This window comes from Tardiphaga sp. (genome assembly GCF_044340795.1).
In the GTDB taxonomy this organism is placed as follows: Bacteria; Pseudomonadota; Alphaproteobacteria; order Rhizobiales; family Xanthobacteraceae; genus Tardiphaga.
Map to the genome: position 1 here is coordinate 1 of NZ_JBIISY010000007.1, position 57,279 is coordinate 57,279.

51 protein-coding genes, 1 tRNA gene and 1 other RNA gene (1 of these 53 only partly in view) are annotated in these 57,279 nt (G+C 62.2%); 31 read left to right on the forward strand and 22 right to left on the reverse strand.

Features of this window, described 5'->3' with window-relative positions:
* Window positions 1-247 precede the first annotated feature (247 nt).
* The 3 genes from truA to def all read right to left on the reverse strand — a co-directional run bounded on the left by truA (window position 248) and on the right by def (window position 2,661).
* Window positions 248-988, reverse strand: coding sequence for a tRNA pseudouridine(38-40) synthase TruA (gene truA, locus ACIQ17_RS02060; protein ID WP_398464856.1), 741 nt, complete (start codon window positions 986-988; stop codon window positions 248-250).
* Window positions 989-1,092: 104 nt separating this feature from the next.
* Window positions 1,093-2,025 carry a methionyl-tRNA formyltransferase gene (fmt, locus tag ACIQ17_RS02065; protein WP_398464858.1) on the reverse strand — a complete coding sequence of 311 codons (933 nt, stop codon included), beginning with the start codon at window positions 2,023-2,025 and terminating at the stop codon, window positions 1,093-1,095.
* 114 nt (window positions 2,026-2,139) lie between these two features.
* A complete protein-coding gene (gene def / locus ACIQ17_RS02070) occupies window positions 2,140-2,661 on the reverse strand; it encodes a peptide deformylase (protein ID WP_398464860.1) in 522 nt (173 codons plus the stop codon).
* Window positions 2,662-2,957: 296 nt separating this feature from the next.
* Between def and ACIQ17_RS02075 the strand changes: the two genes are divergently transcribed.
* Entirely contained in the window at window positions 2,958-4,319 is a 1,362-nt protein-coding gene (locus tag ACIQ17_RS02075; RefSeq protein ID WP_398464862.1) for an AmpG family muropeptide MFS transporter, read from the forward strand.
* A 100-nt stretch (window positions 4,320-4,419) separates the two neighbouring features.
* On the opposite strand, the gene ACIQ17_RS02080 is transcribed toward ACIQ17_RS02075, so the two are convergent.
* The 5 genes from ACIQ17_RS02080 to ffs all read right to left on the reverse strand — a co-directional run bounded on the left by ACIQ17_RS02080 (window position 4,420) and on the right by ffs (window position 8,159).
* The gene (locus ACIQ17_RS02080; protein WP_398464864.1) at window positions 4,420-4,863 is read right to left on the reverse strand and encodes a hypothetical protein; all 444 of its coding nucleotides are present in this window, start codon (window positions 4,861-4,863) and stop codon (window positions 4,420-4,422) included.
* Between the two features lie 16 nt (window positions 4,864-4,879).
* On the reverse strand, window positions 4,880-5,482 hold the full coding sequence (recR, locus tag ACIQ17_RS02085; protein ID WP_398464866.1) for a recombination mediator RecR: 603 nt from the start codon (window positions 5,480-5,482) through the stop codon (window positions 4,880-4,882).
* Window positions 5,483-5,656: 174 nt separating this feature from the next.
* Window positions 5,657-5,977: a YbaB/EbfC family nucleoid-associated protein gene (locus ACIQ17_RS02090; protein ID WP_398464868.1), complete on the reverse strand. Its 321-nt coding sequence runs from the start codon at window positions 5,975-5,977 to the stop codon at window positions 5,657-5,659.
* A gap of 71 nt (window positions 5,978-6,048) precedes the next feature.
* Complete coding sequence (locus ACIQ17_RS02095) at window positions 6,049-7,917, reverse strand: DNA polymerase III subunit gamma/tau (protein WP_398464870.1); 1,869 nt, start codon at window positions 7,915-7,917, stop codon at window positions 6,049-6,051.
* A gap of 145 nt (window positions 7,918-8,062) precedes the next feature.
* Window positions 8,063-8,159, reverse strand: an RNA gene (ffs, locus tag ACIQ17_RS02100) — signal recognition particle sRNA small type.
* Between the two features lie 180 nt (window positions 8,160-8,339).
* Between ffs and ACIQ17_RS02105 the strand changes: the two genes are divergently transcribed.
* The 4 genes from ACIQ17_RS02105 (at window position 8,340) to ACIQ17_RS02120 (ending at window position 11,369) form a co-directional block, all read left to right on the forward strand.
* The gene (locus ACIQ17_RS02105) at window positions 8,340-8,762 is read left to right on the forward strand and encodes an HIT domain-containing protein (protein ID WP_398464872.1); all 423 of its coding nucleotides are present in this window, start codon (window positions 8,340-8,342) and stop codon (window positions 8,760-8,762) included.
* An 18-nt stretch (window positions 8,763-8,780) separates the two neighbouring features.
* Window positions 8,781-9,716, forward strand: coding sequence for an NAD(+) diphosphatase (nudC, locus tag ACIQ17_RS02110; RefSeq protein WP_398464874.1), 936 nt, complete (start codon window positions 8,781-8,783; stop codon window positions 9,714-9,716).
* A gap of 27 nt (window positions 9,717-9,743) precedes the next feature.
* The gene (locus ACIQ17_RS02115; RefSeq protein ID WP_398464876.1) at window positions 9,744-10,676 is read left to right on the forward strand and encodes a sugar kinase; all 933 of its coding nucleotides are present in this window, start codon (window positions 9,744-9,746) and stop codon (window positions 10,674-10,676) included.
* 183 nt (window positions 10,677-10,859) lie between these two features.
* On the forward strand, window positions 10,860-11,369 hold the full coding sequence (locus tag ACIQ17_RS02120) for an Lrp/AsnC family transcriptional regulator (RefSeq protein WP_398464878.1): 510 nt from the start codon (window positions 10,860-10,862) through the stop codon (window positions 11,367-11,369).
* Window positions 11,370-11,410: 41 nt separating this feature from the next.
* Here ACIQ17_RS02120 and ACIQ17_RS02125 read toward each other — a convergent pair whose 3' ends face one another.
* The 11 genes from ACIQ17_RS02125 to rpmH all read right to left on the reverse strand — a co-directional run bounded on the left by ACIQ17_RS02125 (window position 11,411) and on the right by rpmH (window position 20,565).
* Window positions 11,411-11,971, reverse strand: a complete 561-nt coding sequence (locus tag ACIQ17_RS02125) for a 5'-methylthioadenosine nucleosidase (protein ID WP_398464880.1) — start codon at window positions 11,969-11,971, stop codon at window positions 11,411-11,413.
* Window positions 11,968-13,134: a succinyl-diaminopimelate desuccinylase gene (gene dapE / locus ACIQ17_RS02130; protein ID WP_398464882.1), complete on the reverse strand. Its 1,167-nt coding sequence runs from the start codon at window positions 13,132-13,134 to the stop codon at window positions 11,968-11,970. The genes ACIQ17_RS02125 and dapE overlap by 4 nt, the downstream gene beginning before the upstream one ends.
* Window positions 13,135-13,138: 4 nt before the next feature.
* Window positions 13,139-13,984, reverse strand: coding sequence for a 2,3,4,5-tetrahydropyridine-2,6-dicarboxylate N-succinyltransferase (gene dapD, locus ACIQ17_RS02135; protein WP_398464884.1), 846 nt, complete (start codon window positions 13,982-13,984; stop codon window positions 13,139-13,141).
* A gap of 214 nt (window positions 13,985-14,198) precedes the next feature.
* Window positions 14,199-14,897, reverse strand: a complete 699-nt coding sequence (locus ACIQ17_RS02140; protein ID WP_398464886.1) for a pyrimidine 5'-nucleotidase — start codon at window positions 14,895-14,897, stop codon at window positions 14,199-14,201.
* 14 nt (window positions 14,898-14,911) lie between these two features.
* A complete protein-coding gene (locus ACIQ17_RS02145; protein ID WP_398464959.1) occupies window positions 14,912-15,943 on the reverse strand; it encodes a DUF1036 domain-containing protein in 1,032 nt (343 codons plus the stop codon).
* A gap of 83 nt (window positions 15,944-16,026) precedes the next feature.
* Window positions 16,027-16,923 (reverse strand): acetylglutamate kinase, encoded by an 897-nt coding sequence (gene argB, locus ACIQ17_RS02150; RefSeq protein ID WP_398464888.1) that lies wholly within the window; start codon window positions 16,921-16,923, stop codon window positions 16,027-16,029.
* 68 nt (window positions 16,924-16,991) lie between these two features.
* Window positions 16,992-17,369 (reverse strand): DUF423 domain-containing protein, encoded by a 378-nt coding sequence (locus tag ACIQ17_RS02155; RefSeq protein ID WP_398464890.1) that lies wholly within the window; start codon window positions 17,367-17,369, stop codon window positions 16,992-16,994.
* A complete protein-coding gene (gene yihA, locus ACIQ17_RS02160) occupies window positions 17,369-18,019 on the reverse strand; it encodes a ribosome biogenesis GTP-binding protein YihA/YsxC (protein ID WP_398464892.1) in 651 nt (216 codons plus the stop codon). The genes ACIQ17_RS02155 and yihA overlap by 1 nt, the downstream gene beginning before the upstream one ends.
* A gap of 83 nt (window positions 18,020-18,102) precedes the next feature.
* Complete coding sequence (gene yidC / locus ACIQ17_RS02165; protein ID WP_398464894.1) at window positions 18,103-19,965, reverse strand: membrane protein insertase YidC; 1,863 nt, start codon at window positions 19,963-19,965, stop codon at window positions 18,103-18,105.
* An 83-nt stretch (window positions 19,966-20,048) separates the two neighbouring features.
* Window positions 20,049-20,405: a ribonuclease P protein component gene (gene rnpA / locus ACIQ17_RS02170; RefSeq protein WP_398464961.1), complete on the reverse strand. Its 357-nt coding sequence runs from the start codon at window positions 20,403-20,405 to the stop codon at window positions 20,049-20,051.
* A 25-nt stretch (window positions 20,406-20,430) separates the two neighbouring features.
* Complete coding sequence (gene rpmH / locus ACIQ17_RS02175) at window positions 20,431-20,565, reverse strand: 50S ribosomal protein L34 (RefSeq protein WP_011471298.1); 135 nt, start codon at window positions 20,563-20,565, stop codon at window positions 20,431-20,433.
* A gap of 449 nt (window positions 20,566-21,014) precedes the next feature.
* Between rpmH and ACIQ17_RS02180 the strand changes: the two genes are divergently transcribed.
* The 10 genes from ACIQ17_RS02180 (at window position 21,015) to ACIQ17_RS02225 (ending at window position 34,755) form a co-directional block, all read left to right on the forward strand.
* The gene (locus ACIQ17_RS02180; RefSeq protein WP_398464898.1) at window positions 21,015-22,493 is read left to right on the forward strand and encodes an ATP-binding protein; all 1,479 of its coding nucleotides are present in this window, start codon (window positions 21,015-21,017) and stop codon (window positions 22,491-22,493) included.
* A 163-nt stretch (window positions 22,494-22,656) separates the two neighbouring features.
* Window positions 22,657-22,733: transfer RNA gene (locus ACIQ17_RS02185), tRNA-Arg, on the forward strand.
* A gap of 174 nt (window positions 22,734-22,907) precedes the next feature.
* Complete coding sequence (locus ACIQ17_RS02190; protein ID WP_398464900.1) at window positions 22,908-24,401, forward strand: PLP-dependent aminotransferase family protein; 1,494 nt, start codon at window positions 22,908-22,910, stop codon at window positions 24,399-24,401.
* 335 nt (window positions 24,402-24,736) lie between these two features.
* The gene (locus ACIQ17_RS02195) at window positions 24,737-26,344 is read left to right on the forward strand and encodes an ABC transporter substrate-binding protein (protein WP_398464963.1); all 1,608 of its coding nucleotides are present in this window, start codon (window positions 24,737-24,739) and stop codon (window positions 26,342-26,344) included.
* 55 nt (window positions 26,345-26,399) lie between these two features.
* Window positions 26,400-28,400, forward strand: a complete 2,001-nt coding sequence (locus ACIQ17_RS02200; protein WP_398464902.1) for a hydantoinase/oxoprolinase family protein — start codon at window positions 26,400-26,402, stop codon at window positions 28,398-28,400.
* Complete coding sequence (locus tag ACIQ17_RS02205) at window positions 28,397-29,971, forward strand: hydantoinase B/oxoprolinase family protein (protein ID WP_398464904.1); 1,575 nt, start codon at window positions 28,397-28,399, stop codon at window positions 29,969-29,971. Before ACIQ17_RS02200 ends, ACIQ17_RS02205 begins: the two co-directional genes overlap by 4 nt.
* A gap of 10 nt (window positions 29,972-29,981) precedes the next feature.
* Complete coding sequence (locus ACIQ17_RS02210) at window positions 29,982-31,286, forward strand: aminotransferase class III-fold pyridoxal phosphate-dependent enzyme (RefSeq protein ID WP_398464906.1); 1,305 nt, start codon at window positions 29,982-29,984, stop codon at window positions 31,284-31,286.
* A 21-nt stretch (window positions 31,287-31,307) separates the two neighbouring features.
* On the forward strand, window positions 31,308-32,960 hold the full coding sequence (locus ACIQ17_RS02215; RefSeq protein WP_398464908.1) for a long-chain-fatty-acid--CoA ligase: 1,653 nt from the start codon (window positions 31,308-31,310) through the stop codon (window positions 32,958-32,960).
* Between the two features lie 113 nt (window positions 32,961-33,073).
* Complete coding sequence (locus ACIQ17_RS02220) at window positions 33,074-33,763, forward strand: flavin reductase family protein (protein ID WP_398464910.1); 690 nt, start codon at window positions 33,074-33,076, stop codon at window positions 33,761-33,763.
* A gap of 59 nt (window positions 33,764-33,822) precedes the next feature.
* Window positions 33,823-34,755, forward strand: a complete 933-nt coding sequence (locus ACIQ17_RS02225) for an N-carbamoyl-D-amino-acid hydrolase (protein ID WP_398464912.1) — start codon at window positions 33,823-33,825, stop codon at window positions 34,753-34,755.
* 57 nt (window positions 34,756-34,812) lie between these two features.
* Here ACIQ17_RS02225 and ACIQ17_RS02230 read toward each other — a convergent pair whose 3' ends face one another.
* Window positions 34,813-35,475, reverse strand: a complete 663-nt coding sequence (locus ACIQ17_RS02230) for an aspartate/glutamate racemase family protein (protein WP_398464914.1) — start codon at window positions 35,473-35,475, stop codon at window positions 34,813-34,815.
* 143 nt (window positions 35,476-35,618) lie between these two features.
* On the opposite strand from ACIQ17_RS02230, the gene hydA reads away from it, so the two are divergent.
* The 3 genes from hydA (at window position 35,619) to ACIQ17_RS02245 (ending at window position 38,895) form a co-directional block, all read left to right on the forward strand.
* The gene (hydA, locus tag ACIQ17_RS02235) at window positions 35,619-37,088 is read left to right on the forward strand and encodes a dihydropyrimidinase (protein ID WP_398464916.1); all 1,470 of its coding nucleotides are present in this window, start codon (window positions 35,619-35,621) and stop codon (window positions 37,086-37,088) included.
* 69 nt (window positions 37,089-37,157) lie between these two features.
* Entirely contained in the window at window positions 37,158-38,132 is a 975-nt protein-coding gene (locus tag ACIQ17_RS02240) for an NAD-dependent epimerase/dehydratase family protein (protein ID WP_398464918.1), read from the forward strand.
* A gap of 1 nt (window position 38,133) precedes the next feature.
* A complete protein-coding gene (locus tag ACIQ17_RS02245; RefSeq protein WP_398464920.1) occupies window positions 38,134-38,895 on the forward strand; it encodes an SDR family oxidoreductase in 762 nt (253 codons plus the stop codon).
* On the opposite strand, the gene ACIQ17_RS02250 is transcribed toward ACIQ17_RS02245, so the two are convergent.
* On the reverse strand, window positions 38,896-39,810 hold the full coding sequence (locus ACIQ17_RS02250; protein WP_398464922.1) for a LysR family transcriptional regulator: 915 nt from the start codon (window positions 39,808-39,810) through the stop codon (window positions 38,896-38,898). It abuts the gene before it with no gap.
* A gap of 258 nt (window positions 39,811-40,068) precedes the next feature.
* Here ACIQ17_RS02250 and ACIQ17_RS02255 point away from each other — a divergent pair, with 258 nt between their 5' ends.
* The 8 genes from ACIQ17_RS02255 to ACIQ17_RS02290 all read left to right on the forward strand — a co-directional run bounded on the left by ACIQ17_RS02255 (window position 40,069) and on the right by ACIQ17_RS02290 (window position 50,201).
* Window positions 40,069-41,505: an NAD(P)-binding domain-containing protein gene (locus ACIQ17_RS02255; protein WP_398464924.1), complete on the forward strand. Its 1,437-nt coding sequence runs from the start codon at window positions 40,069-40,071 to the stop codon at window positions 41,503-41,505.
* A gap of 127 nt (window positions 41,506-41,632) precedes the next feature.
* Window positions 41,633-43,255, forward strand: coding sequence for an ABC transporter substrate-binding protein (locus ACIQ17_RS02260; protein WP_398464927.1), 1,623 nt, complete (start codon window positions 41,633-41,635; stop codon window positions 43,253-43,255).
* A 114-nt stretch (window positions 43,256-43,369) separates the two neighbouring features.
* Window positions 43,370-44,401 carry an ABC transporter permease gene (locus ACIQ17_RS02265; protein ID WP_398464929.1) on the forward strand — a complete coding sequence of 344 codons (1,032 nt, stop codon included), beginning with the start codon at window positions 43,370-43,372 and terminating at the stop codon, window positions 44,399-44,401.
* On the forward strand, window positions 44,398-45,246 hold the full coding sequence (locus ACIQ17_RS02270; protein WP_398464931.1) for an ABC transporter permease: 849 nt from the start codon (window positions 44,398-44,400) through the stop codon (window positions 45,244-45,246). The genes ACIQ17_RS02265 and ACIQ17_RS02270 overlap by 4 nt, the downstream gene beginning before the upstream one ends.
* Window positions 45,246-46,919 carry a nickel ABC transporter ATP-binding protein NikE gene (nikE, locus tag ACIQ17_RS02275; protein ID WP_398464965.1) on the forward strand — a complete coding sequence of 558 codons (1,674 nt, stop codon included), beginning with the start codon at window positions 45,246-45,248 and terminating at the stop codon, window positions 46,917-46,919. The genes ACIQ17_RS02270 and nikE overlap by 1 nt, the downstream gene beginning before the upstream one ends.
* Before the next feature lie 103 nt (window positions 46,920-47,022).
* Window positions 47,023-48,465: an FAD-binding oxidoreductase gene (locus tag ACIQ17_RS02280; protein WP_398464933.1), complete on the forward strand. Its 1,443-nt coding sequence runs from the start codon at window positions 47,023-47,025 to the stop codon at window positions 48,463-48,465.
* Between the two features lie 18 nt (window positions 48,466-48,483).
* Window positions 48,484-49,416: a dihydrodipicolinate synthase family protein gene (locus ACIQ17_RS02285; RefSeq protein WP_398464935.1), complete on the forward strand. Its 933-nt coding sequence runs from the start codon at window positions 48,484-48,486 to the stop codon at window positions 49,414-49,416.
* Complete coding sequence (locus tag ACIQ17_RS02290; protein ID WP_398464937.1) at window positions 49,416-50,201, forward strand: SDR family oxidoreductase; 786 nt, start codon at window positions 49,416-49,418, stop codon at window positions 50,199-50,201. The genes ACIQ17_RS02285 and ACIQ17_RS02290 overlap by 1 nt, the downstream gene beginning before the upstream one ends.
* A 142-nt stretch (window positions 50,202-50,343) precedes the next feature.
* On the opposite strand, the gene ACIQ17_RS02295 is transcribed toward ACIQ17_RS02290, so the two are convergent.
* Window positions 50,344-50,757 carry a GNAT family N-acetyltransferase gene (locus ACIQ17_RS02295; protein WP_398464939.1) on the reverse strand — a complete coding sequence of 138 codons (414 nt, stop codon included), beginning with the start codon at window positions 50,755-50,757 and terminating at the stop codon, window positions 50,344-50,346.
* Between the two features lie 312 nt (window positions 50,758-51,069).
* Between ACIQ17_RS02295 and ACIQ17_RS02300 the strand changes: the two genes are divergently transcribed.
* From ACIQ17_RS02300 to fabI, 5 genes are all read left to right on the forward strand, one after another.
* On the forward strand, window positions 51,070-52,161 hold the full coding sequence (locus ACIQ17_RS02300) for an AI-2E family transporter (protein ID WP_398464941.1): 1,092 nt from the start codon (window positions 51,070-51,072) through the stop codon (window positions 52,159-52,161).
* 99 nt (window positions 52,162-52,260) lie between these two features.
* On the forward strand, window positions 52,261-54,489 hold the full coding sequence (locus ACIQ17_RS02305; RefSeq protein WP_398464943.1) for a TerB family tellurite resistance protein: 2,229 nt from the start codon (window positions 52,261-52,263) through the stop codon (window positions 54,487-54,489).
* A complete protein-coding gene (locus ACIQ17_RS02310; protein ID WP_398464967.1) occupies window positions 54,479-55,441 on the forward strand; it encodes a phosphate acetyltransferase in 963 nt (320 codons plus the stop codon). The genes ACIQ17_RS02305 and ACIQ17_RS02310 overlap by 11 nt, the downstream gene beginning before the upstream one ends.
* A 5-nt stretch (window positions 55,442-55,446) precedes the next feature.
* Window positions 55,447-56,661, forward strand: coding sequence for an acetate/propionate family kinase (locus tag ACIQ17_RS02315; protein ID WP_398464945.1), 1,215 nt, complete (start codon window positions 55,447-55,449; stop codon window positions 56,659-56,661).
* Window positions 56,658-57,279: the 5' portion of an enoyl-ACP reductase FabI gene (gene fabI, locus ACIQ17_RS02320; RefSeq protein ID WP_398464947.1), read on the forward strand. 170 nt of this gene lie beyond the right edge of the window; the window shows 622 of its 792 coding nt (coding positions 1-622); its start codon is at window positions 56,658-56,660; its stop codon lies beyond the right edge, outside the window. The genes ACIQ17_RS02315 and fabI overlap by 4 nt, the downstream gene beginning before the upstream one ends.

The window sequence follows — 57,279 nt, forward strand, 5'->3', positions numbered from 1 at the left end:
CCGCGCCTCGTCGAACAAGCCGGAGCTGGTCGTGGTGGTCGAAAGCCCGGTGTCGAAGCAGCGCATGCACGACATGTTCGATGCCATCAATGCCGTGCTAAAGATGCATCCGGAAGTCGGCGCGTATAACCAGACGATCTAACCCGTCATTGCGAGGAGCAAAGCGACGAAGCAATCCAGATGGCTTTAAGCAAGAACTGGATTGCTTCGCTTCGCTCGCAATGACGGCCGAGAGACCGTTCAGTCTTCAGTAATCCACCTTCGCCAGATACAGCCCATCCGGCGGCGCGACGATGCCGCAGGCGGCGCGGTTCTTCGCTTCCAGCGCCGCGCTCATGTCGTCCGGCGTCCAGCGGCCATGGCCGACCCACACCAGCGAGCCCACCATCGAGCGCACCTGGCTGTGCAGGAACGAGCGCGCCGAGGTGCGGATCGTCACGGCTTCGCCGTCCTGATCCACATCGAGCTGATCCAGCGTGCGGATCGGCGATTTTGCCTGGCATTCGGTATCGCGAAACGTCGTAAAATCATGCCGGCCGAGCAGTCGCTTTGCGCCCTCGCGCATGGCGGCGACATCGAGCGGCTTTGGCACGCGCCACACATGCCCCATATCGACGGCGAGATTCGCCCGGCGATTGGTGATGCGGTAGATGTAGTGCCGCTTCACGGCCGAGAACCGCGCCTCGAAATCATCCGCCACCACATCGGCGGAGAGCACCGCCACCGGATGCGGCCGCAGATGCGCATTCATTCCGTCGCGAAACCTGCCGGGCACGAGAGTCTTCGGCACGTCGCAATGCGCCACCTGTCCCAGCGCATGCACGCCGGCATCGGTGCGGCCGGCGCCATGGACACGGATCGGCACGCCACAGATCGCCTCGGCAGCGCGCTCCAGCGCGCCCTGCACGGTCAGCGTAGCATCGGTCTGCACCTGCCAACCCGAGAACGGCATGCCGTCATATTCGATGATCATCTTGTAGCGCGGCATTGGGTGTGTCTCTGTCGTTGCCGGGCTTGACCCGGCAACCCATCTTGCGACGGAGTTTGGCTTCAAGCTGGATGCGCGGGTCAAGCCCCGCGCACGACGTGTGGTTAGGTCAGGCGCGCACCGGCGACCAGCGGCGTGCCGCGCAAAAATTCGTCGGGCTTCATGGCCTGCTTGCCGGCGCGCTGCAGTTCGAGGATGCGGATGGCGCCGTCGCCGCAGGCGATGGTGAGCCGGTCGTCGAGCAGCTCGCCGGGCGCGCCCGATCCCTTCGCCAGTTCGCAGCGCAGGATCTTCAGCCGCACCGTCTCGCCCTCGACCTCCACCTCGCACCATGCGCCGGGAAACGGCGACAGGCCGTGGATGTGCCGCAGCACGGCGCGGGCCGGCTTCGACCAGTCGATCTTCGCCTCGGCCTTGTCGATCTTGGCCGCGTATTCGACGCCATCCTCGCTCTGCTTCGCGAGTTGCAGGCCGCCCCGATCGAGCGCGCCCATGGCGCGCACCATCAGGTCCGCGCCGAGCGGCGCCAGCGCGTCGTGCAAATCCTGTCCCGTCATCGAATCGGTGATGGGCAAACGTTCCGCCATGGCGACATCGCCTGTATCGAGGCCGACATCCATTTTCATCACCATCACGCCGCTCTCCGCATCGCCGGCCATGATGGCGCGCTGGATCGGCGCGGCGCCGCGCCAGCGCGGCAGCAGCGAGCCATGCAGGTTGAAGCAGCCGAGCGGCACCGCATCGAGAATGTTCTGCGGCAGGATCATGCCATAGGCGACCACCACGGCGGCATCGGCATCGAAGGCGCGGAACTGCGTCTCCGCTTCTTCCGTGCGCAGCGTCTTCGGCGTCAGCACGGGAATGCCGAGCCGCTCCGCCTCGCGCGCCACCGGCGTCGGCTGCAGCTTCATGCCGCGCCCGGCGGGCTTTGCCTCGCGCGTATAGACGGCGACGATCTCATGGCCATGGGCCACGAGTTCGAGCAGCGTCGGCACGGCGAAATCCGGCGTGCCCATGAAGATCAGACGAAGCGACATGTGGTGGCTTCCTACAACGCTGTCATGGCCGGGCCTGACCCGGCCATCCATCTGGGCCGCAAAGCTGGATGGCCGGGTCAAGCCCGGCCATGACACATAAACTTGTGAGCCCGATCAGCCCACGCGCTTGGCGATCTTCGTGAACTTCTTCATCACGCGATCACGCTTGAGCTTGGAGAGGTAATCGACGAACAGCACGCCGTTGAGATGGTCGATCTCGTGCTGGATGCAGGTGGCGAACAGGCCGGAAGCTTCTTCCTCCACCGTCTTGCCGTCGAGATCGAGATAGCGGATGCGGACCGTCGCCGGGCGTTCCACTTCCTCGTAATATTCCGGGATCGACAGGCAGCCTTCCTCATAGACCGAGAGCTCTTCCGAGGCGCCGATGATCTCCGGATTGATGAAGACGCGCGGCTGCTTGCCGCCTTCCTCGTCATCCTTCTTGGCGAGATCCATGGTGATCAAGCGGAGCGGAACCCCGATCTGGATCGCCGCCAGGCCGATGCCGGGGGCGTCATACATGGTCTCGAACATGTCGTCGGCGAGCTTGCGCACCTCCGAGTTGACGGTCTCGACAGGTTTGGAGATCAGCCGCAACTGTTTGTCCGGCAGGATGATGATTTCACGAATGGCCATGGCGGGCGATTTAATCTGCGCGTGTTGCGCGGTCAATGCGCAGGGCGGGCATTAACCTTGCGGTAACCATGTCCGTTAGGAAAGAGTTAACCATGCCTGCTGACGATTGGTTAACCAAAGAGATCAACGCTTCGTTAACCATGGACGTTTACTTTTTGTTCACTCTCGTCATTGCGAGGAGCGTAGCGACGAAGCAATCCAGCCCGTTCCTTCGTGTGGCACTGGATTGCTTCGTCGCCCTTTGGGCTCCTCGCAATGACGGCGGCGAGAACTGCGTTTTGTAACCCAAGGCATTCATGACCACAGCGCCCGACACGCCCGACGCCACCTTGCAGCCCCGTGCCTCCTGGCGCGAGAGCCTGGCGGTCTATCTGCAGCCGCGCGTGCTGATCGTGCTGATGCTTGGCCTGTCCTCCGGCCTGCCGCTCGCGCTGTCCGGCTCGACGCTGCTGGTCTGGATGCGCGAGAGCGGCGTCGATCTCGGTACCATCGGCCTGTTTGCGCTGGTCGGCACGCCCTACACGCTGAAATTTCTCTGGGCGCCGCTTGTTGATGCGCTGCATGTGCCATTCTTCACACGCGCCTTTGGTCGCCGCCGCGGCTGGCTGGTGTTTTCGCAATTGCTGCTGATCGCCGCGATCCTGCTGCTGGCGCTCACCGATCCCGCGCGCTCGCCGCTGTTCGTGGCGCTCGGCGCGCTGCTGGTTGCGGCCATGTCGTCCACCCAGGACATCGTGGTCGATGCGTTTCGCGTGGAAAGCCTGCCGGAAAGCGAGCAGGCGGCCGGCATGGCCTCCTATGTCGCGGCCTATCGCATCGGCATGCTGATCTCCACCGCCGGCATCCTGTTTCTGGTCAGCGCCTTTGAGTCCACCGGCATCGCGCGCTCATCCGCCTGGATGTGGGGCTATGTGGCGATGGCCGCCATGGTGCTGATCGGCACGGTAACGGCGCTGATCGCCACCGAGCCCGAGCAATCCGTACAGGCCGAAGCGGCCACGCGCGGCGAGAGCGCGTTCCAGCGCGTGCTGCGCGCCGCCATCGGTGCCTTCTCGGAATTCCTGTCGCGCAAGGATGCATGGGCCGCACTGGCCTTCGTGGTGCTGTTCAAATTCACCGACGCCTTTTCCGGCACCATGACCGCGCCCTTCGTCATCGATCTCGGCTTCACGCGGAATGACTATGCAGCGATCGTGAAAGGCGTCGGCCTTGCCGCGACGCTAATCGGCGGCTTTGCCGGCGGTTTTGTCGCGCGGCGCTATTCGCTGGCGGCTAGCCTGTGGATCGGCGCGGTGCTGCAGGCGGTGTCGAATCTCGCTTTCGCCTGGCTGGCTCTGGTCGGCGTCAATCAATGGGCCCTGGCGCTGGCGATCTCGGTGGAGAATTTCACCGGTGCGATCGGCACGGTGATCTTCGTCGCTTACCTCTCCGCCCTCTGCAAGAATCCGCTGCACACGGCCACGCAATATGCGCTGCTGACGGCACTGGCTGCGGTGGGGCGGACCTATATGTCGGCGGGCGCGGGCTATGTCGCGCAGGCGACGGGATGGCCGCTATTCTTCGTGATCAGCATGCTGGTCGCGGTGCCCAGCTTGGTGCTGCTGCTCTGGCTGCAGCGGCGCGGGCACTTTGCGGCGTTGGGTCCGGTGCGGATATAATCCCCGTCATTGCGAGGAGCCTCTTGGCGACGAAGCAATCCAGAGCCGCAAGCAAGAAAGGACTGGATTGCTTCGTCGCTACGCTCCTCGCAATGACGACCTAATTCTTCCCCACCAGACTCCACTTCGTCACCAGCGCCTCACTCATTTGTCCGGCTTGTTCGGCGCAGGCGACTTCGCTCACCTTGAACGCCACTTCCTTGCCGACCAGCCGCTTCAACTGCGTCGCCTGCGCTTCGCCGGCCACCACAATCTCGAACGTTTCCGGCCCAGTCTCGAGATTGCACAGCCCGGCCGGCGCGGGCAGGCGGCGTGGTTCGCTGACGATCTGATAGACATCGACGCGCTTGCCCTTGGCATCGCGGCTGCGCATGGCATTGAGCTGGCCGGTGAGCACATCGCCAATATGCATCGCCTTCGGTGCCACCGGCTTGGCCGGCGCTTCATCGGCATCGGAGGCCGCATGGGCCATCGTCGTCATTGCGCCTGCAATCACGAGCACCGCGGCGCGGCTGAGTTGCGCCTTGAATCCGGATCGTGTCATCAGAAGTCGTCCCGTCTTAGAACAGTGTGCGCTGTCGCATCGCCGCCGACAGCGTGCCTTCGTCGAGATAGTCCAACTCGCCGCCCACCGGCACGCCATGCGCCAGGCGGGTGACTTTCACATTGGCCTCCTGAAGAAGGTCGGTGATGTAATGTGCTGTCGTCTGCCCATCCACGGTCGCATTCAGCGCCAGGATGATTTCGGTGATCTCGGGCTCATGTGCCCTCGCCACCAGCGCATCAATGGTCAGGTCGCCCGGCCCGACGCCGTCGAGCGGCGACAGCGTGCCGCCGAGCACATGATATTTGCCCGGCGCTGCATTGGCGCGCTCCAGCGCCCACAGATCGGCGACATCGGCGACCACCACGATGGTGGAGGGATCGCGCCGTGCATCCGTGCAGATGGTGCAGGGATTTGCCGTGTCAATATTGCTGCACACCTTGCAGACCTGAACGCGATCGATCGCCAGTTGCAGTGCGCCAGCCAGCGGCGTCATCAGCGCATCGCGCTTCTTGATCAGATGCAGCGCCGCCCGCCGCGCCGAGCGCGGCCCAAGTCCGGGCAGCCGCGCCAACAACTGGATCAGGCGTTCGATTTCAGGTCCGGCAACGGAGGCCATGTCAGTTCAGAGCCATGTGCGTGTTCGATGATTCACTTGTCCCGGACGCGGTGCAGCGCCTTTTGCGCTGCTCCGCAGAGCCGGGACCGTCACGATCTCCGGCGCGTCGTGCGGTCCCGGCTCTGCGAAGCGGCACTTCGCGCCGCATCGCGTCCGGGACGCAGGATGGGCGAGCTAGCCCAGCCCCATCCCCGGCGGCAGGCCGAGGCCGCCGGTGAGCGACTGCATCTTCTCCTGCATGGCGGCTTCCGCCTTGCGGCGGGCATCGCCCAATGCGGTGACCAGCAGGTCCTCGAGAATCTCGACGTCTTCCGGCTTCACCAGCGACGGATCGATCTTCACGGCCTTCACTTCGGTCTTCGCCGTCATCCGCACCGAGACGAGACCGCCGCCGGACACACCCTCGACCTCCACATGGTCGAGCTCTTCCTGCATCGCCTTCATCTTCGACTGCAGTTGCGCCGCCTGCTTCATCATGCCGAGAAAGTCAGCCATCGGAGTTCCTTCGTTTGTGTTTGCGTATGATCTGATCCGAAGGCCGGTATCCACCCTTCGGGATCATGCTCTTAGTCGTCGTCGCCAAGATCGGCGCCGTCATCGGTGATCAGGGCGTCGTCATCGCCTTCCGGAATCTCGGGTGCGAGCAAGCGCACTTCCATCTTGGCGCCGGGGAATTTCGCAAACACCGCCTGTACGCGCGGATCGGCTTCGGCGGCGCGCTGGCGTTCGTTCTTCTGCTCGATCTGTTGCTCGCGGATCGTCGCCTGACCCTGCTCGTTGGAGACGATCACGGCCCAGCGGCGGCCGGTCCACATCTCCAGTTTCCGCGCCAGATCATTGATCAGCGAGCGGGCAGCCGTGCGCTCCATGGCGAGTTCTATCCGGCCATCCTCGATGCGGATCAGCCGCACGTCGGATTCGAGCGCGCCACGCACCATCAGGTCGCGCTTTTCGCCTGCCAATGCGATCAATTGAGGGAAGGTCGAGATCTTTCGTACCTGCTGCACGGGCGCGGTCTCGGCCAGGCCGACTTGCGGCCGCGGCATCGGCTCGGCATTGCCGCGCTGCATGGTCGGGCCACGCGGCGCGCTCATGGTCGGCGCGGAAGGCGATGCCGTCGATGGCATCTGCACGGAAGACTGCGCGGAGGGCGCGTTCAGCATCGGCGAGGGACGGCCGCCGCCATTGCCCACCACGGGCGACGATCCGCCGCCCTGTTCGATCATGCGGATCGCTTCATCCGGCGTCGGCAGGTCCGCGACATAGGCGATGCGCACCAACACCATTTCGGCCGCCGCGGCCGGACGCGTCGCGCCCTGCACTTCGGTGATGCCCTTGAGCAGCATCTGCCACATCCGCGACAGCACGCGCATCGACAGTTTTGACGCAAAGTCGCGCGCGCGTAGGCGCTCGGTCTCGCCGAAAGCGACATTGTCGGCGGTCGCCGGCACGATCTTCACACGGGTGACGAAATTGACGAATTCGGCGAGATCGCTCAGCACCACGACCGGATCGGCGCCGACATCGTATTGCTCGCGGAATTCCTTGAAGGCCGCCGCGATATCGCCGCGCGCGAGCGAATCGAACAGGTCGATGACACGCGTGCGGTCGGCGAGGCCGAGCATCTGCCGGACCGCATCGGCCTTCACGAGGCCGGCAGCATGGGCAATCGCCTGATCGAACAGCGACAGCGAATCGCGCACCGAGCCCTCGGCGGCGCGCGCAATAATGCCGAGCGCTTCGGGTTCGACCTCGACGCCTTCCTTGCCGGCGATATTCGACAGGTGCTGCATCAGTACGTCGGCATCGACGCGGCGCAGGTCAAAACGCTGGCAGCGCGACAGCACCGTGATCGGGACCTTGCGGATTTCGGTGGTGGCGAACACGAATTTCGCGTGCTCCGGCGGCTCCTCCAGCGTCTTCAGGAACGCGTTGAAGGCTGCCGTCGACAGCATGTGGACTTCGTCGATGATGTAGACCTTGTAGCGCGCCGACGTCGGCGCATAGCGCACGCTGTCATTGATCGCGCGGACGTCGTCGACACCGGTATGCGAGGCGGCGTCCATTTCCAGCACGTCGATATGCCGGCTTTCCATGATCGCCTTGCAGTGGACGCCATGGGTCGGCATCTGGATGGTCGGCCCCTTCACCGAGCCGTCGGCCATCTCGTAATTCAGCGCCCGCGCCAGAATGCGCGCCGTGGTGGTCTTGCCGACCCCGCGCACGCCGGTGAGAATCCAGGCCTGCGGAATCCGCCCGGTCTCGAACGCATTCGAGACGGTGCGCACCAGCGCTTCCTGGCCGATCAGATCGTCAAAATTTCCCGGACGGTATTTTCGCGCAAGCACGCGATAGGGCGTTGTCGCTGCGGGAGCATTCATCGCCAAGCCGGCCTGGGCGTCATCATCGGAAGGGGGCATGCCGGCATCGGTCATCGAGAAATCCGCAATCTGTTGTCTCAAGAGGCCGGTTTGCGGAACATCGGGCAGATCGACCGGCGAAACACGGGTTCCTGCCGGGATGCCGCCTGTCCACCGGGCGAAATCCAGCGCGAAACGCCGAATTTGCTCGATAAAACAAGTAGGAGACTGACGAGCGACCCGATCCGGATCTCGTTAGGGCTGCTACCTTCCGGTCCTGACCCGATTGGCGAGTGGCTCGTCCACCGCCAATCTCCCGGTGCCTATTTGGGGCCAAACCGGCCGGAAAGCAAGCGCAGCGCGTGCCGCAAGTTTGCCTCAGGATTTGCCTCCGTGCTGCCGCAAGAAATCGTGGCGGATACGCGCAAAAGCATGCACCACGGAGTTGTCCGCGCGGCCACTTCCTGCGACGCTGCGCGCCAAAATCGAGAGACCGAATGGCCACCACTCCCGCCTTTGAGCTGCACAGGCAGCTCCAGCAAGACACCATCGACATTGGCGATCTGCCCCTCAGCCGCGTGCTGGTGGTGAAGGACGCGCATTATCCCTGGCTGATGCTGGTGCCACGCCGGCCCGACATCATCGACATCATCGATCTCGACGAGGTCGCCCAGGCGCAGCTCACGACCGAGATCAATCGCGTCGGCCGCGCGCTCAAGGACATCACCAAATGCGACAAGCTGAATGTCGCAGCGCTCGGCAATGTGGTGCCGCAGCTCCACGTGCACATCATCGCGCGCCGCAAGACCGACGCCGCATGGCCGCGCCCGGTCTGGGGCGTGATGCCGCCGCTCGCCCATGATGCCGAGGAAGTGCAGCGTTTTATCTCGGAACTCCGTCGCAAGATCTGGCTCGGTTGAACCCCAAAGAAAAGCACGATGACAAGCAAGCTGTTTCCCCTCGGCCAGCCGGCCTTCATCTCCAACACCCTCGATCGCGCCGCGCATCTGCGTTTCAATGACGAGAAGCTGTTCGCGCTTGAAAACAAGAGCGACAGCCGTGCCTACGTGATCTATCGCGACTCGCTGGTGATGAAGAAGGACGGCGACAATGTCCGCGCGCTGCTTTCCATCGACGAAGCAGTGAAATTCGGCGCCAATCCCGGCACCATCTTTCTCGGCCTGCGCGATGGCGCGGCCTTGTTCGGCATGGGCATCTCGGCGCCGGCGGCGGAAAAGCTGGTCGGTCGCGAGGATGTGGCGGTGTCCGAACTGCGCGGTATGGCGATGCAGGGCGTGGTGCCGCCGGACCAGCTCTCGGCCATCGCACAGGCCAAGTCGATGGTGTCCTGGCATCAGCGTCACGGCTTCTGCGCCAACTGCGGCGCCAAGTCGTCGATGGCCGAAGGGGGCTGGAAGCGCGTCTGCCCGACCTGCAAGACCGAGCATTTCCCGCGCACCGATCCCGTCGTCATCATGCTGGTGGAGAAGGGCGACAAGTGCCTGCTCGGCCGCCAGAAGCAATTCGCGCCAGGCATGTATTCGTGCCTCGCCGGGTTCGTGGAAGCCGCCGAGACCATCGAGGATGCGGTGAAGCGCGAAATCTTCGAGGAATCCGGCATCCGCTGCACCGATGTCACCTATTACATGACGCAGCCCTGGCCTTATCCGTCATCACTGATGATCGGCTGCTCGGCGCGGGCGCTCACCGACGAAATCGTTATCGACCGGATGGAGCTCGAGGACGCCCGGTGGTTTGACCGCGACGAGGCAATGTTGATGTGGAAGCGCGAGCACCCGGACGGGCTCGCGGGTCCGCATCCGTTCGCCATCGCGCATCACCTGCTTGGACGGTGGCTGCACCCCCAAGCCTGAGTCAAAGACTGACGAACGGGGACTTCCATGACGAACCAGCCCAAGCGCGTGTTGTGCATCGGCCTGCCTGTGCGCGACCTGACCTTCGCCGTCGAATCCGTGCCCGGGCGCGGCCAGAAATTTCCTTCCCAGCGCTTCGCGCAGATTATCGGCGGTAATGCGCTCAATGCGGCGATCGGCGTCAACCGGCTGGGCGGCAAGGCCGCGATGACCGGACCTATGGGCGACAAGAGCGAGACCGCGGATCAGTTCCTGTTCGACGATCTCGCCAAGGAAGGCATCGACTCCTCGCATCTCGTGCATATGCCGGGCCTGGTGACGCCGATCTCGGCGGTCATGATCGATCCGACCGGCGAACGCACCATCGTCACCTTCCGCGATCCAAAATTGTGGGACGTGAAGCTGCCCGATCATGACCTGCTGCTGAACAATTGCGACGCAATCCTGGTCGAAAGCCGCTGCGCCGGCTTCGCCACTGACCTCTGCATCGAGGCGCGCCACCGCGGCATTCCTGTCGTCGTCGATATCGACAGCACCATCTCCCAGCGAGAGGGCCTGCTGACTGCCTCGTCGCACCTGATCTTTTCTGACGAAGCGCTGCAGACGACGGCGGGCATCCACGACAATTTCAAGGCCTTGCAGAAGCTGGCTACGCTGACCTCGTCGTTCCTCGCGGTTACGCGCGGGCCGAAGGGGACTCTGTGGCTGGACGAGCAGGGCAACCCGAAGGAGACGCCGGCCTTTCCCGTCCATGTGGTCGATACGCTCGGGGCAGGTGATATTTTCCACGGCGCCTTCGCGCTGGAATTTGCGGCCGGGAAAACGGTGCCAGAGGCGCTGCGCTTCGCTTCCGCAGCTGCGGCACTCAAATGCACACGCCATGGCGGCGCCTTTGCTTGCCCGCAACGTTCTGAAGTTGAACAGCTTTTGCGGGAATCGAAGGTCGGGGCGCTGAGCTGAGCCGTCGGATGGGTTAAACGAAGGCGCAAAGGGCCGGGGTAAAAACCCGTCGTCTGGACGTGTGGGGTGATGGGTTTTCGCTACGCTCAACCCATCCTGCGACATATATCTCCTCACCTTGATTTAGAAGATTGTTCCATATATTAGGTTGATCGACCCTATAATTAGAACAAAGTTCTTCTCATGTCCGATGTTGCCGACCAAGTCACCGAATCCACCCGCCGCCTCGATGCGATCGATCGCAAGATCCTGACGGTGCTGCAGGAAGACGCTTCGCTGTCCGTCGCCGAGATCGGTGATCGGGTCGGCCTCTCCTCGACACCATGCTGGAAGCGCATCCAGCGCCTTGAGGCTGACGGCGTCATCCTGCGCCGGGTGGCGCTGGTCGATCAGAACAAGATCGGCCTGGGCATCTCGGTGTTCGTCTCGGTGGAGAGCAGCGATCATTCCGACGCCTGGCTGAAGAAATTCGCCGAGGCCGTCAGTGCCATGCCGGAAGTGATGGAATTCTACCGGATGGCCGGCGACGTCGATTACATGCTCCGCGTCGTGGTGGCGGATATGCAGAGCTATGACGTGTTCTACAAGAAGCTCATCAGCGCAGTTGCCCTGAAGAACGTGACGTCGCGTTTCGCGATGGAGAAAATCAAGTCGGTGACGGCACTGCCGGTGCCGCCGATGCCGGCGGCCTGAACTCTTTCACCTCGCTCTGCTGGAGCGAGGTGAGGCTTCCCCTAGACCTTTACGCCCTTCATCGCGTCCCAGAACAGGTCCTGGCCATTGGCGACATTTGCCGTCCAATGCTCATGCGCGAAATCATTGGCATCGTCGGTGATGAACTTGAAGGCGCGCCACGGAATGTCATGGCGCAGCGCCACCTGGGCGATGGCGAACAGCTCCATGTCGACGACATCGACCTTGTTGGCGACCAGCCAGGGATCGCTGGAGGTGACGAAGCTGTCGCCAGTACCGCAGATGAAGCCGGTGCGGCCCGATGACAGGCGATCGAGATTGGGCGAATAGGGCGTGGTGCCACGCGGCGCCAAAGGCTCGGCGTTCATGTCGCGCTGGATCACATCGCTGATTTCCACGAGCCCATTGAGCGCGGTATTCAGCTTCCCGGCGGTGCCGTAATTCACGATCAGCTTTGGTTTGTCGGCGGCTATGGCAGCCAGCGTCGCGATCGTGGTGTTGATCTTGCCGACACCGGTGAAGACGACGCGAAACCCTTTGGGAGCGCGGGCGACATCGAGTTCGCTGTCGAGTGCGGTGAGAACCAGAATGCCGTCGCTCATGCGAAATACCGATCCAGGACGCCACGATAGATCTGTGTGAGCTGTTCGAGATCGGCGACAGGCGTGTGTTCGTCGACCTGATGCATGGTCTGGCCGACGAGACCGAATTCGATCACCGGGCAGTAATTCTTGATGAAACGCGCATCTGACGTGCCGCCACCGGTGTTGAGATCGGGCATGCGGCCCGTGATCTCCCTGATGGCCGCGGTCACCGTATCTGTGAAGGCGCCGGGCCTGGTCACGAACGAGTCCGAATTGCTCGGCTCCCAGATCACATGCGCCTTGATACGGTTGCCAGCCGCAGCGGCGACGCGGGCATCGATCAGCGCGCGCAGTGTTTCCTGCGTGTGATGATCGTTGAAGCGGATGTTGAATTTCGCCTTCGCCTGCGCCGGGATGACGTTGCTGGCGGTGTTGCCGACATCCACCGAGGTGAATTCGAGATTGGAAGGCTGAAACTGCGCGTTGCCCTGATCCAGCGGATCACCGCTCAGTGCCACGATCAGCGCGGCAATATCCGGCACCGGATTCGACGCGCGATGCGGATAGGCGACATGGCCCTGTACGCCATCGACCACCAGTGTGCCCGACTGCGAGCCGCGGCGGCCGATCTTGATGGTGTCACCCATCGCCTCGACATTGGACGGCTCGCCGACGATGCAGTGATCGAATTTCTCGCCGCGTTCGGCGGCCCAGGCCAGCAGCTTGATGGTGCCGTTGACGGCCACGCCTTCTTCATCGCCGGTGATGAGGAAGGAGATCGAGCCGCCATCGTTTTTTTGCAGCTTATCGTTGTTCGCGGCGAGGTAGTCGAGCGTTGCAGCGACGGCGGCGGCGATGCCGCCCTTCATGTCCACCGCGCCGCGGCCGAACAGCTTGCCGTCCTTCACATCGCCTGCGAATGCGCCATGCGACCATGCCGCCTCGTCGCCGGGCGGCACCACATCGGTGTGTCCGGCGAAACAGAGATGCGGCGCTTCGGTGCCGATGCGCGCATAGAGATTTTCGACGTCGGCGCTGCCTGCCTCACTGAAGGTAACGCGATGCACGGTGAAGCCGGCATCGCCGAGCATGCGTTCGAGCACGCCGAGCGCGCCGCCTTCCGCCGGGGTGACCGACGGACAGCGGATCAGGTCCTGCGCGATAGCGACGACGTCGGCCACGGTCTTAGTCCCGCAGCAGCTCGTTGATGCTGGTCTTGGAGCGGGTGCGCTCGTCGACGCGCTTCACGATCACGGCGCAGGCGGTGGAGGGGCCGATTTCGCCATTCTGCATCGGCTTGCCCGGCAGGTTGCCGGGGACCAGCACGGCATATTCCGGCACTTCGCCGACAAACACTTCGCCGGTGGCGCGGTCGACGATCTTGGTCGATGCGCCCAGGAACACGCCCATGGCCAGCACCGCGCCCTTGCGGACGATGACGCCTTCGGCGACTTCCGAACGGGCGCCGATGAAGCAGTCGTCCTCGATGATGACCGGACCGGCCTGCAGGGGCTCCAGCACGCCGCCGATGCCGACGCCGCCGGAAATGTGCACGCGCTTGCCGATCTGGGCGCAGGAGCCGACGGTGGCCCAGGTATCGACCATCGAGCTCTCATCGACATAGGCGCCGAGATTGACGAAGGACGGCATCAGCACGACGTTCTTGGCGATGAAGGCCGACTTGCGGACGATGGAGCCCGGCACGGCGCGGAACGCAGCGCTGCGGAACTGGTCGTCGTTCCAGCCTTCGAACTTCGAGGGCACCTTGTCCCACCACGGCGCGCCGCCGGGGCCACCGGAGATGGTGGTCATGTCGTTGAGGCGGAACGAGAGCAGCACGGCCTTCTTCAGCCACTGATTGACGGTCCAGGTGCCGTCATCGCCACGGGTGGCGACGCGGACCTTGCCCTGGTCGAGCAGGTCGAGCGCGGTCTCGACGGATTCGCGGACTTCGCCCTTGGTCGATGCATTGACGGTGTCGCGCGCTTCGAAGGCGGCATTGATGATGGATTCGAGGGCGGAATGCGACATCGGGAAGTCCTTGGGTCGGCGGGTGGAAGTTGGTGATTTCGGGGGGCTTTTGTCGGGATTTGAGGGGGAGGAGTCAAGAACAGAGCCTCCAACTCCACCTGTCATCACCCGCGAAAGCGGGTGATCCAGTATCTGGCGGCGGCCCGGTTCTGGCACCGCTGCTGGCGTTTACTGGGGCACCCGGTCAAGCCGGGTGATGACAAGGAGAAGAGGGTCACCGCCCGCCATTCATCTTCACCAGAAACCCCGTCAGGTCATCCGTGACGTGGTCCACATGGCTGTCCTCGCGGCCTTCCAGCTCCCAGTCCTCGCGGACCACTTCCTTGGCGCCGTCGGGCACCACCAGCACGGTAGTCATGCCGAGGCTGTGCGGGACGACGAGATTGCGCGACAGATCCTCGAACATGGCCGCCCTGGCCGGGTTCACGCCGTGATCGCGCAAGAACTTGTCATAGGTGCGCTGGGCCGGCTTCGGCTCGAGCTCTGCCGCGACGATGTCGAAAATCGCCTCGAACTGGTCGGCAAAACCGAGCCTGGCCAGCACCGCGCCGGCATGGGCGACAGAGCCATTGGTAAGGATCAGCTTGCGGCCGGGCAGCTGGGCGATGGCCGCGCCCATGATCGGGTTCGGCTCCAGCGGCGAGTGATCGATCTCGTGCACATAGGCCAGGAAGTCGTCTGCGCTGATCCTGTGCTCGGTCATCATGCCGCGCATCGTGGTGCCGTAGCGCTTGTAATAGTCCTTCTGGATGCGGAAGGCTTCGTCCGGCGTGATGTTGAGATAGTTCGCCACGAAATCGCGGATGCGGACATCGACCTGCTGCCACAGATTGACGTGATGCGGATACAGCGTGTTGTCGAGGTCGAAGACCCAGGTCTCGACATGATCGAAGGCGCGCGGCGATCTGGTCATTTCAATTCTCTCGCTCAGGGCAGTGCGAAGCGCAGCGTCTTGCCGCCGCCGGTCATGTCGACGGTGCCATAGCCCGACGCGGTCAAACCACGCGCCGCGCAGTCGCTGTGTTCGCGGATCTCGAATTTGCTCTCCCGCGTGCACAGCGTGCGCGGGCCACCCCAGTTCAGCGGCTTGTCGGCGATCCGGATGGCGCGGCCGGTGTCATCGACGGCTTCGGCGAAGGACAGGATCTGTTTCGGCTGGCCGGTGACATCGGGGCGCAGGCACTTGCCGGGCTCGATGCGATACCAGCCGCGTGCGATCACGCTTTTGCCGTCGTCGGTCGCGACCGAGGCCATCACCTTGTAGGACGTGTCGTTGCACCAGGTGAGCCCGTTCGCGGACGGCGCCTGCACACCGGTGACCATGACCTCGAAGAAGTTCGGTGCATTCACGATGTCGTCGGTCAGGCCGCGGCTCTTCAGGAAGGCGGCGAGGCCATTCCGCGTCTTCGGGCCGTCGACGCCATCGATCGGCGTGGTGTCGTAGCCGGCGATGGACAGCAGGCGCTGGATCGCGGCGAGCTTGGCCTGTTCGTCGTCATATTCGCTATCCTCGGCGAGATAGGCGACCATGTTGCCGTCTTCGGTCTGCGACGGCTGGATGGTGGTGAAGGGGGCCAGCGTCTGTCCGGCGCGGCATTGGCGCGCTGCGGCGATGACGAAATTGTCGGATGCGATGCAGAGGTTGTCGCTGCCGCTCTGCGCGGGGGCGGCGCCGTAAAGCGGCAGCACCCGAGCGTGCAGCAACAGGCGATCGGCGCTGATGGTGCCCTGGGCGACGACCTTGCATTGCGCCGGATCGATGCGAAACCAGCCGCGGGTGGCGGTGGCGCTCTTGTCGTCGATGCCGATGGCGACGTCGACGACATAGCTCATGCGGTTGCAGAGCTTGAGGTCGGCGGAGGCGGCGGCGGTGAAGGCGGTGAGGAAGAGGGCGGCGAGAACAAGTGCCTGCTTCAGGCCTCTGCCCACGTCATGGCCGGGCTTGACCCGGCCATCCAGCTTGCTTGTCGCGCGTAGCCGGAAAAGATGGGTGCCCGGGTCAAGCCCGGGCACGACGGAGTTTCTGATCTGCTCTCCGTCCATCACTTGTGGATCAGCGTGCCCGTGCCCTGATTGGTGAAGAGTTCGAGCAGCACCGCATGCGGCGTCTTGCCGTCGATGATGACGACGCCTTCGACGCCCTGTTCAAGCGAGTAGATGCAGGTCTCGACCTTCGGGATCATGCCGCCGGAAATGGTGCCGTCGGCGATCAGCTTGCGGGCATCCTTGATCGACAGTTCGGGGATCAGCTTCTTCGACTTGTCGAGCACACCCGGCACGTCGGTGAGCAGCAAGAGGCGCTTGGCCTTCAGCGCGCCGGCCACGGCACCGGCAAAGGTGTCGGCATTGACGTTGTAGGTCTTGCCTTCCTTCGACGCCGCGAGCGGCGCCAGCACCGGGATCAGCTCATAGCCGATCAGTTGATTGAGCAGCGTCAGATCGACCTTCTCGGGCTCGCCGACAAAGCCGAGATCGACCACCTTCTCGATGTTCGAGCCGGGATCGATCATGGTGCGCGTCGCCTTCGACGCGGTGACCATGTTGCCGTCCTTGCCGCAGAGGCCCACGGCCTTGCCGCCGGCTTCGTTGATATAGCTGACGATCTGCTTGTTGATGGAGCCGGCCAGCACCATCTCGACAATCTCGATGGTGGCGGCATCGGTGATGCGCAATCCCGCGGCGAATTCCGACTTGATGCCGAGACGCTGCAGCATCTGCGCGATCTGCGGGCCGCCGCCATGCACGACCACCGGATTGATGGCGGTCTGCTCGAGCAGCACGATGTCGCGGGCGAAAGCGCGGGCGGTATCTTCGGCGCCCATGGCGTGGCCGCCATATTTGATGACGATGGTTTCCTCGTCATATTGCTGCATATGCGGCAGCGCCTCGGAGAGGATGTGGGCCTTCTCGAGAGCACTGATGATGGGCGCGTCGGTCATGAAGCGGATCTCACATTGGGCAGGCTGCGCCGCGTTCTAGCTGATTGGTGCGGGCCGCGCAAAGAGCGTTAAGCGCGCCTCGGCCATGCCGCAGATACCGCCAGCGCAATCCAGCTGACGATCAGTAGCGTGCCGCCGGTCGGCGCGGCCATGGGAAACAGACCGTGGCCGACATATTGGCGCAGGGTCAAATCGCCGGCAAACAATGACGCGCCGATGACAAGACCCCATGCCGAGGCGAGGCCGATTTGCAGATGTGCAAGACCGCGCTCGATCAGCGCGACGGCCCCGAGAACCGCTGCAGCGTGAAACAGCAGCATCGAGGAAGCGGAGGCGAGGCGCGACGCATCGGGCTGGTGCGCGGAGGCGGCGGCCAGGATCACGCCATCAGCGCCCATGACGCCGGTGCAGATGATCAGGATGCGAAACAGGCTGGTGCGGTTCATCAGCTGCGCTCGTTGAGCAGGCGCATCATGGCGGCGCGCAATTCGACCATGCCCTCGCCATCGCGCGACGACGTCACCAGGATTTCGGGGAAGGCGGCCGGGTGCTTGCGCAGGGTAGCCTGGGTCTCTTCCATGGTCTTGTCGAGCTCGGACTTCTTGACCTGATCTGCCTTGGTGAGCACGATCTGGTAGCTGACCGCGGAGCGGTCGAGCGACTTCAGCACGTCGAGATCGACATCCTTGATGCCGTGGCGGCTGTCGATGAGCACATAGACGCGAGCCAGAGTCGCGCGGCCCTGCAGGAACGAATAGATCAGCTTGGTCCAGGATGCGATCTTGGCCTTGGGGGCCGAGGCATAGCCGTAGCCCGGCATGTCCACGAGGCGGAACATGCTGCCCTTCGGGCTTTCGAAGAAGATCAGCTCCTGCGTGCGGCCCGGCGTGTGCGAGGTGCGCGCCAGCGCATTGCGGCCGGTGAGCGCATTGATCAGGCTGGATTTACCGACATTGGAGCGGCCGGCGAACGCGACTTCCATGCCCGCCATCGGCGGCAGGGTCTCGATCGAGGGGGAAGCCCAGATGAACTTCCATTCGCCTGCAAACATCAGGCGGCCCTGTTCGATCAGCTCCGCATCGGGTTCGGTGGTCATGCGAAGGGCCTTTCTCTGATTGCGTCTCCCTCAACGAAGAAGCGGCGCACTCGGCGCCGCCTCGGTCGTCAGGGTCGTCGCTGTTAGGTCTTCTCGACAGGCTTCTTCTTGCTGAAGGTCGCCTTGATATTGTCGAACAGCTCAACCTTCACGCCGTTCTTGTTCATGATGTAGGCCTGCTGCAGCACCGAGAGCAGGTTGTTCCAGGCCCAGTAGATCACGAGACCGGCCGGGAAGCCCGCAAGCATGAAGGTGAAGATCAGCGGCATCCAGTCGAAGATCATCTTCTGGGTCGGATCCGGCGGCGTCGGGTTCAGCTTCATCTGGAACCACATCGTGATGCCCATGATGATCGGCCAGATGCCCAGCGCGAGATAGTGGCCGAGAACCGGGATGGTGGTCGGGTCGAACGGGATCAGGCCGAACAGGTTGAACAGGTTGGTCGGATCATGCGCCGAGAGATCCTTGATCCAGCCAAAGAACGGCGCGTGGCGCATTTCGATGGTGACGAACAGGACCTTGTAGAGCGAGAAGAAGACCGGGATCTGGAGCAGGACCGGAAGACAACCGGCAACCGGATTGATCTTCTCCTTCTTGTAGATCTCCATCATCTCCTGCTGCTGCTTCATCCGGTCATCCGGATAGCGCTCCTTGAGCGCCATCAGCTGCGGCTGGATCGCCTTCATCTTGGCCATCGAGGCATAGGACTTGTTGGCGAGCGGGAAGAAGATGATCTTCACCAGCACCGTCACCAGCAGAATGGCGATGCCGAAGTTGTTGAACAGGTGGAAGAACCAGTCCAGCGCCAGGAACATCGGCTTGGTGATGAAGTAGAACCAGCCCCAGTCGATCAGGAGATCGAAGTGGTTGAGGCCGAGCGACTGGTTATAGCCGCCGAGACCGACCGCAAGCGGGAAGTTGATGCCGACGGTGGCAGCTTCCTTGGCACCGGCGAACAGGCGGGCATTGGCGGAGGTGGTGGCGCCTGGCGCGACGGTCTGGGCATCCTGCAGATAGTCGGTCTGGTAGGTGCGGACGGTGCCGGCCATGTTCGACGAGAAGCGCGCCTGCAGCTTCGCATTGGTGTCGGGCAGCAGCGCCGAGGCCCAGTATTTGTCGGTGATTCCGAGCCAGGCATTGGTGACGTTGAACGGGACCGACTTGGCTTCCTCGATCTTCTTGTAGCCGTATTCCTGCAGGCCCTGGTCGCCGAGATAGCCGACGAGACCTTCATGCAGGATGTAGTAGCCTTCCACATGCGGCGTGCCGTGGCGCGAGATTAGCGCGAACGGATACAGCGTCACCGGATTGCTGCCGCCATTGCTGACGTCATCCTTGATCGAGAACAGGTAGCGGTCGTCGATCGAGATGGTGCGGGTGAAGGTGAGGCCTTCGCCGTTGTTGTACTTGAGGACCACCGGCGAGGACGGGGTGAGGGCGTTGGAGCCTTCCTGCGTCCATTCGGTGTTCGCGTCCGGCAGTTTTGCCGTGGTGCCGGAAGCGCCGACCCAGCCGAATTCGGCGTAATAAGGCGCTGCGGTGCCCGAGGGTGAGAACAGCGTGATCGGCGGCGACGTCGGATCGACGGTCATGCGGAATTTGGTGAGCGCGATGTCGTCGAGACGCGCGCCCTTCAGCGAGATCGAGCCGGCGAGGCGCGGCGTGTCGATCTTCACGCGCTTGGTTGCCGAGATAGCGGTATCGCGGCTGACCGGGGCGTTGGACGGGGCGGCATTGGTCGGCGCGCCAGCGGGCGTCGGCGCCGTTGATCCGGGCTGCGGCGTGTTGCTACCGGCAGCGGGCTGAGCCGGATTGGCAAGCTGGGCCTGGGTGGCCTGCTGCGCCTTCTGCTTTTCCATCTGCGGGATGTTGTAGAAATATTGCCAGCCTATCAGCACCAGGCCGGACAGAACGACGGCGATAATGGTGTTGCGATTGTCGGTCATCGTTCAGGTCTCGTTATCCGAAATGCATGTGCGGCGGCCTGAGGCCGGCTGCGCGCTGCTTGTGGCAGGCTGAAGGCGTCAGGTCACGTCGTTTTTGAAGCGGTCGTCTTTGAAGATTGCCGTTCGAGGCGATGCAGCGCCGAACGGAGATCGTCGATCATGGTATTGAAATCGCGCGTCAGCGCATTGCGACGGCCGACTAGCACATAATCGCTGTGGGCGCGCATAGACAATGGATCGACGCGCTTCACCAGTTCGCGAAGCCGGCGCTTGATCCGGTTCCGCTCGGGCGCGGTTCCATTTTTCTTGGTCACGGTAAAGCCGACCCGGATCGGGCCGGTGTCATCGCGGTGTCGCTGCTGCAGGACAAAAGCAGGAGCGTTCACGCGCAATGAAGCGGCGGCAGCGAGGAAGTCCGCTCGCTGCCGTAACCGCTCCATGATGATGTCTCGGAAGGAGATCCGATCAGGCGCTGAGGCGCTTGCGGCCACGGGCGCGGCGAGCAGCGAGAACCTTGCGACCGCCAACGGTGGCGAGACGGGCACGGAAGCCGTGGCGGCGCTTGCGCACCAGTTTCGAGGGTTGATAAGTGCGCTTCACGGGTCGTACTCCGATGACCGGGCAATAGACCGCCGTGCTGGCAATCGATCACCAATTGAATGAGATGTGCCCTAAGACGTTGACTTCGCGAGCCGTTTCCGGCTGCAAGCGCGCTCGGCTCCTCGGAGCCGATCCGGCATAGACCGGACCATCGCGGACAGTTGGCGCGGCTTATAAGCGAGCGTCCTGTTTTCGTCAATCTTGCCCGGTAACAAGTTGCGGGATTGGCTGCGCAATTATCGTGGCAATTCGGGCGGGCGATATTACCTCAGAAGTCGACAAGTTGACGGGCGGGATGGATTGTAATCTGCCTACTATTTTGTTCGCTGAGCGGACAATGGCGCTTTCCGTGTTATATGGCGTAACATTTCGTCGTTCGACCCGTATCTTCGGATAGTCCAGCGTCTGGACTGTGAACATCCTGGCGACAGAAATCTGAGGCGCATCGCGTGTCATCGGCGGACCAACAGCCCCATGAACCCCAGCTTCGGCTCGGCCCGCTGCGCAGGCTCGGCCTGTCCGGCAAGCTGTTGCTGTTGACCATTCCGCTGGTGCTGGCGGCCCAGATCCTGATTTACGTCCCCTCCATCGCCAATTTCCGCATCAATCGACTGAACGACCGTTTGGCTGCAGCGAACACTGCGGCGCTGGTGCTCGATGCCGCGCCGCTCGGCATGGTACCGGAATCGCTGTCGCGGCAGATTCTTAGCAGCATCGGCGCCCGCGCCGTCGCCATCAAATGGGGTCAGCAGCGCCGCCTGCTCGCCAGCGCTGACCTGCCACCGCAGATCGACCATGACATCGACATGCGGTCGATGACCGTGTGGTCGGCGATCGTCGATGCCTTTGATCTGATGTTCGAGCGCGGCAACCAGACCATGCGCATCATCGGCCCGGCGCCGGGCGGGGCGCAGTTCATCGAGGTGGTGGTGGACGAATTGCCGCTGCGGCAGGCGATGTACCGCTTCTCCAGAAATCTCCTGTGGGTGTCGCTGGGCCTTGCGATTCTTTCGGCGGGCCTTGTCTACATCACGTTGCATTACCTGTTCGTGCGACCGATGCGGCGGCTGACGGCGAGCATGGTGGCGTTTCACGAAAACCCTGAAAGCCACGCGCGGATCATCGTCCCTAGCCAGCGTGCGGACGAGATCGGTGTCGCCGAGCGCGAATTCTCCGAGATGCAGCGCGATCTCGTTTCGATGCTGCATCAGAAGAGCCGGCTCGCAGCACTTGGCCTCGCGGTCTCGAAGATCAATCACGACCTGCGCAATCTGCTGGCGTCGTCGCAGCTTCTGTCGGACCAGCTCGCCAGCGTGCCTGATCCGCGCGTGCAGCGCTTTGCGCCGAAACTGATGCGCTCGCTGGAGCGCGCGATTGCCTTCTGCCAGTCGACGCTCTCTTACGGACGTGCGCAGGAAGCGCCGCCGGACCGCCGCATGATCGAGGTCGAGACGATTGTCGGAGACGTGCGCGAATCGGCCGGGCTTGCGACGGATGACAGCATCGGATGGATCAATGCCATCGAGCGCGGACTGCAGATCGATGCCGATCCGGACCAGCTGTTCAGAATCTTGCTCAATCTGGTGCGCAACGCCGCCCAGGCGCTGGAAGGCCAGCCGCACAGTGAAGTCGCGCCGCGCCAGATCCGCATCACCGGCCGCCGGGAAGGCGCCGTTGCCATTCTCGAGGTCTCCGATACCGGTCCCGGCGTGCCGCAGAAGGCCAAGGATCATCTGTTCGAGGCTTTCCAGGGTTCGCTGCGGCCCGGTGGCAGCGGCCTCGGCCTTGCCATCGCAGCCGAACTCGTGCGCGCCCATGACGGCGACATTCATCTCGTGGAAGGCACCATCGGCGCCACATTCCGCATCACTTTGCCGGACCGCCCGGTGGAACTGCTGAGCCTCCGCAACGAGCGTGCCCGCGCCTGAGGATGTCGGCTCTTTGTCACGAGAGTGAAATAACCGTCCCGGAACGCTTGCCAAGCCGGCGCCAACCCGGTAGGGATTGCGCGCTTTCGCGAACACGGTTTCCCGAAACGCATCCGACGTCGGCGGCCTGGTCTCTTCGAGGTTTGCCCCCACGTCACGGCACGCGCCCGTAGCTCAGCTGGATAGAGCACCAGACTACGAATCTGGGGGTCAGAGGTTCGAATCCTTTCGGGCGCGCCATTTTTAAATGAAATCAACGGCTTGGATTTTATGCCGGCGCCTGGTGTTGCTTGAGGCGCGTCATCTAGGTCTGAGGAGTTCTCTCCTGTTACAGAACTTGGCGAGTGGACGGCCATCTTGCCGGGCTGTTAGGTGTCGGGAGGCGTCCATTTCGGCCGCACGACAGGCCCGCTCATGCGAAACTCCATCCACCAGCGAAAACGGGTCTCGCTGATAGGCATGCATCTCGACCGCGCCTCGCCGGTGGCATTGCCGCAGCAGATTGCTGCGCAGATGCGCGATGGCATCCTGCGCGGGACGCTGCCGGCCGGGACACAGTTTCTTGGTTCGCGAGAGATTGCGCGTGAACTCGGTTGCTCGCGGATGGTGGTGCTCAGTGCCTGGGAAATCCTTTACGCAGAAGGCTATCTCGAATCGATGCCCCGTGGCGGCGTGTCGGTCGCCACAGTTCATCGGAACGCGGCAGTGCCACCGCCCGTACCGGTCGATACCTCGCACATTGCGGGTCCGATCTCGCAGCGCTGGCAGTCACTGATCGGGTTTACCTACGACACCAACTGGGAATCCGATTTTAGCCCCGGGGCGCCCGACATTTCGACCTTTCCGTTCGGGGAATGGGCGCGGCTGCTACGCCAGACGTCGCAGCAGCCCGACAAGCACGAATGCCTCGACCTGTCCGCAGCCGGACTTTCGGAATTGCGGCGCGAGATTGCGGGGTTCCTCGGTGCGGTGCGCGGCCTGGTCTGCATGCCCGAGCAGATCGTCGTCACGTCGGGGACGTCGAGCGCGCTGGATCTGTGCAGCCGCATGATCCTCGACCACGGGGACGAGGTGTGGGTGGAGGAGCCCGGCTTCGTCGAGGCACAGTGGTCGTTGACGGCGGCGGGCGCGAAGCTGGTGCCGGTGCCGGTGGATGGCAAGGGGCTCTGCGTTGCGGAAGGCATCCGGCGCGCGCCGCATGCAAAACTGATCGTGGTGACGCCGTCGCATCAATATCCGCTCGGCATCAGCATGGGGCTGGAACGGCGGCTCGAATTGCTCGACTGGGCCAATCGCAACGATGTCTGGATTATCGAGGACGACTACAATTCCGAATTCCGGCATCAGGACAGCATGATCGCTTCGCTGAAATCGCTCGATCGCGAGCAGCGGGTGATCTATCTCGGCACTTTCTCCAAGATCATGATGCCGAGCCTGCGTCTCGGCTATATTGTCGCGCCCGAACGTTTCGTCGAGATATTCACCAGAGGGCGCGCGCGTATCGACGTTCACAGTTCCGGCGTTGGTCAGCGTGCACTGGCCGAGTTCATGCGTCAGGGCCATCTGCTGCGCCATCTTCGCCGGATGCGGAAGATCTATGCGGAGCGACAACAAGCGCTGATGACGGCCATCACGAGCTATCTGCCGAATGACCTGTCGGTCGCGCCGTGTGCTACGGGGCTGCATCTCGTCGCCCTGTTCAGCGATCGGCTGAAGGCGCGGATGACTGATACCAAAGCGGCGCGTTTGCTGAAGGCTGCAGGCTTACATGTGCAGCCATTGTCGCAGAACCATCTGGAGATCCCGATCTATTCCGGCCTGGTGCTCGGCTATGGCCGGCTTAAAGCTGAAGATGCGCCACGTCTGATCGCAAAAATGGCGAAGATTCTCGGCGCAGCAAAAAAATAATCGGGCCTGTTCGGGTGTCGACAGCTATCGGCGGGGCCGCCTGCGAATTGATCAATTTTGGGCCAATGCCACCTTCGTGCGGTCTCGCCGCGATGTCGTTGCCGCAACAATCCCGCACTATCCCTAGCATATTTCGTGTCAGCGCCTGACATCAGTATGTGCTGCATTCGCGTGCAGCGTCTGCGCGACAACCCGGCACGCGGACATATTGCTTACGCTCTATCGTGTGGTCCGGCGATCTGGCCCAGTCCTTTCTGACAAGTCTGGCTCTATCCGGATGCGCCTTACGCGTCGAGATTTTGCGGGACGTGGTTCGACAGGGACGATGGCAGATGATGGCTGATCGCGGGCGTTTGTTGGGACTGATGGGCGGTGCGCTGCTGCTGGCGATGACGCCGGCATCGGCGCAGGCGCAGACGCGGGCGGAAACGCTGCGTCAGGTGACGGGCAACAATATCCCGACGCTCGATCCGACCACGCCGGGCGCGACCCGCGAGGCCTTCGGCGTCTCCACCAGCATCTATGATCGCCTCGTCGCTTTCGACCGCAGGCGCGACGAGAACGGCGTCTGGGTGTTCGACCGCAGCAAGATCCGGGGTGAACTGGCCGAAAGCTACGAGATCAGCCCGGACGGCCTCAAGATCACCTTCAAGCTGCGTGACGCCAAATGGCATGACGGCACGCCGGTGACCGCGGACGATGTGAAGTGGTCGCTCGACCGTGCAGTCACCGCAAAATCGATTGCTTCCGGCCAGATGGGTACGGGCTCTCTGTCCAAGGCTGAGCAGTTCGCGGTGGTCGATGCCAAGACCGTCACGGTGACGCTGCCGAAGGCCGATCGCTTGGCGCTCGCCAATCTCGCGACGCCGCTGGCACCGATCTTCAACAGCAAACTCGCCAAGCAGCACGCGACCGCGGAAGACCCGTGGGCGCAGGAATGGCTGAAGACCAATACGGCCGCCGGCGGCGCCTATACCGTCGAGATGTTCAAGCCCGGCGAGCAGATCGTTCTGCGCCGTAACGAAAACTGGAAGAATGGCCCGGGCGGCCAACTCCCATATTTCAAGCGCGTGATCGAGCAGACCATTGCCGATCCCGCCACCCGTGCCAATCTGATCGAGAAGGGCGATGCCGATATCGCCATCGATCTGCAGGCCAGCGATGTGCCGGCATTGCAGCAGCGTGGCAAGGTGAAGGTGGATTCGACGCCGCAGACCAATGGCTTCACCATGATTGCCTTCAACACGCAGATGGCGCCGTTCGACAATCTGAAGGTTCGTCAGGCCATCGTCGCCGCGCTGCCCTATGATGACATGTTCAAGGCGGCGATCTTCAAGCGTGGCTTCCCGCTGTTTGGCGCATCCTGGACCGCGCCGCCCACCGGCGAATTCCCCCAGGTCATGCCGGTGAAGACCGACATGGCCAAGGCCAAGGCACTGCTTGCCGAGGCCGGCTTCGCCAGCGGCTTCAAGACGACCTTCAGCATCAATGTCGGCTCCGCTGCGATCACCGAGCCGATGGCCGCGCTGTTGAAGGAATCCCTGGCCAAACTGAATATCGATGTCGAGGTGCAGAAGCTGCCGGACTCGCAGATGTCCACGCAGATCACCGAGAAGAAGCTGCCCTTCTTCACCGAAGGCTCCACCGCCTGGCTGCCGACGACGGACTATTTATTCCGCAATTTCTTCACCGGCAACCAGCGCTGGAACTACAGCTCCTGGAACAATGAGCTGATCGTCAAACTGGCCAATGCGGCGCGCTTCGAGCAGGATCAGGCGAAATACGAGGCCATGGGTAAGGAAATGATTGCCGAATACGTCAAGGAAGTGCCGATGGTGCTGCTCTGGCAGGCCAATCAGGACGCGGTGATGATCCCGCAGCTCGACGGTCACACCTACTGGTTCCATCGCCAGGTCGATTTCCGCGACCTGCGCCGCAAGTAAGCGACAGCCGGCGGCGCCACGCGCTGCCGGCGCTGAGACAGCGAGAGCCGAGCTTTTGACCAACATCTGGGAAATAGGAACCGATATCGGCGGCACCTTCACCGATATCATCGCCATCCGCCGCGACACATCGGAGGTGCGCATCGCCAAGGTGCCATCCCGGCCGCAGGCGCCTGTGCAGGCCATGCTGGAAGCCATCGAGGCGGTTGGCCTGCAGAAGAGCGAGGTGAAGCGCTTTATCCACGGCACGACCCGCATCACCAATGCGATCGTCGAAGAGCGGTTGCCGAAAGTCGCGCTGGTCGCCACGCGCGGTTTCGAGGATGTGCTGGAGATCTCACGCTATCGTCGCCGCGACCTCTACCGCCTCGATGTGGTGCCGAAACCCAAAGCCATCGTGCCGCGTGAGCTGTGCTTCGCGCTCGACGAGCGCCTCGATCACGAAGGCAATGTGTTGACGCCGCTCGCGGATGCCGAGATCGAACGGCTGATCGCTTGGCTGAAAGCCGCCAACGTCCAGAGCGTCGCCGTGTCGCTGCTGCATGCCTATGCCAATCCCGTGCACGAGCAGATGCTTGGCGAGCGCATCCGGCAGTTCGTGCCGCATGTGTCGCTGTCGCACGAGATCAATCCCGAGGCGCGCGAGTATGAGCGGACCTCGTCCACGGTGTTCAACGCCGCGGCGATGCCGATCGCCGTCGAATATCTGAGCGAGCTCGAGGAGCGCCTTCCGATCGGCTCCGGCCTGCAGGTGTTTCACTCCGCTGGCGCGATGATCCCCATCGCCGCGGTGAAGCGTCGCCCGCTGGTCATGGCCATGTCCGGCCCCGCTGCCGGCGTCGCTGCTTCCGTCAGCATCGCCCGTCAGCTCGAGAAGTCGCGCGTCCTCACTTTCGACATGGGCGGCACGACCACGGATGTCTGCCTGATCGTCGATGGCCAGGCGGAAATGACCGACGGCAAGCTGCTCGGGGATCGTCCGTTGCGCCAGCCGATGCTGGCGGTGCATTCCATCGGCGCCGGCGGTGGCTCCATCGTCAAGCTCGGCTCCGGCGGCCTCGCCGTCGGCCCGGAAAGCGCGGGCTCGGAGCCCGGCCCGGCCTGTTACGGCCGCGGCGGCACGCGGCCGACTATCACCGATGCCAATGCGCTGCTCGGCTATCTCAATCCCGAGACAAAACTCGGCGACCGCATCGGCATCGATCTCGCTGCCGCGGCGCACGTCATCCAGCCGATCGCGGATGGGCTCGGTCTCGGTCTCAGGGAAACTGCCCTCGGCATCATCCGCGTCGCCAATGCGACCATGGCGCGGGCGCTGCGCCGCGTGACGGTGGAGCGCGGCATCGATGGCCGCGATTGCACGCTGCTCGCCTTCGGCGGCGGTGGCCCGATGCACGCCGCGGGTCTCGCCGATCTCTACGGGATTACGGAGATCGTGGTACCGGCGGCATCAAGTGCGTTCTCGGCGCTGGGTTGCCTCACTGCCGACTTCAGCTTCCTGCAGCAGCAGACGCTGCGCGTTGCGCTCGATGGTATCGATCTCGCGAAAGTCGGCGAACGCATCGACGGCATGGTCGAGCAGGCGTTGGAGCCGCTGCTCGCCAATGGCATTGTACGCGACACCATCCAGATCGATCTCGTCGCCCTGATGCGCTACGCCGCGCAGGCCGATGCGATCCCGGTGCCGTTCGCGCGCCCGCTCGATCCCGCTTATCTGCGCAAGGCCTTCCTCGTCAAACACCGCGAGCTCTATGGCTATGCGACCGAGGAAAGCTGCGTCATCGAAGCCGTCCGTGTGCAGGCGCGCCAGCCCTCGACCACAACGGTCGGCCGTCCCGGCACGGTAGCGAAGGCGACCGTCCCCGTCGCGCGAACATGTTCGTTCGACGGCGCGCTCGATGTGATGACCGATATCATCGACCGCAGTACCATGACGGACGCCATCAAGGGCCCGGCCATCATCGAGGATGCATGGTCCACGGTGGTCGTGCCGCCGGGCTGGCAGGCGGCGCCCGACGCAGCCGGCAACCTCTATCTTGCGAAGGTGGCGTCATGACCCTGGATCCGTTTGCCGTCGAAGTGATCCGCCATGGCCTCTCGGCCGCGGCCGAGGAGATGAGTCTCGTGATGACGCGCTCGGCGCGCTCGCCTTTGCTGCGCGAGGCCGGCGACCTGTCATCCGCCATCACCGATGCTCAAGGCGAACTGGTGGGACAGGGGCGCGACATCCCGGTCCATCTCGGCGCCATGGCCTATACGGTTCGCGAGGTACTGAAGGTCGTCCCGGCTGCGACGCTGAAGCAGGGTGACGTGCTGATCTACAACCTCGGCGCGCTCGGTGGCAATCACCTCAATGACGTCAAGGTGGTGCGTCCGGTGTTCTTCGAGGGTGACATCGTGGCCTTCGCGGTGAGCCTTGCGCATTGGCCGGATATCGGCGGCACGTGGCCTGGCAGCTATCTCGCCAAGGCTATCGATACTTTCCAGGAAGCGCTGCGTATTCCGCCGATTCGTGTGGCGACCGCCGATGGTGTGAGCGACGCCGTGGTCCAGTTCCTTAAATTGAATGTCCGCGATCCCGAATCTTGCGAAGGCGACCTGCTCGGCCAGATCGCCTGCACGCTGGCCGGTGAGAGGCGCATCGTCGAACTGTGCGCGCGGCACGGCAAGGACATGTTTGTCGCCACCCTGTCGCGGCTGCACGATCTTTCCGAAGCGGAAATGCGCGAAGCGATCCTCGCGCTTCCGGATGGCACCTATGAGGGCGAAGACTTCCTCGATGACGGTGGCCCCAGTGACGAGCCCGCGCGTGTTCATGTCAAAATCGTCATCAAGGGCGACGAGGCGACGTTCGATCTGTCCGGCAGTTGTGATCGCGTCTCGAATTTTTGCAACACGACATCCTTTATCGCCCGCTCTGCGGTGGCCTATTCGGCGCGCATCATGAGTGGCCGTGACATGCAGCAGAATGGCGGCGCGTTGCGTCCGCTTACCATCATCACCCGCGAAGGCTCGATCTTCGAACCGGGCCTGACGGCGCCGGTCGCGGCAGGTAACCACGAGACTTCGTTGCGCATCGTCGATGCAATCTTCCTTGCCATGAAGCACGTGATTCCCGAGCGATTGTCCGCCGGCGGTGCGACTACATCGGGCATGCTGTCCTTCTCCGAGCCGCGCGCCGATGGATCGTGGAACATGCTCTACGAGGTCCATGCCGGCGGCGAAGGGGCGCGGCACGACCGCAATGGCTGCTCGGCGACCCGCGTGCATCTCACCAATACCTCGAACACGCCCGCCGAAGTGATCGAGGCCAGTTACAACATCCGTGTCGAAAAGCAGGCGATCCGCTGGGGTTCCGGCGGCGGCGGCAAATATCATGGCGGCGACGGTGTCGTGCGGAGCTATCGGGTGCTTGCGCCGAGCATGCATCTGACGAGCTGCGTCGAGCGCAAGCTCATTCCGCCCTTCGGCCTCAGCGGCGGAGAGCCCGGCGAGGGCGGCCGCCTGACGCTGCTGCGCAATGGTGTCACCACCGAGCTCGACGGCAAGCTCAATCTGGTCCTGCAGAAGGACGATGTCGTCACCGTCGAGATGTGCGGTGGCGGCGGTTTTGGTCCGGCAGTCTGAGGAGAGAACAATGAGCAGACTGCTACGCACCGGGCTCAATGCCGGCGACAGTGCCCCGCTTACCGTGGTCGGTGGTGAGGGCGTGTACTTTCATCTGAAAGACGGTCGCAAGCTGATCGATGGTAGCAACACTGGCGGCGGTCTCGGTCATCGCCATCCCCGCATGGTGGAAGCCATCCGTAATGCGGCCGATACGCCGGTGGTCAACGAAGGCTGGACATGGATCGGCCGCGAACAGGCGGCCGACGATCTCATGGACACCGCCTTTGCCGGCGAGGACTGGGTCGGCGGCGTCCGCTTCTGTATCTCGGGTAGCGAGGCCAATGACATGGCGCTGTCGCTGTGCCAGGCGCTCTCGCAAAAATCCGCGCTGGCGACGCGTGAGCGCGCCTATCACGGCATTGTCGGCCTGTCGCGCAGCATGACCGTGCAGCCGCATTGGCATGGCGGCCTCGCAGTGCAGGCCGGCGGCTCGCGCCTGCCGGCGCCGATGGCACCGGTGAAGATTCTTCCGGCGCCTGATGGAGCGATCTACGGCTCGCTGCCGGACAATCGCCTGGTCGCCGCGCGTCTCGCCGATGCGACGGAGACGCTGAGCGGCACGGCCGCCACCATTATCGATTACACCCAGGGCGGCAATTACTACGACGGCGCCTATCAGGACGAAGTCGCGCGCCATGCGGTCGCGGCGGACTCGATCTGGATCGCCGACGAGGTCGTCACCGGTGCCGGCCGTGCCGGCCGCTGGTTCGCGTTTCAGGGCGCAGAAAGCCGACCGGATATCGTAACCCTCGGCAAGTCGCTCGGCGGCGGCGCTGCGGCAGTGGCGGCGGTGGTTGTGTCGAAGCGGATTGTCGAGCTGCTGAAGGGATCGAGCTGGCAGAATTACGGCACGCTGCGCGGCCATCCCATCAGCATGGCTGCCGTCAGCGCCTATCTGAAAGTGGTGACCGAGGAGGACATCCTTGCGCGGGTGCGCACCATGGAAACCTTCTTCAAGAAGCGCCTGATCGAGATCGCGCGCAATCATCCGAGCGTCAGCCGCGTCGCTGGGCAGGGGCTGCACTGGACGGTCGAATTGCACGGGCCGGACTGGCGCAACTGGGCGGGCGATACCATGGAAAATCCGATCGCGTCGCGTGTCGCCACATTGGCCATGGATGCTGGCGCGGTCATCGGCACATCAGGCGAGCAGACCTCGCTGTTTCTTGCACCGCCGCTGATCATCAGCGAGCAGGACGCCGAGCGGCTTCTGGCTGCCCTCGATCACGGCCTCGATCTTGCCGATCAGGAATACAAGCACCGGCATCACTGACCAAACCGACGGAGGGCTGCCATGACTGACGCATCGCCGTTCTGGCCTTCGGGAGAACCTCGCGAATTGCCGGTGCCGGAGGGGGGTCTATATGACGCGCTGGCGCGCGCCGCTCAGGATCGTCCCGATCATCCCGCAACGGTATTCTACGATGGCGTGTTGAGTTATGCGGAACTGCTGCGGCAGGTGGATGTGCTGGCAGGCTATCTGCAGAACAGATGTGGGGTGCGGCGCGGCGACCGTGTTCTGGTCGCGCTACAGAACTCGCCGCAATATGTGATCGCCTATCATGCGGTGATGCGCGCCGACGCCATCGTCGTGCCGATCAATCCGATGAACAAGGCTGCGGAGATCAGCTATATGGCGGCCGATAGCGGCGCCAGGGTGGCTATCGCCGGCAGCGAACTCGTCGATGTCTTTGCACCGCTTCTCACAGGCGATCTCGACGCCGTGATCGCCGCGCGCTATCGCGACTATGTGCCGGATCAGGCAACCTATGCGCTACCGGCCTGCGTGACGCAGGAGTCCGCCGTGCCGGACTCGCTTGGGTGGCACGATTGGATGGATGCGATGGCCGCAGGCGAGCGACCGGCGCCGATGGCCGCAGGTCCCGACGATCTCTGCCTCTTTCCCTATACGTCCGGCACGACGGGGAAGCCCAAAGCCTGCATGCACACGCATCGCAGCGTTTTGTTCACGGCCGTGTTGCAGGCGCGCTGGTATGGCATGGGCAATGACGATGTGATGACAGCGTTCATGCCGCTGTTCCATGTCGCCGGCATGCAGGGCTCCATGAACTCGGCCATCGTCGCGGGGGCCACGCTGGTTTTGACCGCGCGATGGGACAAGGAGATCATCCCGCCATTGTTCGCGCGCTACGGCGTCACGTTCTGGAACGCGGCGCCGACCATGATCGTGGACGTGCTGTCGAGTCCGAATTTTCGCGATGATTGTTTCCGACGGCTGAAGGTGATCACCGGTGGTGGGGCGGCGATGCCGGTCGCCGTCGCCGAACGACTGAAATCGCGTTTCGACCTCGAATTTATCGAGGGCTACGGCATGACCGAAACCATGTCGCCGACGCACATCAATCCGATTGCCGCGCCGAAACGACAATGTCTCGGCATCGCCGTGCATGAAACCGATGCGCGGGTGATCGATCCGGATACATGCGAAGAACTCGGTGCGGGCGAGACGGGAGAGATCGTTGTCTGTGGTCCACAAGTGCTGCGTCGCTACTGGAACAGACCGGAAGCTGACGCGACCACGTTCATTACGATCGACGGTCGGCGTTTCCTGCGCACAGGCGATCTCGGCTATCGCGACGCCGATGGCTATTTCTTTGCCGTCGATCGGCTCAAACGCATGATCAATGTGTCAGGCTTCAAAGTGTGGCCGGCCGAAGTCGAGGCCACCATGTATGGCCATCCGGCCATCAGGGAATGCTGCGTCATTTCCGCTCCGGACGGCTATCGCGGTGAAACCGTGAAAGCCCTGGTGGCCTTGCATGAGAGCGCGAAAGGTTCGGTCGTGTCCGACGATATCGTGGCATGGGGCCGGCAGCAGATGGCGAGCTACAAGGCTCCGCGCGCCATCGAATTCGTCGACAGCCTGCCACGTTCCGAGAGCAACAAGATCAACTGGCGGCTTCTGCAGGACGCCGAGTGGACGTGATGGGCGCATCTATCACTGAATTGGGACCGGATGGCCAATTCAGGTGCCATGCACACTGACCGAATTGGTGCGTCGAGGCTGGAATCGAGGCAGTGATTGCCTGTTAAAGCGCATTGACGCCGTTCTGCTGTGTCTTCCAAATGGATCGTGTTTCTCGGGAAGACGAAATGACATTGAGCTTCGACTTTGCGACCTGTACCGGGCCGCAGCGTTACAAGTTGCTGACAGGTCTGGTGGTGCCGCGCCCGATCGCATTGATCACCACAATCTCTGCAGAAGGGCTCGTCAATGCCGCGCCGTTTTCGTTCTTCAACGTGTTCTCCGAGGCCCCTCCGCTTGTCGTGGTCGGACTGCAAGCCTGGCCCGATGGTTCTCTGAAGGATACGACACGCAATGTGCGGGCGACCGGGCATTTCGTCGTCCATATGGTCGATGAAGCTTTCGCGACTGCCATGACGCGCTGCGCGATCAAATTCCCAGCCAATATTAGCGAGCCCAATGCATTGAAGCTTGCATTGGCAGACGGCATCCATGGGCCTGTCCCCTACCTCGCCGATGCACCCGTGGCACTCGAATGCCGTCAGGTGACGATGATGAATTTCGGCGCGGAGCGGGATCTGCTGGTTGGCGAAATTCTCGGTCTGCATACGCGCGACGGGGTGGTCGATGCCGGAACGCTGCGAACGGACTACGATGCGTATTTGCCGGTCGGCCGCATTGCGGGCAACATGTATGCGCGGATGGGTGATCGCTTTGAGCTGAACGTGCCAAGTCTTGAGGCATGGCAGAACGAACGCGGATAGCAATGTGCTGACGCGGCGCGTCACGATAACCTTGAAATTCATCACGGAGAAAAAGCGCGATGCGCGTGATCAATGTCGCCGCCGCCCAGTTGGGTCCGATCCAGCGCGCCGAAGGGCGCGAGCAAGTGGTGAAGCGCATGCTTGCGCTGATGGACGAGGCAAAAGCTAGGGGCGCCGACCTCATCGTCTATCCCGAGCTGGCGCTGACCACGTTCTTTCCACGCTGGTATGTCGAGGATCAGGCCGAGGTCGATCTCTGGTTCGAGCGCGAGATGCCCAATGACGCTGTCCAGCCGCTATTTGCGCGCGCCGCCGAGTATCAGATGGCGATGAATTTCGGTTACGCCGAACTGACGCCCGACGGCCATCACTTCAACACCACCATTCTCACGGATCGCTCGGGCAAGATCGTCGGCAAATATCGCAAGATTCATCTGCCTGGACATTCCGAATTCGATCCGGAACGCGATTTCCAGCATCTGGAAAAGCGCTACTTCGAGCCAGGTGATCTCGGCTTTCCGGTCTGGCGCACGCTTGATGGTATCTTCGGCATGGCGGTCTGCAACGACCGGCGTTGGCCGGAGACCTATCGCGTGATGGCTCTCCAGGGCGTCGAGATGGTGCTGATCGGCTACAATACGCCGTCGTTCAATTCACAAAAGAGCAGCGAGGGGCCGGAGAAGCGGCTGTTCCACAATCGTCTTGCGGTGCAGGCCGGTGCATATCAAAATTCCTGCTGGGTGGTCTCGGTGGCAAAGGCCGGTGACGAAGACGGCTTTCCGCTCATCGGCGGCAGCCTGATCGTCAATCCGGATGGCGAAGTGGTCGTCGAGGCCATGACCGAAGGCGATGAATTGCTGGTGCATCCTTGCGATCTCGATGACACTGTGTTTGGAAAGAAGACGATCTTCGACTTCGCTCGCCACCGGCGCATCGAGCATTACGGTCTCATCACGAGCCAGACCGGTGTGGTTCTGCCGCCAGAAGCGTAGCTCAGGGAGTATCGGGCATCGCCATCATCGGCAGGGCATCGCTCCGCCGATGCGTGATCAACCCGCTGCAAACTGCACGGCACCCAAAGCCATCGCGACGGCCGCCTGAGTCGGGTCAATGACGGGAACGCCCAACGCATCTTCCAGCGGCTTGCGATGGCGGGCCATGCCGGCGCAGCCCATCACGATCGCGCCGGCACCGTCTTCTTCCTTCAGCGCGCGTCCCACTGCGATCATCTTGAGCAGTGTGCCGTCTCCTGATGCAGTCTCGGCGACCGTCATATTGAGCGGGCGTTCGCCCGCGAAGCGATCCATCAATCCCATCTGCCTGAGATAGCGCATATGACGAGGGATCGAGCGCTGCGCGACGGCAATGACGCCAAAACGATCGGCGCGTGTGAGCGCGGTGAGCACGCCGCATTCTGCTATACCGAACACCGGGCGCGCCGTCGCCTCGCGGCATGCATGAAGTCCGGGATCGCTGTAGCAGGCGATGACGAAAGCGGCAGAGACGGTGTCACGCGCAACGAGTTGTTGCAGGGGCATGGCGACGCTCTCGACATCGGCCTGGCTTTCCACACCGAACGGACCCTCTGCGAGAGTCTCGCAAATAATCTCCGGGCCTGCTGAGAAATTCAACGGCTTCAGTGCTTCAGCAAGTCCCGCTGTCACGATGACGTTGGAGTTCGGATTGATCACCAGAATGCATGGTCGAGACATTAAAGCGCGTCCTGTATTGACGGATGCAAAAAAGAAGCAAAAATTATGCCGTAGGTGATGATGGTGATGTCACGCACCTGCGCACAGGCGCGCGACAGATGCGTGTCTGTGCGTGCCCAGTATCGACTGTCACGGAGACTGCTATGACCGAAGCCGCCTTCGACCTCATCATTCGCGGCGGACGTGTTGCTACAGGCTCTGATGTATTCGAAGCCGATGTCGGCATTTCCGGTGAAACAATCACGGCCATCGGGCGCGGCCTGTCCGGTGCGAAGCGCGAGATCGACGCACGCGGAAAATTCGTGCTGCCGGGAGGCGTCGATACCCATTGCCATATCGAGCAGCTCTCCGCCGCCGGTATCGTGAATGCCGATACGTTCGAGAGCGCGACGACGTCGGCGGCATTTGGCGGTACGACCTCGGTGATTTCCTTTGCGGCCCAGCATGTCGGCATGTCCTTGCCGCAGGTGCTGGAGGATTATCATGCGCTGGCGCGCAAGGGCGCGGTGATCGATTACGCGTTCCACATGATCATCGCCGATCCGACCAAGGAGACGCTGGAGCGCGATCTACCGACGATGATCAAGCAGGGTCATGGCTCGATCAAGATCTTCATGACGTATGACCGGCTGAGGATGGATGACGAGCAGTTGCTCGATATCCTGATCGCCGCACGTGATGGCGGAGCGATGCTCTGTGCGCACGCGGAAAATCATGGCATCATTTCGTGGATGGTGAAGCGGTTGCTCGCCCGTGGCTATACCGATCCGAAATATCATGCCGTCAGCCATGCCCGTATTTCCGAAGCTGAGGCATTCAATCGCCTGATCGGCATGGCCGCGCTGGTCGATCAGCCCATCATGATCTTTCACGTCTCCACCGCAGAAGGCGCGAAGGTGATCAGGCAGGCGCGCGGCGAAGGACTCAAGGTGTTCGCCGAAACCTGCCCGCAATATCTGTTCATGACGGCGCAGGATCTCGACAAGCCCGGGATCGAGGGCGCCAAATGGATGTGCAGCCCGCCGCAGCGCGGCGTCGCCGATCAGGAAGCGCTGTGGCAGGCCCTAATGCTCGGCGATCTGCAGACCGTCTCGTCCGATCACGCGCCGTATCGTTTCGACGAGACGGGCAAGCTGCGCGCCGGACCTAGTCCGAACTTCAAGCAGATCGCGAACGGGCTGCCGGGCCTCGAATTGCGGCTACCGTTGCTGTTCGACGCGATGGTGTCGAAGGGCAAGCTCGGGCTGGAGAAATTCGTCGAGATCACGGCCACCGCGCCCGCAAAAATTTACAATCTCCATCCGCGCAAGGGCTCGGTTGCCATCGGTGCCGATGCCGATATTGCAATCTGGGATCCGCAGCGCCGTGTCACGGTCAGCGATGCCATGATGCACGATCTCACCGGTTACACGCCTTTTGCCGGGCGCGAACTGCAGGGATGGCCGGTGACCGTGCTGTCGCGTGGCCGTGTCATCCTGGAGGACGGCAAACTTTCTGCAACGCCGGGATCAGGGCGCTTTCTGGCGCGGAGTGGTGGCGAGGCGGCGAAGCCGACGGGGCGGCTGGTTGCCGAGATGAATCCGGAATTGAATTTCGGTGCAAAGCTGCTCTGACCGCATCCAGCTGGAATCGAGGAAGTGGTTGATGCGTTTGCGTGATGCTGATTGCACGAGGCTGTTCACATGCACGTTCTGATCTTCGGTGGGACGGGCTTCGTCGGCCTGAATATTGCGGAGAACCTGCTCGCAGGTGGGCATCGGGTGACACTGTTCGATCGTGCGCCGCCGCCAGCCGCAGCGGTCCGCGCCTTCGCTGTGCACCGCGAGCGGCTGCATGTCGTTCAGGGAGATGTCACCGATCATGCCGCTGTGACCGCGGTGATCGGCACTCAGGTCGATGCGGTGGTGCTCGGCGCGGCGATCACTGCGGGGCCGGCGCGTGATGCCGCTGATCCCGGCAGTATCCTGCAAGTCAATCTGGCAGCGCAGGTGCCGGTTCTGGAAGCAGCTCGGAATGCCGGCGTGCGGCGTATCATCAATCTGTCGTCCGCTGCGGCCTATGGCGCCAGCGGTCAGCGCTTTGCCGTGCTGGACGAGGATACGCCCTGCGATCCGGTCGCGCTGTATCCCATCACCAAATTCGCGTCCGAGCGTGTCGCGGCACGGCTCGCCGATCTCTGGCAGATGGACATTATCAGCGTGCGCTTGTCCGGCGTTTTCGGCCCGTGGGAGCGCGCGGGCGGTGTGCGCGACACGCCGTCGCCGCAAGCCCTGATCATGGCTTGCTGCGCCCAGAGGCGTCCGGCGCTGCTGAGCGATCCCGGCGAGAAGGATTGGGTCTATGCGCCCGACGTGGCGGCTGCCGTGCAATTGCTGCTTGAGGCAGAGCGGCCGCGTCATGGGCTCTACAATATCTCCACCGGCATCAATTATACGGCGGAAGCTTGGGGGGAGACATTTGCGGCGTTGAACCCCGGATTCGCTTGCAGGCTCGTTGAGCCGGGCGAGACGCCGACGGTGACGGTCTATGGGCCGGAGCGGGCACCGCTGTCGGTGCAGCGGCTCGAACAGGAATTTGGTTGGCGCGCGAAATTTGACTGCGCGGCATCGGCTAATGATCTGAGCCGATGGCTCGGCGAATATGGCGGAGTGGAATGAGATGAAACTGGCTGGGCAGGTTGCGATCATCACAGGGGCCGGATCAGGCATTGGCCGGGCCAGCGCGCAGCTTTTTGCGCGCGAGGGTGCATATGTTGCCGTCATCGACCGCGATGCGGCTGGTGCCGAAGAAGCGCTGGCAACGCTGCGTGCGGCGGGAGGTGACGGCAAGGTCTATGTCGGTGATGTCGGCGATCCCGAATTCGCCACTGCGACTGTCGATGCTGTGGTCGCTGGCCATAAACGTGTTGATACGTTGATGACCGCGGCCGGCTTTTCGTGCGGCGGCACTGTGATCACCACGGATCCGGCCGATTGGGATGCTGTGTTTCGCGCCAATGTCGGCGGCACCTGGCTTTGGGCGCGGGCGGCGGTGCCGGTGATGCAGCGCCAGGGCAAGGGCGCAATCATCACGCTTGCTTCGCAGCTCGCGGTCGCTGGCGGCAGGGGCAACACCGCCTATATCGCGGCGAAGGGCGCCATCGTCAGCCTCACGCGCACCATGGCGGTGGACTTCGCGCCCGATGGCATTCGTGTCAACGCGATCGCACCGGGTGCGATCGATACACCGATGCTTCGCCGCAGTTTTGCCCGCCATGCAGACCCGGAGCCGGTGCGTGAGGCCTCGCGATTGCGCCACGCCATGAAGCGTTTCGGTCAGGCCGAAGAAGTGGCCCAGGCCGCGCTTTATCTGGCCGGTGACGGATCGTCTTTCGTGACCGGCGTGGTGTTGCCGGTCGATGGTGGCTGGCTCGCTGCTTGATCAAGGCGCCGAGGGCTTCCGCTCGCGCGCTGGTGCCGCCTTGCCGCGCAGGATCTGCGCGAGTGCGGCGGCATTGCGCGACAGCGGCTCGAAACGCGGTGTGAGCAGATAGGCCTTCATGGCTGTACGCGGCGCAAGCGGCCGAGACACGAGGTCGGGCCAAGCGTGGCCGCGCAGCACGAACTCGTCGACTACAGCAATGCCTGCACCGGAGCGCACCATGGCGCAGGCGTCGGGCGTAAAGCGCACGCTCGTGGTAATGCGGATCGGCTCGGCGCTTCTTGCCAGCGCGCTGGCGACGATGTGACCATAGGGGGTCTGGTCAGCGAAGCCGATCAACGGATAGGGCGCGAGTTCACGCGCGCGGACGCTGCGCTGCTTTGCGAGCGGATGGTTCACCGGCATGACGACGTTCAGCGACCCCTCGGCAATGACCTCAACATCGACTGTTGGCTCGTCCACCGGCAGGACCGAGATACCCAAATCTGCGCGCGCAGTGGCCACCCGGCCGATGATTTCGAGCAGCGTCAGGCTCTCGAATTCCACCTTGAGATCAGGGAAACGTCGCCGCAGTTTGGCGACGGCTTCGGGCACCATGCTATGACCGGCGCTCGGGCTCGCAACAACCCGCACCGAGCCGGTGCCACGGGCACGCAATTCATCGGCAAGATCATTGATGCGCAGGACGCCGCGATGTACCTCGTCGACCTCGGCGAAGAGCCGTCGTGCTTCCGGTGTCGGCTGAACGCGGCCGCGCACCCGTTCGAACAACTGAAGTTTCAATCCATCTTCCGTGTAAGCGAGCAAGCGACTGATGGCGGGTTGCGACACCGAGAGCAGTCGTGCCGCTCCACTAATCGATCCGGTCACCATGATGGCGCGAAATACTTCAATCTGCCGCAAGTTTAGGCGCATGCGCATGTTCCGGTGCAAGAGAAGCGGTGATGGTCGCCTGGTCGGTCACTGGCGTCCATAACAGCCGATTATGGGTGTTGGACGAAATAGTATATTTCGTTCTGATATCGCCTTGCTACTCTTCTCGTGCCGGACTGAATGAAGCGGAGAGAGCGTGAGCGGAATTGGTTTCGTCAGGCGCGGTGGTGACCACTGCCGATGTGCAGGTGCTTCCCTTGGGTGTCGCGGCGCGCAATATCGATTCAGAAAGGGCGGCGCGTGATGGATGCGCTCGCTGCTCACGCTGTACTCGTCCAGGCCGATCTTGCCAAAACGGCTCATCCATCGATGCCATGGTTGACGCCGGTTGTCGGGCCGGACGGCAGGCCTGCGCTGGATGTCCTGATCGTCGGCGGCGGACAATCCGGACTTGCCATCGCTTTCGCGCTCGCGCGTTCTCAGGTGAAGAACGTGCTCGTCGTCGACAAGGCAGAGGAGGGGCTCGAAGGCCCTTGGCTCACCTATGCGCGCATGCCCACGCTTCGCAGCCCGAAGGATTACACGGGTCCGGATCTGGATATTCCGTCGCTGACCTATCAGTCATGGCATGAGGCAAAATACGGTGCCGACAGTTGGCGCGATCTCAATCTGATCTCGCGCGAGAATTGGGCAGACTATCTGCTTTGGTATCGCCGCGTGCTTGATCTTCCAGTGCGCAATGGTTGCGAGGTGACCGATATTGCGTCGGTCGATCACGGTTTGCTAGCGGTTACGATGCGCACGTCTGGGGGCGAGGAGCGCATTTATACGCGCAAACTGGTCCTCGCCACCGGGCAGGAGGGGATGGGTGACTGGAGTATTCCGGCGCCGCTGCGTCATCTATCAGCTGAGCGTTGCGTGCATTCTGCCGCACCTGTCGATTTTGCAAGCCTGCGTGGTCGTCGCGTTGCTGTGATCGGCGCCGGTGCGTCTGCGTTCGACAATGCCGCGGCCGCGCTCGAGCACGGTGCTGCCGCAGTTCACCTGCTTTGCCGTCGCACGGCAATACAACTGGTCCAGCCCTATCGCTGGCTGACATTCCGTGGCTTCCTGCGCCATTTCTCCGACCTCGATGATGCATGGCGATGGCGTTTCATGCGCGCCATCCTCGAAATGCGCGAGGCATTTCCGCAGCCCACCTATGACCGTTGTGCGCGTCACGCTGCCTTTGACCTGCAGGAGGGCGTTCAGGTCAATTCTGCGAGCGAGACAGCGGATGGTGTCGTGCTGCGGACGTCGCGAGGTGAGATGATTGCCGACCTCGTCATTTGTGGTACCGGTATCGAGATGGACTTCACAAAGCGCCCGGAACTGACGCGCTGCGCCGATAATATTGCGCGCTGGGCCGATCGCTACCGGCCGCCGGCGAATGAACAGAGCGAGCGGCTCGCGCAATTCCCGTATCTCGCCGATGATCACGCGCTGTGCGAGCGCGTGGACGGTCATACGCCCTGGATTGGCGATATCCATCTTTTCGCGATCGCGTCTACCATGAGTTTCGGACCGTCGGGGTCGTCGATCAATGCCATGACGACGGCGGTGCCGAAGCTGGTGAACGGTCTGACGCGCGGCTTGTTTCGCGCCGACATCGACAAGCACTGGGCATCTTTCAGCGCCTACGACGTTCCGCAAGCAGTTGTATGGCACGCCGGCGAGAACGCAGAGAGCGGCACGTAGGAGCCGCATGGATGCCGCGCATGGCGTGCGGCATCTTTCCCAAGCAGCACCGCCATGTTGGCATGTCTATTGCTTCGTCTTCAAAGACTGCAGTTGGTGCCAAATGTAACTAACGGGGACATTGTTGATGAGCATTGTGCATTCGAAGCGTGTTTGGATCGCAGCCGCGTGTTTGGGCCTGGCAATCACAGTTAGTGCTCCTTCCGCTCATGCGCAGACTCGCGCCGAGACGTTGCGTTATTTGACGGGCGCTGCTGTCAACACGCTCGATCCCAACATTCCCGGTTCGACCCGTGAGGCTTTCGCGGTCAGTCTGTCGACTTACGATCGCCTGGTGTCGTTCGGTCGCAAACAGATGAATGGCAAGTGGGTGTTCGACCTCGACAGCATCCGCGGCGAGCTCGCGGAATCCTTCGATGTCAGCCCGGACGGTTTGAAGATCACCTTCAAGCTGCGTAAGGACGCCAAGTTTCACGACGGCACGCCTGTTACCGCCGAAGACGTCAAGTGGTCGCTGGATCGCGTGGTTACGGCCAAGGTTCTCGGAAAGGCGCAGTTCCTGACTGGCTCGATGACCGATGCGGGGCAGTTCAAGGTCATCGATCCGCTCACCATCGAAGTCACGCTGCCGCAGCCCGACAAGCTGGCGTTGCCAAATCTCGCCACTGTCTATCCGATCATCATCAACTCAAAGCTCGCCAAGGCTCATGCCACTGAGGATGATCCATGGGCAGAAAAATGGCTGAAGGAAAATACCGCTGGCAGCGGCGCCTATGTGATCGAGCAGTTCAAGCCGGGCGAGCAGGTCATCCTGAAGCGCAACGACGCCTGGAATCGCGGTCCTGACAGCAAGCAGGCTTTCTTCAAGCGTCTGATCGTACAGTCGGTGCCGGAGCCCGCCACCCGCGCCAGTCTGGTGGAGAAGGGCGATGCCGACATCGTCATCGATCTGCAGGCCAGCGATGCGCAGGCGCTCGAGGCCAAAGGCAAGCTACAGGTGATCTCGACGCCGCAATACAACGCGATCACGTTCATTTCGATGAACAATCAGATGCCGCCTTTCGATAGGCCGGATGTCCGACGTGCGATTGCCTATGCGCTGCCCTATGACGATATGTTCAAGGCGTCGTTGTTCGGTCGCGGTCTCCTGCTGGCCGGCGCAACATGGGCCGATGCCAAGCCGCCGAGCGGCGCATTCCCGATTTCGCAGCCGATCAAACTCGATCTCGAAAAGGCGAAGGCCTATCTGAAAGCGGCGGGCTATCCGGACGGGTTTTCGACGACTTTCAGCTTCAATGTCGGCCAGTCGGCGACAGCGGAGCCGATGGCTGCGCTGCTGAAGGAGTCGTTGGCCAAGATCGGCATCAAGGTCGATATTCAGAAGCTGCCGGACGCGCAGATGTCGACGCAGGTTACCGAGAAGAAAGTGCCTTTCTTTACCGAGGGCATTGTCGCCTGGCTGCCATCCACCGACTACTTCTATCGTAACTTCTACACCGGCAATCAGCGCTGGAACTACTCGTCGATCGACAATCCGGACCTGACTGCTCTGGCGCAGAAGGCGCGTTTCGAGGCCGATAAGGCGAAGTATGAGGAAGATGGCAAGAAACTCAACGCCATGAATTTTGACCTGATGCCGCAGATTCCGCTATGGCAGCCGAGCCAGGACGCGGTGATGGCGTCGAACATTACGGGCTACACCTATCAATTCCATCGTCAGGTCGATTATCGGGACCTCAGCCGGAAATGAGTGTGTCCTCACCCATCTGCGCTGCGAGGTGCCGCTTCGCGGTACCTCGCATTCCTGACAAAAGCGCTGTGGTTATGAATGTCATGGCAATCTTTGCGACCGTGAGGCTCTGACATGTTGCTGCTGGTCTCGACCGCAAGGCGCGCGATCATCCGTCTTGCTTCGTCGCTGCCCGCGCTGTTTGGCGTGCTTGTTCTGACTTTCCTGCTAATGCGGGTGCTGCCGGGAGACCCCGCGGTGTTTTTCGCGTCCGGCCCCAATTCGGGCAAGGAGGAAATCGAGACCATCCGCAAGCAGATGGGACTCGATAAGCCGGTGCCGACTCAGCTCGCGCTGTATCTTTACGATGTCGGTCGCGGCAATCTCGGTCGTTCGCTCATGACAGGGCAGGCGGTCACCAAGGACCTGCGTGAGCGCCTGCCGGCCTCGCTCGAACTGACTTTCTCGGCCCTTGTTCTCGCGCTTATCTTCGCGGTTCCGCTCGGTGTCATTGCGGCGTTGCGACCGGGATCGTTGATCGATCATGGCGTGCGGCTGTTCTGCGCAATGGGTGTCTGTGTGCCGACCTTCGTGTCGGGGCTGCTGTTGATCTATATCTTCTACTATCTTCTCGGTGTTTCGCCTGACCCCACAGGGCGCGTTGATATCTTCACCACATTGCCGCCGGCCCACACCGGATTCCTGCTGATTGACTTCGCTGCCGCCGGCGACTGGGAAGGCTGGTGGGCGGCGTTCAAGCAATTGATCCTGCCGGCCTGCACCATGGCGCTGTTCGTCATTGCCCCGCTCGCACGGATCACGCGTGCCTCGATGCTGGCCTCGCTCGGCAGCGATTTCGTCCGCACGGCGCGTTCGGTCGGCCTGTCGTGGTGGCGCATCATCGTCACTTATGCGCTGCGCAATGCCATCCTGCCCGTCATCACCATCGCTGGAATCGTCTTCTCGACCATGCTCGGCGCCAATGTGCTGGTTGAAAAGGTCTTCTCCTGGCCCGGCGTCGCGTCTTACGCGCTCGATGCGTTGTTGTCGTCTGATTATGCGCCGGTGCAGGGGTTTGTGCTGCTGATGGCTTCGGTCTTCGTCATCGTCAATCTGGTCGTGGACATGCTCTACGGCATTGCTGACCCCAGGATCTCTATCGGATGAGCAGCGCCACTCTGCAGCACGCCGCCTTCATCCTGCGTGGCAACCCAGTCACCGGCCTGGCCGCTTTCGGCGCGGCGGTGCTGATCTTTCTCGGCATATTCGGGCCATGGATCGTGCCCTATGATCCCATTGCATCGAATGTCCAGAACGCCTTGATGCCACCGAGTGCTGCCCACTGGGCCGGCACGGATCAGCTCGGGCGCGACGTGTTCAGCCGGATCATCGTTGCTGCGCAGCTCGATCTTGCGATTGCCGTCTCGGCTGTCGGCATTTCCTTCGCAATCGGTGCCGTGATCGGCGCGCTATGCGGCTATATCGGCGGGCGGCTCGATCGCTACGTTGGACGCTTCGTCGATGTGCTGATGGCCTTCCCGCTATTCGTTCTCGCCATGGCAATGGTCGCTGCGCTCGGCAACCGGGTCGAGAACATCGTGATCGCCACCGCGATCATCAACTTGCCATTCTATATTCGCTTCGCACGCGCCGAGGTGAATGTCCGGCGCAATGTCGGCTGGGTCGAGGCCGCGCGGGCGTGCGGCGATAGCCATGTCTCCGTGGTTTTGCGCTTCCTGCTCCCCAATGTGCTGCCGGCCATGGTGGTGCAGATGTCGCTGAATCTCGGTTGGGCGATCATCAACGCGGCGGGTCTGTCGTTCATTGGTCTGGGCGTGAAACCGCCGACGCCGGAATGGGGCATCATGGTCGCCGAAGGGGCGCGCTTCATCTCCACCGGCAAATGGTGGCTGGTCGCCTTTCCCGGCTTGGCGCTGATGCTGGCTGTGCTCTGCTTCAATCTGCTCGGCGACGGGCTGCGTGATATCCTCGATCCGAGACAGCGTACGTGATGGTGACGAATAAGCCGCTGCTAGACATCGAAGATCTCGGTGTAACCTTCTCTACCCGTCATGGGCCCGTCGAGGCGGTTCGCGGCATTTCGCTGTCGCTCGCCGAGGGGGAGACCCTCGGCATTGTTGGCGAAAGCGGCTCCGGCAAGTCGGTGACGGGCTTTGCCATTACGCGCTTGCTGGAAAGATCCGGTCGAATCTCGCAGGGGCGCGTCACCTTCCGTGGTCGCGACATCACCCGGTTGACCGCTGCAGGCCTGCGCGAGATGCACGGGTCGGCGATGGCGATGATCTTCCAGAACCCGCGCGGCGCGCTCAATCCGATTCGTGCCATCGGCCAGCAGGTCGCCGATGCGATCCTCGCGCATCGCAAGATCTCTGTTCGCGAGGCACATGCCGAGGCGCGCGAACTGCTCAAGGCGGTCAAGATCCGAGATCCCGAAAAGCGGATGAGTGCGTATCCGCACGAACTCTCCGGAGGCATGTGTCAGCGCGTAATGATCGCGATGGCGATCTCCAGCAATCCAGCGCTGCTGATTGCCGATGAACCCACCACCGGCCTTGATGTCACCACGCAAAAGGTGGTGATGGATCTTCTCGCCGGCATCGCCGCCGAGCGCGGCATGGCGATCATTCTGATCACGCATGATCTCGGCCTCGCTGCGCGTTACTGTCGCCGCGTGGTGGTGATGGAAAAGGGCAAGCTGGTCGAGCAGGCCGATGCGCGCGAATTGTTTCACGCACCGCGACATCCCTATACGAAGCGTCTGGTCGCCGCATCGCCGACAGCGACGTCGCGGGTGGAGGACCTCGTCGCCGCCGACGAGCATCTCTTGACGCCCGCGGTGCCTGCGCCTCCGCAGCGCGATCCCGCGCATGGAACGCCGCCGCTGCTCGAGGTGCTGAATCTCGTCAAACGCTTCGATGACGGCACCGTCGGCGTCGCCGAATTCTCGATGGTCATCAAGCCCGGCGAGAGCGTCGGGCTGGTCGGGGAATCGGGCTCGGGAAAGAGCACGACGTCGCGGATGATCTGCCGGCTACTCGATCCGAGCGAGGGCATTATCAATTTCAACGGCGAATCCATCAGCCGGGTTGCGGCCCGCGACTTCCACCGTGCGCCACAGCGGCGTGAGATTCAGATTGTATTCCAGGATCCGAATGACAGCCTCAACCCGCGTTATACGGCGTTCGACTGCATCGCGCATCCGCTGATCCGGCTGCTCGGCATGCGCGATGGCGCCGAGCTGCGCCAGCGGGTTGGCGAGTGCGCATATCGCGTCGGCCTGCCCGCCGAGCTGCTGCAGCGCTTTCCACACCAGCTTTCCGGCGGGCAAAAAGCCCGTATCGGCATTGCGCGCGCCATTGCCTGCCGGCCGAAACTGCTAGTGCTGGATGAGCCGACCGCGGCGCTCGACGTGTCCGTTCAGGCCGTGGTGCTGCAACTGCTCGACCGGCTGCGGCGCGAGGACAATCTCGCCTTCCTGTTTGTCAGCCACGATCTCAACGTCGTTCGCATGATGTGCCAGCGCACCATCGTGTTGCGTAACGGCGCCATCGTCGAGCAGGGCGCAAGCCACGCGTTGTTCACCGATCCTCAGACGGATTATACGCGTGCGCTGGTCGATGCCGTGCCCCACATCGAAGCCCCGCGGTCGCTCGTTCCGGCGTGATGCGGCCTCGGTATAGCGCCCATAACACCCGATTATAGGCGTTGGATAACTTGGTATTATCCGGTCCCCCGTTTGGACATTAGGGTTCGTCGCGATTGGACCGATGGACAAAAGGGACGTGATTGTGAACGCGGTCAGGGAGCTTATCGAGACGCTCAAGGATATCGTAGGTGCCGCGAATGTTCTAACCGAACCTGTCGAGCAGGCTCCTTTCCTCGCTGACTGGCTGGGCAAGTATCGCGGCGAGGCAGCCGCAGTGGTGCGCCCGGGAACGACGCAGGAGGTTGCCAATGTGATGGCGGCCTGCACTGCTGCGCGGGTGCCTGTCGTGCCACAGGGCGGCAATACCAGTATGTCCGGCGGCGCGACACCGGACCCCTCGGGACAGGCGGTTGTGCTGTCGTTGCAACGGATGAGAAGAATTCGCGCGCTGGATCCGATCGGGCAGACGATTGCGGTCGATGCAGGCGTCATACTCGCCACGGTTCAAAGCGCGGCGGAGGAGGCCGGCTTCTTCTTTCCGCTCAGCCTCGGTGCCGAAGGTAGTTGCACCATCGGCGGAAACCTCGCCGCCAATGCCGGCGGTGTGGCTGTTTTGCGCTATGGCGTGATGCGAGAGCTCACACTGGGCATCGAAGCGGTTCTGCCGGATGGGCGGATCTGGAACGGGATGAAGGCGCTGCGCAAGGACAATACCGGCTATGCGCTGCGCGATCTCTTTATCGGATCCGAGGGCACGCTTGGAATCATTACGGGCGCCGTGCTGAAACTGTTTCCGCGACCGACGGCACGCGCCACGGCATTTGCGGCAGTGGCCGATGTCTCTTCGGCATTACGGCTGCTGGGCGTGATCCGGGCCCATTGCGGTGATCGCCTGACGGCGTTTGAATTCATGACCGGCGAGACGCTGGCCATGATCCAGCGGCAGATCGACAGTGTCCGGGTTCCGTTGGAGCAGATGCCGCCGGCGGGTGTGCTGATCGAACTCAGCGATATCGACGATGAAACGGCGTTGTCGACGCGACTAGAGCGCGCGCTGAGTGCCGCTATGGACGAAGCTCTCGTTGCCGATGCGGTGATCGCTCAGGACAAGGCTCAGGCCGGTGAAATCTGGCGGTTGCGTGAAAGCGTTTCGCAGGCGCTGGTGCGCGAAGGCAGGGCGATCAAGCATGATATTTCCGTGCCGGTGTCAGAGATCGCCGAGTTCGTCGCAACTGCCGATCAGGCGGTTGCCGCAGCAATGCCGGGTATCCGACCGATGGTGTTCGGTCATCTCGGCGACGGCAATCTACACTATAATCTAATGCGGCCGCTCGCCGTGACCGATGCCGAATTCGCCGCCCAGTCGGCCATGTTGACGCGCATCGTCCACGACGAGACCTGCCGGCGTCACGGATCGATCAGTGCCGAGCATGGCATTGGCCAGCTTCGGGTTGACGAAATGACTGTCTGCAAGGCGCCGCTCGAACTCGAATTGATGCAGGCGCTGAAGCAACTGCTCGATCCGCATGGATTGATGAATCCCGGCAAGCTGTTGCCCGCCTAGACCTATCAGGAATGTTCGATGACGTTATTGAATGAGACTGCACGCGGCGTCTATGTGATCGCCGTCACGCCTTTCACTGAAAACGGTGGGCTCGATCTCGACAGTGCCGATCGCATGGTCGAGTTCTATCTCGAGAAAGGCGCGACCGGCCTGACGCTGCTCGGCATGATGGGCGAGGCGCCCAAGCTGACGACCGATGAATCCCGAATTCTCGTGCGCCGGGTGCTTGCGCGGACGGCCGGACGTGTGCCGATCGTTGTTGGGGTCTCGGGACCGGGCCTTGCCGCCATGGACGAATTGACCAGGGCGGTGATGGACGATGGCGCCGCCGGCGTGATGGTGGCGCCCCCTGGCACACTGCGAACGGACGATCAGATTGTGTCCTATTACGACATGGTGGCCGAAGCGGTCGGTGCTGCGACGCCGCTGGTGCTGCAGGACTTTCCACTGTCCACGGGCGTTCAGATCACGCCTGCTGTGATATCAAAAATCGTCGGGCGTTTGCCGAACGTGGTCATGCTCAAGCATGAGGATTGGCCGGGCCTCGCCAAGCTCACAGCGATCCGGGCCGCCAGCGACAAGGGCACGGTGCGCCGGATTTCGATCCTAGTGGGGAACGGCGGGGTGTTTCTGCCGGAAGAACTGACTCGCGGTGCCGATGGCGCAATGACTGGCTTCGCCTATCCGGAGATGATGGTCGATGTCTGGCGCGCTCATACGGCCGGCGATGTCGAGCGCGCCCATGACCTGTTCGATGCCCATCTGCCGCTTGCACGTTATGAGCAGCAGCCGGGGCCCGGCCTTGCTATCAGAAAATACATTTTGGCCAAGCGCGGTGCGATCGCTTCCCCGGCGCTGCGTAAACCCGGTGCCGCATTATCGGCAGCCGACATTGTTGATGTCGAACGGCTGATTTCACGCCAGACACGCCGCTTGAAGGAGATCGGTTGATGGAACTCGGACTGAGTGGCAAAGCCGCGCTCGTACTAGGCGCCAGTCGCGGCCTCGGCGCTGCCGTGGCGCAGACCCTGGTGCAGGAGGGTGCCAGCGTCATTGCAGCGGCACGCAGCACGGAAGATATCGCAGCCTGGGCGGCTGCCTTGCCGTCTGATCAGCAACAGCGGGTCATGCCTATGCGTGTCGATGTCGGGGATCTCGCCTCGGTGGATGCCCTTGTCGATCATCTGCTGGCGAAATCCGGAGTCGACATTGTGATCGGCGACTCCGGTGGTCCACCGCAGCGCGAGGCCGGTGATGCCACGCGCGACGACTGGCTGCGCCAGTTCGAAACTATGGCGGCCAACCTCTTCCATCTCGTGCAACGCCTGCTGCCAGCCATGCAGCAACGCGGCTGGGGACGCATCATTACCATCGGATCGACAGGCATCGAGCAGCCCATCCCGCGCTTGGCGCTCTCCAATGGTATTCGTGCAGCGGTTGCGGGCTGGTCGAAGACCTTGGCCACGGAAGTGGCAGCTCGGGGTATCACCGTCAACATGGCGCTGCCCGGTCGCATCCACACCGAGCGTGTCGATCAGATCGACAAGGCGGCGGCGGATCGCACGGGCAGTAGTGTGGATGCGGTTGCGAAAACATCGATTGCAACGATCCCAGCCGGGCGCTATGGCCGCCCACAGGAATTTGCTGACATGGTTGCGTTTCTGGCGAGTGAACGTGCGTCTTACGTCACCGGCACGATGATCCGCGTCGATGGCGGCCTGATCCGCAGTATCTAGCCACGCGTCTGCCGTTGGACTCGCGACGTGATCGTTGACCTTTCCGAATTGAACTCGCGATGATGATTTTTAGTACGAGCAGCGCGAAAAAACATCTGGGGGATCCGGTTCAGTGCCTCGAAGCCACTGGCATCGCGTAGGGCTATCGTTGCGAAACATGGCGATCATGCGTGTGCTCATCTTCCGGATTGTGCGTGACACTCTGTTCCAGCTTGAGCGAAAGGCTGATGATCTGAGGATCCTTTCGTGGCACTGCCTTGAAGCCGAACTTGGTGAAAATCCTGCGCATCGCAATGTTTTCCGGTAATACCTCCGCAGTGAATTCCTGCAGGCCAGCAGTACGTCCAAGCATGATGAGGTGCCGCATGAGGATCGAACCTACGCCACGCCCTTGCCATGCCTCGACTGTCATGAATGCCATCTCGGCCTTGCCCGGTTCGGAAACAATATAACGGCCCCCCCCCGACCAAAACGTGCCGATTTTCCTCTTCGGCGCGCGCAACCAATGCCACATGGTTGCGGAAATCGACGTCCATGAAGAAAGCGCGCTCCGCATCGGAAAAATGTCGCTTCATCACGAAGAAGCGGCGCTGCAGCGACTGTGCGCTGGATTGTGCAATCGCCGCAAGCATATCCGGTTCATCGTCGGACCGGAGCGCCCGGATAGATATTGTGGTGCCGTCGCGTAGCCGATCATCTGCAACATACGTGGCGATATCGGACATAGGAACTCCGATGCTTGACTGGATGAATTGGCAATTCCGCTGCCGAAATAGGTCCAGCTATCCGATAGAGGCTTGATCTGGATCAAGATTGGCGATCCGAGCGGCGGCGACGGTGATGCGACTGAACAGAGCAAGGCGCGTCTGTGAGAGCAATTCGTCGCGTTCTATCGGGAGACGACGTCATCCAGCTTGCGGTCCGGCTGGGATTGCTGGCCTTGCTGGTGATCTGGACATTCGTATTGATCCGCTCCTTCGTGCCGATCCTGGCCTGGAGCGGTGTCCTTGCAGTCGCGTTTTACCCTGCATTCAAATCGTTGGCAGAGGTGCTCGGCGAGCGTCCGAGGACGGCCGCAACCATTCTTACGATTATCAACCTCGCGATCGTCATCGGCCCTGCCACATGGCTGGGCATGAGTGCCGTGGAGGGAGTGAGACAACTTGCCGGTGATCTCAGCACAGGAAATCTCGTCCTTCCGTCGCCGCCGGAACAGATCAAAGGATGGCGCTTCGTCGGGCCTCAAATATTCGAGATCTGGAGCAGGGCGTCCAGCAATCTCGGGGCAGTCCTGCGTGAGATTGCACCATATTTAAAGCCGTTAGCGAGTACGATGCTCACTCTTGCTGGCAGCGCCGGTGTCGGAACACTCAAATTTCTGCTGTCCGTGCTGATCGCCGGATTCTTCCTTCCTTTCGGTCCTCAATTGATCGCGAGCGGGCGGCGCCTTCTATCCCTCGTCGTTCACGAGCAGAGCGAGCATCTACTGGACGTGGCAGCGGCGACAATCCGCGCGGTCGCGCAGGGCGTGATCGGTGTGGCCATCGTGCAGGCCCTGCTGGCCGGCATTGGGTTCAAACTTGCTGGTATCCCCAGCGCTGGCTTCCTCGCCTTCGGCGTCATGCTGCTGACCATCGTCCAGATCGGTGCCATCATTATTTTACTGCCGGTGATCATCTGGATCTGGATGGAGAACGATTTCAAGACAGCGTTGCCGCTGACAGTCTTCTTCCTCCTCGTTGGCGTGCTCGACAATATGTTGAAACCGCTGGTGATGGGGCGAGGGCTGACCACGCCGACGCTTGTCATCGTGATTGGTGTCATTGGAGGAACTCTTGCGCATGGTGTTGTCGGGCTCTTCATCGGTCCGATCGTCCTGTCGGTCGCCTGGGAGCTGATCGTGGCCTGGATGCGCAAGGATGAGGTTGAACTGGAGTTGGAGCGGAAGGCAGATCCTTGATCCAGATCAACGATGCGCGACGCAGATGTCGCTGCATGAACTGCGCGACGATGAAGTTGGAGCATGCCGATGCAAGCGTCCCAATTCCCGAGTGACCCGATGTCCAGCTTGGTTGCCTCGGCAGTCGAATACATGATCGACGCCGGGCAACGGAGCACGCTGTTTCTCGATGTCTTGCGTCAGCGCGGCGACCAGTATCGTGAACATGTCGCGAAAACAGCGCCGCATGTCCTGCAATATGCGGCTGAACTGATCGTCGACGGTCGCGATTTGATCGAGCCCGTGAATTATGCACTGGTCCGGATCGTTCCGCCTGAGGGCGTTCAGATCGATCTGGAGCGGCGTCCCTTCGTCGTGGTCGATCCACGTGCCGGTCATGGACCGGGCATCGGCGGATTCAAGGCGGACAGCGAGATCGGCGTGGCAATGAAGGCGGGGCATCCGTGCTACTTCATCGGCTTTCTGCCGGAGCCAGTGCCGGGCCAGACTATCGAACGCATCGCACGGGCCGAAGCGCAGTTCATCGAAACGGTGATCAGCCTGCATCCAAGAGCCGACGGCAAGCCGTGTGTCATCGGCAATTGCCAGGCCGGTTGGGCCGTCATGATTCTGGCATCGCTCCGGCCCGAATTATTCGGACCACTGATCATCGCCGGCGCGCCGCTTGCCTACTGGCAAGGCGTGCACGGCAAATACCCGATGCGCTATACGGGCGGTCTGTTGGGCGGCAGTTGGCTCACCGCGATGACCAGCGATCTTGGCGCAGGTAAGTTCGATGGTGCGTGGCTGGTCCAGAATTTCGAGAACCAGAATCCGTCCAATACGCTGTGGACCAAGCAATACAACGTCTACTCCAATATAGACACCGAGGCAGACCGGTATCTCGAATTCGAAAGGTGGTGGGGCGGACACGTCAATCTGAACGCCGAAGAGATCCAATTCATCGTCGATGAACTGTTCATCGGCAACAACCTCGCGGCCGGCAAGATCCTGATGTCGGACGGCCAGAAGGTCGATCTGCGCAATATCAGGTCTCCGATCCTGGTGTTCTGCTCGGAGGGGGACAACGTCACACCGCCGCAGCAGGCGCTCAACTGGATCCTCGACTGCTATGCCGATGTGGACGAGATCAGGGCCTATGGGCAGACGATCGTCTACACCGTTCACCAGAGCATCGGTCATCTCGGAATCTTTGTTTCTGGCGGCGTGGCCAAGAAGCAGCACACGGAATTCTCCAGTAATATCGACCTCATCGATATACTGCCGCCGGGATTGTATGAAGCGACGTTCGAGGCCAAGGGCGAAGCAACGACGAGTGCCGATCTCGTGGTCGGTGATTGGGTGATGCGTTGTGAAGCGAGAACGCTCGACGATATCAGGGCGATGGGCGGAAATTCGCCTGAAGACGATCGTCGTTTCGCCACCGCCAAACGTGTCTCGGAGATCAATCTCGCGACCTACCGGAAATACGTTCAACCCTGGCTCAGAAATGCGTTGACGCCGCAGATGGCGGACGCGATGCGCAATCTGCATCCGCTGCGGCTTCAGTATCATGCCCTGAGCAGCAAGAACCCTTGGATGTTCCTTGTGAAGTCCGCCGCGGAAGCGATCGACGGCAATCGAAAGCCGGTGTCCGGCGAGAACCCCTTCCTGGCGATCCAGGAACGGATGGGAAAGCAGATCGTCCAGATGCTTAACAGCTGGCGTGATGCGCAGGAAGCGCTGAGTGAAGCTGTGTTTCTCGCCATCTATGGCTCGCCCGCATTGCAGGCGGCAGTGGGTATCGACCCGGAATCCGAGCCCGCCCGGCCCCGCCAGATGTCGCCTGAGCATCGCATGATGCTCGACAAGAGAGTTGCCGAGCTGAGATCGAGGATTCAGGAGGGAGGTCTGCGCGAGGCGACGCTCCGTGCTTTGCTCTACATCGGATCGGCGCGTGGGATGGTCGATGAACGGAGTATCGCGGCGCTGAGGCAGGTGCGGCGTGACCATGCAGCAGCGCGATTATCGTTGCCTGAATTCAAGATGCTGGTGCGTGAGCAGTTTTTCATGCTGCTGCTCGATCCGGAAGAGGCGCTGGCCGCCATTCCGAAGCTATTGCCCGCAGACGATAGCCAGAGACGTGCCGCTTTTGTCGCCATGCGCGAGGTGTTGGCGGCAAGCGGTGTTGTTTCCGGTGAACGCGCGGTGAGATTGAGGCGCATTGCCGATCTGTTCGGCGTGGAAGGCGATCCTCAGCTGTCAAACGTCACTTCGTTCGACAGGGATGCCAGAGCATCGCAGGGCGGGGAAAATTCTCAGGGATTGGAGCAACATCATGTCGGTTGAGGCAGGCCAGGCGCGATTTCCCAGCAAGTATGATCGACTGATCACGGCGGCGAAAACGGTGCCGCCGGTGCCGACCGTCGTTGTTCACCCTTGCGATGAGACCTCGCTGCGCGGGGCCATCGACAGCGCCCAGGCGGGCATCATCAAGCCCGTTTTGGTCGGCCCGGTGCAGAAGATCAGGGACGCCGCGGACAAGAGCAGACTCGACATCAATGGGTTGGAAATCGTCGATGCCAGGCATAGCGACGACGCGGCTGCCAGGGGCGTCGAGCTGATTCACGCAGCCAAAGGCGAGATGCTGATGAAGGGAGGCCTGCACACCGACGAACTGATGCGCGCCGTAACAGCAAAGATTGGCGGCCTGCGCACCGATCGACGAATCAGCCATGTCTTCGTCATGGACGTCCCCGCCTATGCGGAGACCATCTTCGTCACAGACGCTGCGATCAATATTTTTCCGGACCTCGCGGCCAAACGGGACATCATCCAGAACGCCATCGATCTTTACAACCAAACGGGGTTCGGCAAATCACCGCGGGTTGCGATCCTGTCGGCAGTCGAAACCGTCACCGCGATGATTCCGTCCACGATCGAGGCGGCCGCCTTGTGCAAGATGGCTGAACGCGGCCAGATCACGGGCGGGCTGATTGATGGCCCATTGGCATTCGACAATGCCATCGATGTCGAGGCAGCGCGCATCAAAGGCATCAAGTCGGAAGTAGCCGGCCGCGCGCAGATTCTGGTTGTCCCCGATCTCGAGGCCGGAAACATGCTGGCCAAGAATCTGGCTTATTTTGCCAAGGCCGATGGCGCCGGCATCGTGCTCGGCGCCCGGGTGCCGATTGTGCTGACATCGCGTGCGGATACGGCGCGCGCCCGCATGGCCTCCTGTGCCATCGGATCGCTCTATGCACACGCCAGGCGTCAACATGCGCCAACGGTCGCAGCGTGACAGCCATGGACACGATCCTCGTCGTCAATGCGGGCTCCTCGAGCGTCAAGTTTCAGATTTTCTCGATCGAGGGCGACGGTACGCTGCAGCGGCGGATCAAGGGGCAGGTCGACGGGATTGGCAGTCGACCGCGATTGCGTGCGAGTGATCGGACCGGTGTTCCGGTGGCGGATCGCGCCTATCCGATCGAGGCCGTGGCCGATGTGCCGGCAGCCATGCTGGTCGCCGGCACCTGGCTGCGTGACGAGCTCAACATCAATCCGATCGCCGTCGGTCATCGCGTCGTGCATGGCGGGCCGGATCATGCGAATCCGGTTCTGATCGATCATGGCGTCGTGGAGCGGCTCGCACGTTACGTCTCGTTGGCGCCGCTGCACCAACCGCATAATCTCGCGCCGGTCCGGACCATCCTGGCCAATTTTCCGGATCTGCCGCAAGTCGCCTGTTTCGACACGGCCTTCCATCGTGACCACGATGCGTTGGCGGATCATTACGCGATCCCTCGCCAGCTTCATGCCGAAGGAATCCGCCGCTATGGCTTCCACGGCCTGTCCTACGAATACATCGCCAGACGCCTGCGACAGGTCGCGCCGAAAGTCGCAAGCGGGCGCGTGGTCGTTGCTCATCTCGGCAGTGGGGCATCGATGTGCGCAATCAGGGATGGCAGGAGCGTCGAAAGCACCATGGGGTTCACGGCACTGGATGGTCTTGCAATGGGAACGCGCGCCGGCCAACTCGATCCGGGCGTTGTGCTCTATCTGCTCGCTGAGAAGGGAATGGCGGTCTCGACCGTACAGGACTTCCTCTATCGCGATTGCGGCATGAAGGGGCTGTCCGGCATCAGCAACGATATGCGTGAGCTGCAGGAGAGCAGCGATCCGCGCGCGGCATTTGCGATCGATTATTTCGTCTACAGGATCGGTCTCAGTACCGGCATGCTGGCCGCTGCCCTGCAGGGGCTCGATGGGTTCGTCTTTACAGCCGGCATTGGCGAAAATTCGGCAGTCATACGCGGCCGTGTAGCAGATCGGCTTTCATGGCTCGGAACCACGCTGGATGCCGGCTTGAATGCCAGCAATGCCGGCAAGATATCGGCCTCGGATAGCCGTATACCGGTCTATGTCATTCCGACCGATGAAGAGCTGATGATTGCGCAGCATACGCTGGCACTTGTGGTGAAGCCGAAGACGCCTGCGCAGGCGCGCGAGAGGATGTCATGACGATTCCCGCATATCCGGAAGCGAGCGTCGCGTTGAGAGGCAAGAAAGGACTGGTCGTCGGGATCGCCAATGATCAGTCCATCGCCTGGGGGTGCGCCAAGGCGTTCCGCGCGCTTGGTGCCGACATTGCCGTGACATATCTGAACGAGAAGGCGAAGAAGCACGTCGAGCCGTTGGCTCAGGCTCTGGAGTCGCCCATCTTCATGCCGCTCGACGTCATGGTGGAAGGAGAAGTCGAAAAGGTGTTCGAGCGGATCGGGCGGGAATGGGGACAGCTGGACTTTCTTCTCCACTCCATTGCTTTCGCGCCGAGAGACGCACTGCATGGCCGCGTCGTCGACGTCGATCGCGAAGGATTCCGGAAGACCATGGACGTGTCCTGTTGGTCGTTCATGCGGATGGCGCATCTGGCGGAACCGCTCATGATGAAGGGCGGCACAATGTTCACCATGACCTATTACGGCAGTCAGATGGTGGTGAAGAACTACAATATCATGGGCGTCGCGAAGGCTGCGCTCGAGGCTGCTGTGCGCTATATCGCAGCCGAACTCGGCCCGAAGGGAATCCGCGTCCACGCCATTTCGCCGGGGCCGCTGGCCACGCGGGCGGCGTCGGGCA

Excerpts from the sequence above, each read along its gene's own strand:
- ACIQ17_RS02265 (WP_398464929.1), top strand. The coding sequence starts at position 43,370 with ATGTTGCTGCTGGTCTCGACCGCAAGGCGCGCGATCATCCGTCTTGCT.
- ACIQ17_RS02075 (WP_398464862.1), top strand. The coding sequence starts at position 2,958 with ATGACCACAGCGCCCGACACGCCCGACGCCACCTTGCAGCCCCGTGCC.
- truA (WP_398464856.1), bottom strand. The coding sequence starts at position 988 with ATGCCGCGCTACAAGATGATCATCGAATATGACGGCATGCCGTTCTCG.
- ACIQ17_RS02260 (WP_398464927.1), top strand. The coding sequence starts at position 41,633 with ATGAGCATTGTGCATTCGAAGCGTGTTTGGATCGCAGCCGCGTGTTTG.
- dapD (WP_398464884.1), bottom strand. The coding sequence starts at position 13,984 with ATGTCGCATTCCGCCCTCGAATCCATCATCAATGCCGCCTTCGAAGCG.
- ACIQ17_RS02225 (WP_398464912.1), top strand. The coding sequence starts at position 33,823 with ATGCGCGTGATCAATGTCGCCGCCGCCCAGTTGGGTCCGATCCAGCGC.
- rnpA (WP_398464961.1), bottom strand. The coding sequence starts at position 20,405 with ATGGAGCGGTTACGGCAGCGAGCGGACTTCCTCGCTGCCGCCGCTTCA.
- ACIQ17_RS02270 (WP_398464931.1), top strand. The coding sequence starts at position 44,398 with ATGAGCAGCGCCACTCTGCAGCACGCCGCCTTCATCCTGCGTGGCAAC.
- ACIQ17_RS02120 (WP_398464878.1), top strand. The coding sequence starts at position 10,860 with ATGTCCGATGTTGCCGACCAAGTCACCGAATCCACCCGCCGCCTCGAT.
- ACIQ17_RS02210 (WP_398464906.1), top strand. The coding sequence starts at position 29,982 with ATGAGCAGACTGCTACGCACCGGGCTCAATGCCGGCGACAGTGCCCCG.
- yihA (WP_398464892.1), bottom strand. The coding sequence starts at position 18,019 with ATGACCACCGAACCCGATGCGGAGCTGATCGAACAGGGCCGCCTGATG.
- ACIQ17_RS02095 (WP_398464870.1), bottom strand. The coding sequence starts at position 7,917 with ATGACCGATGCCGGCATGCCCCCTTCCGATGATGACGCCCAGGCCGGC.
- ACIQ17_RS02315 (WP_398464945.1), top strand. The coding sequence starts at position 55,447 with ATGGACACGATCCTCGTCGTCAATGCGGGCTCCTCGAGCGTCAAGTTT.
- ACIQ17_RS02105 (WP_398464872.1), top strand. The coding sequence starts at position 8,340 with ATGGCCACCACTCCCGCCTTTGAGCTGCACAGGCAGCTCCAGCAAGAC.
- def (WP_398464860.1), bottom strand. The coding sequence starts at position 2,661 with ATGGCCATTCGTGAAATCATCATCCTGCCGGACAAACAGTTGCGGCTG.
- nikE (WP_398464965.1), top strand. The coding sequence starts at position 45,246 with ATGGTGACGAATAAGCCGCTGCTAGACATCGAAGATCTCGGTGTAACC.
- ACIQ17_RS02285 (WP_398464935.1), top strand. The coding sequence starts at position 48,484 with ATGACGTTATTGAATGAGACTGCACGCGGCGTCTATGTGATCGCCGTC.
- ACIQ17_RS02230 (WP_398464914.1), bottom strand. The coding sequence starts at position 35,475 with ATGTCTCGACCATGCATTCTGGTGATCAATCCGAACTCCAACGTCATC.
- ACIQ17_RS02125 (WP_398464880.1), bottom strand. The coding sequence starts at position 11,971 with ATGAGCGACGGCATTCTGGTTCTCACCGCACTCGACAGCGAACTCGAT.
- ACIQ17_RS02115 (WP_398464876.1), top strand. The coding sequence starts at position 9,744 with ATGACGAACCAGCCCAAGCGCGTGTTGTGCATCGGCCTGCCTGTGCGC.
- fmt (WP_398464858.1), bottom strand. The coding sequence starts at position 2,025 with ATGTCGCTTCGTCTGATCTTCATGGGCACGCCGGATTTCGCCGTGCCG.
- ACIQ17_RS02190 (WP_398464900.1), top strand. The coding sequence starts at position 22,908 with ATGCGAAACTCCATCCACCAGCGAAAACGGGTCTCGCTGATAGGCATG.
- ACIQ17_RS02240 (WP_398464918.1), top strand. The coding sequence starts at position 37,158 with ATGCACGTTCTGATCTTCGGTGGGACGGGCTTCGTCGGCCTGAATATT.
- ACIQ17_RS02280 (WP_398464933.1), top strand. The coding sequence starts at position 47,023 with ATGGACAAAAGGGACGTGATTGTGAACGCGGTCAGGGAGCTTATCGAG.
- ACIQ17_RS02195 (WP_398464963.1), top strand. The coding sequence starts at position 24,737 with ATGGCTGATCGCGGGCGTTTGTTGGGACTGATGGGCGGTGCGCTGCTG.
- ACIQ17_RS02295 (WP_398464939.1), bottom strand. The coding sequence starts at position 50,757 with ATGCGGAGCGCGCTTTCTTCATGGACGTCGATTTCCGCAACCATGTGG.
- ACIQ17_RS02205 (WP_398464904.1), top strand. The coding sequence starts at position 28,397 with ATGACCCTGGATCCGTTTGCCGTCGAAGTGATCCGCCATGGCCTCTCG.
- ACIQ17_RS02245 (WP_398464920.1), top strand. The coding sequence starts at position 38,134 with ATGAAACTGGCTGGGCAGGTTGCGATCATCACAGGGGCCGGATCAGGC.
- ACIQ17_RS02310 (WP_398464967.1), top strand. The coding sequence starts at position 54,479 with ATGTCGGTTGAGGCAGGCCAGGCGCGATTTCCCAGCAAGTATGATCGA.
- ACIQ17_RS02155 (WP_398464890.1), bottom strand. The coding sequence starts at position 17,369 with ATGAACCGCACCAGCCTGTTTCGCATCCTGATCATCTGCACCGGCGTC.
- yidC (WP_398464894.1), bottom strand. The coding sequence starts at position 19,965 with ATGACCGACAATCGCAACACCATTATCGCCGTCGTTCTGTCCGGCCTG.
- ACIQ17_RS02305 (WP_398464943.1), top strand. The coding sequence starts at position 52,261 with ATGTCCAGCTTGGTTGCCTCGGCAGTCGAATACATGATCGACGCCGGG.
- recR (WP_398464866.1), bottom strand. The coding sequence starts at position 5,482 with ATGGCCTCCGTTGCCGGACCTGAAATCGAACGCCTGATCCAGTTGTTG.
- nudC (WP_398464874.1), top strand. The coding sequence starts at position 8,781 with ATGACAAGCAAGCTGTTTCCCCTCGGCCAGCCGGCCTTCATCTCCAAC.
- ACIQ17_RS02090 (WP_398464868.1), bottom strand. The coding sequence starts at position 5,977 with ATGGCTGACTTTCTCGGCATGATGAAGCAGGCGGCGCAACTGCAGTCG.
- ACIQ17_RS02250 (WP_398464922.1), bottom strand. The coding sequence starts at position 39,810 with ATGCGCCTAAACTTGCGGCAGATTGAAGTATTTCGCGCCATCATGGTG.
- hydA (WP_398464916.1), top strand. The coding sequence starts at position 35,619 with ATGACCGAAGCCGCCTTCGACCTCATCATTCGCGGCGGACGTGTTGCT.
- ACIQ17_RS02215 (WP_398464908.1), top strand. The coding sequence starts at position 31,308 with ATGACTGACGCATCGCCGTTCTGGCCTTCGGGAGAACCTCGCGAATTG.
- ACIQ17_RS02290 (WP_398464937.1), top strand. The coding sequence starts at position 49,416 with ATGGAACTCGGACTGAGTGGCAAAGCCGCGCTCGTACTAGGCGCCAGT.
- argB (WP_398464888.1), bottom strand. The coding sequence starts at position 16,923 with ATGACCGACGCGCCCATCATCAGTGCTCTCGAGAAGGCCCACATCCTC.
- ACIQ17_RS02080 (WP_398464864.1), bottom strand. The coding sequence starts at position 4,863 with ATGACACGATCCGGATTCAAGGCGCAACTCAGCCGCGCCGCGGTGCTC.
- ACIQ17_RS02140 (WP_398464886.1), bottom strand. The coding sequence starts at position 14,897 with ATGACCAGATCGCCGCGCGCCTTCGATCATGTCGAGACCTGGGTCTTC.